This is a genomic window from Ruegeria sp. H3 (assembly GCF_056533095.1).
The window spans coordinates 115,094-172,764 of sequence record NZ_JBQFOD010000002.1 but is presented as its reverse complement, the minus strand read 5'-3'; the positions used below and the strand labels follow the sequence as shown (position 1 = coordinate 172,764).

General features: G+C 58.9%; 49 protein-coding genes and 1 tRNA gene (1 of these 50 cut by a window edge). 26 read left to right on the top strand and 24 right to left on the bottom strand.

The genetic code is table 11. The features are described 5' to 3' along the window. From ACR0JE_RS03425 to ACR0JE_RS03410, 4 genes are all read right to left on the bottom strand, one after another. Nucleotides 1–561 carry the 5' portion of an orotate phosphoribosyltransferase gene (locus ACR0JE_RS03425; RefSeq protein ID WP_480542724.1) on the bottom strand. The gene continues 117 nt to the left of window position 1, outside the view, so only the first 561 of its 678 coding nucleotides appear in the window; its start codon is at nt 559–561; the stop codon falls past the left edge of the window. Nucleotides 562–846: 285 nt separating this feature from the next. Further along, on the bottom strand, nt 847–1,323 hold the full coding sequence (locus tag ACR0JE_RS03420) for a CinA family protein (RefSeq protein WP_480862999.1): 477 nt from the start codon (nt 1,321–1,323) through the stop codon (nt 847–849). Next, nucleotides 1,320–1,817, bottom strand: coding sequence for a phosphatidylglycerophosphatase A family protein (locus ACR0JE_RS03415; RefSeq protein WP_480862997.1), 498 nt, complete (start codon nt 1,815–1,817; stop codon nt 1,320–1,322). Before ACR0JE_RS03415 ends, ACR0JE_RS03420 begins: the two co-directional genes overlap by 4 nt. Then, nucleotides 1,814–2,944: a bifunctional 2-C-methyl-D-erythritol 4-phosphate cytidylyltransferase/2-C-methyl-D-erythritol 2,4-cyclodiphosphate synthase gene (locus ACR0JE_RS03410; RefSeq protein WP_480862995.1), complete on the bottom strand. Its 1,131-nt coding sequence runs from the start codon at nt 2,942–2,944 to the stop codon at nt 1,814–1,816. The genes ACR0JE_RS03415 and ACR0JE_RS03410 overlap by 4 nt, the downstream gene beginning before the upstream one ends. A gap of 184 nt (nt 2,945–3,128) precedes the next feature. Between ACR0JE_RS03410 and dusB the strand changes: the two genes are divergently transcribed. From dusB to ACR0JE_RS03375, 7 genes are all read left to right on the top strand, one after another. Then, entirely contained in the window at nt 3,129–4,112 is a 984-nt protein-coding gene (gene dusB / locus ACR0JE_RS03405; protein ID WP_480862993.1) for a tRNA dihydrouridine synthase DusB, read from the top strand. Then, nucleotides 4,109–5,191, top strand: a complete 1,083-nt coding sequence (locus tag ACR0JE_RS03400; RefSeq protein ID WP_353006921.1) for a two-component system sensor histidine kinase NtrB — start codon at nt 4,109–4,111, stop codon at nt 5,189–5,191. Before dusB ends, ACR0JE_RS03400 begins: the two co-directional genes overlap by 4 nt. Continuing rightward, nucleotides 5,191–6,558, top strand: a complete 1,368-nt coding sequence (locus ACR0JE_RS03395; RefSeq protein WP_480862990.1) for a response regulator — start codon at nt 5,191–5,193, stop codon at nt 6,556–6,558. Before ACR0JE_RS03400 ends, ACR0JE_RS03395 begins: the two co-directional genes overlap by 1 nt. A gap of 99 nt (nt 6,559–6,657) precedes the next feature. Next, nucleotides 6,658–8,946 carry a sensor histidine kinase NtrY-like gene (locus tag ACR0JE_RS03390; protein WP_480862988.1) on the top strand — a complete coding sequence of 763 codons (2,289 nt, stop codon included), beginning with the start codon at nt 6,658–6,660 and terminating at the stop codon, nt 8,944–8,946. Then, nucleotides 8,943–10,352: a nitrogen assimilation response regulator NtrX gene (ntrX, locus tag ACR0JE_RS03385; RefSeq protein WP_480862986.1), complete on the top strand. Its 1,410-nt coding sequence runs from the start codon at nt 8,943–8,945 to the stop codon at nt 10,350–10,352. The genes ACR0JE_RS03390 and ntrX overlap by 4 nt, the downstream gene beginning before the upstream one ends. A gap of 27 nt (nt 10,353–10,379) precedes the next feature. Next, nucleotides 10,380–10,976, top strand: a complete 597-nt coding sequence (locus tag ACR0JE_RS03380; RefSeq protein ID WP_480862984.1) for a helix-turn-helix transcriptional regulator — start codon at nt 10,380–10,382, stop codon at nt 10,974–10,976. A 43-nt stretch (nt 10,977–11,019) separates the two neighbouring features. Further along, nucleotides 11,020–12,183 carry an MFS transporter gene (locus ACR0JE_RS03375; RefSeq protein ID WP_480862982.1) on the top strand — a complete coding sequence of 388 codons (1,164 nt, stop codon included), beginning with the start codon at nt 11,020–11,022 and terminating at the stop codon, nt 12,181–12,183. On the opposite strand, the gene ACR0JE_RS03370 is transcribed toward ACR0JE_RS03375, so the two are convergent. Then, entirely contained in the window at nt 12,175–12,654 is a 480-nt protein-coding gene (locus ACR0JE_RS03370; protein WP_480862981.1) for a hypothetical protein, read from the bottom strand. The two genes, ACR0JE_RS03375 and ACR0JE_RS03370, sit on opposite strands and share 9 nt — an antisense overlap. A 96-nt stretch (nt 12,655–12,750) precedes the next feature. Here ACR0JE_RS03370 and trkA point away from each other — a divergent pair, with 96 nt between their 5' ends. The 4 genes from trkA to hflX all read left to right on the top strand — a co-directional run bounded on the left by trkA (nt 12,751) and on the right by hflX (nt 17,306). Continuing rightward, nucleotides 12,751–14,127, top strand: a complete 1,377-nt coding sequence (trkA, locus tag ACR0JE_RS03365; RefSeq protein ID WP_480547072.1) for a Trk system potassium transporter TrkA — start codon at nt 12,751–12,753, stop codon at nt 14,125–14,127. Next, complete coding sequence (locus tag ACR0JE_RS03360) at nt 14,127–15,665, top strand: TrkH family potassium uptake protein (protein WP_480862979.1); 1,539 nt, start codon at nt 14,127–14,129, stop codon at nt 15,663–15,665. The genes trkA and ACR0JE_RS03360 overlap by 1 nt, the downstream gene beginning before the upstream one ends. Before the next feature lie 130 nt (nt 15,666–15,795). Continuing rightward, nucleotides 15,796–16,035: an RNA chaperone Hfq gene (gene hfq, locus ACR0JE_RS03355; RefSeq protein ID WP_010440340.1), complete on the top strand. Its 240-nt coding sequence runs from the start codon at nt 15,796–15,798 to the stop codon at nt 16,033–16,035. Further along, nucleotides 16,035–17,306, top strand: a complete 1,272-nt coding sequence (gene hflX / locus ACR0JE_RS03350; protein WP_480862977.1) for a GTPase HflX — start codon at nt 16,035–16,037, stop codon at nt 17,304–17,306. The genes hfq and hflX overlap by 1 nt, the downstream gene beginning before the upstream one ends. Here hflX and ACR0JE_RS03345 read toward each other — a convergent pair. The 4 genes from ACR0JE_RS03345 to hemB all read right to left on the bottom strand — a co-directional run bounded on the left by ACR0JE_RS03345 (nt 17,303) and on the right by hemB (nt 22,153). Further along, nucleotides 17,303–17,704 carry an SgcJ/EcaC family oxidoreductase gene (locus ACR0JE_RS03345; protein ID WP_480542750.1) on the bottom strand — a complete coding sequence of 134 codons (402 nt, stop codon included), beginning with the start codon at nt 17,702–17,704 and terminating at the stop codon, nt 17,303–17,305. The two genes, hflX and ACR0JE_RS03345, sit on opposite strands and share 4 nt — an antisense overlap. 107 nt (nt 17,705–17,811) lie before the next feature. Next, nucleotides 17,812–20,274, bottom strand: a complete 2,463-nt coding sequence (locus ACR0JE_RS03340; protein ID WP_480862974.1) for a penicillin acylase family protein — start codon at nt 20,272–20,274, stop codon at nt 17,812–17,814. 163 nt (nt 20,275–20,437) lie between these two features. Further along, nucleotides 20,438–21,010, bottom strand: coding sequence for a lipid-binding SYLF domain-containing protein (locus ACR0JE_RS03335; RefSeq protein WP_480542754.1), 573 nt, complete (start codon nt 21,008–21,010; stop codon nt 20,438–20,440). 144 nt (nt 21,011–21,154) lie between these two features. Continuing rightward, nucleotides 21,155–22,153 (bottom strand): porphobilinogen synthase, encoded by a 999-nt coding sequence (gene hemB / locus ACR0JE_RS03330; protein ID WP_480862972.1) that lies wholly within the window; start codon nt 22,151–22,153, stop codon nt 21,155–21,157. Nucleotides 22,154–22,271: 118 nt separating this feature from the next. On the opposite strand from hemB, the gene ACR0JE_RS03325 reads away from it, so the two are divergent. Next, nucleotides 22,272–22,796: a component of SufBCD complex gene (locus ACR0JE_RS03325; protein ID WP_170530313.1), complete on the top strand. Its 525-nt coding sequence runs from the start codon at nt 22,272–22,274 to the stop codon at nt 22,794–22,796. 21 nt (nt 22,797–22,817) lie between these two features. After that, nucleotides 22,818–26,273 carry a transcription-repair coupling factor gene (gene mfd, locus ACR0JE_RS03320; RefSeq protein WP_480862970.1) on the top strand — a complete coding sequence of 1,152 codons (3,456 nt, stop codon included), beginning with the start codon at nt 22,818–22,820 and terminating at the stop codon, nt 26,271–26,273. Here mfd and ACR0JE_RS03315 read toward each other — a convergent pair. The 5 genes from ACR0JE_RS03315 to ACR0JE_RS03295 form a co-directional block, all read right to left on the bottom strand. Then, the gene (locus ACR0JE_RS03315) at nt 26,270–26,947 is read right to left on the bottom strand and encodes an SH3 domain-containing protein (protein WP_480862968.1); all 678 of its coding nucleotides are present in this window, start codon (nt 26,945–26,947) and stop codon (nt 26,270–26,272) included. The two genes, mfd and ACR0JE_RS03315, sit on opposite strands and share 4 nt — an antisense overlap. Further along, on the bottom strand, nt 26,944–28,608 hold the full coding sequence (locus ACR0JE_RS03310) for a tetratricopeptide repeat protein (protein WP_480542764.1): 1,665 nt from the start codon (nt 28,606–28,608) through the stop codon (nt 26,944–26,946). Before ACR0JE_RS03310 ends, ACR0JE_RS03315 begins: the two co-directional genes overlap by 4 nt. A gap of 40 nt (nt 28,609–28,648) precedes the next feature. Further along, nucleotides 28,649–29,875 (bottom strand): multidrug effflux MFS transporter, encoded by a 1,227-nt coding sequence (locus ACR0JE_RS03305; RefSeq protein WP_480542766.1) that lies wholly within the window; start codon nt 29,873–29,875, stop codon nt 28,649–28,651. Nucleotides 29,876–29,953: 78 nt separating this feature from the next. Then, nucleotides 29,954–30,610: a DsbA family oxidoreductase gene (locus ACR0JE_RS03300; RefSeq protein WP_480547090.1), complete on the bottom strand. Its 657-nt coding sequence runs from the start codon at nt 30,608–30,610 to the stop codon at nt 29,954–29,956. Continuing rightward, entirely contained in the window at nt 30,607–32,124 is a 1,518-nt protein-coding gene (locus tag ACR0JE_RS03295) for a class I adenylate-forming enzyme family protein (RefSeq protein ID WP_480862966.1), read from the bottom strand. The genes ACR0JE_RS03300 and ACR0JE_RS03295 overlap by 4 nt, the downstream gene beginning before the upstream one ends. A gap of 64 nt (nt 32,125–32,188) precedes the next feature. Here ACR0JE_RS03295 and ACR0JE_RS03290 point away from each other — a divergent pair, with 64 nt between their 5' ends. Beyond that, on the top strand, nt 32,189–32,812 hold the full coding sequence (locus ACR0JE_RS03290) for a helix-turn-helix domain-containing protein (RefSeq protein WP_353006982.1): 624 nt from the start codon (nt 32,189–32,191) through the stop codon (nt 32,810–32,812). Here the strand turns inward: ACR0JE_RS03290 and ACR0JE_RS03285 are convergent. Beyond that, entirely contained in the window at nt 32,801–33,040 is a 240-nt protein-coding gene (locus ACR0JE_RS03285) for an SPASM domain-containing protein (protein ID WP_353006984.1), read from the bottom strand. The genes ACR0JE_RS03290 and ACR0JE_RS03285 overlap by 12 nt on opposite strands. Nucleotides 33,041–33,573: 533 nt before the next feature. After that, the gene (locus ACR0JE_RS03280; RefSeq protein ID WP_480862964.1) at nt 33,574–35,388 is read right to left on the bottom strand and encodes an extracellular solute-binding protein; all 1,815 of its coding nucleotides are present in this window, start codon (nt 35,386–35,388) and stop codon (nt 33,574–33,576) included. Nucleotides 35,389–35,687: 299 nt separating this feature from the next. Here ACR0JE_RS03280 and ACR0JE_RS03275 point away from each other — a divergent pair, with 299 nt between their 5' ends. Beyond that, complete coding sequence (locus tag ACR0JE_RS03275; protein ID WP_480862962.1) at nt 35,688–36,461, top strand: 3-hydroxybutyrate dehydrogenase; 774 nt, start codon at nt 35,688–35,690, stop codon at nt 36,459–36,461. Between the two features lie 59 nt (nt 36,462–36,520). Further along, on the top strand, nt 36,521–37,549 hold the full coding sequence (locus ACR0JE_RS03270; RefSeq protein WP_480862961.1) for a patatin-like phospholipase family protein: 1,029 nt from the start codon (nt 36,521–36,523) through the stop codon (nt 37,547–37,549). On the opposite strand, the gene ACR0JE_RS03265 is transcribed toward ACR0JE_RS03270, so the two are convergent. The 3 genes from ACR0JE_RS03265 to ACR0JE_RS03255 all read right to left on the bottom strand — a co-directional run bounded on the left by ACR0JE_RS03265 (nt 37,550) and on the right by ACR0JE_RS03255 (nt 40,093). After that, nucleotides 37,550–38,227 (bottom strand): DUF502 domain-containing protein, encoded by a 678-nt coding sequence (locus ACR0JE_RS03265; protein WP_480862959.1) that lies wholly within the window; start codon nt 38,225–38,227, stop codon nt 37,550–37,552. It lies immediately after the preceding gene. 64 nt (nt 38,228–38,291) lie between these two features. Beyond that, nucleotides 38,292–39,203: a pseudouridine-5'-phosphate glycosidase gene (locus ACR0JE_RS03260; protein WP_480547102.1), complete on the bottom strand. Its 912-nt coding sequence runs from the start codon at nt 39,201–39,203 to the stop codon at nt 38,292–38,294. Further along, the gene (locus tag ACR0JE_RS03255) at nt 39,200–40,093 is read right to left on the bottom strand and encodes a PfkB family carbohydrate kinase (RefSeq protein ID WP_480547104.1); all 894 of its coding nucleotides are present in this window, start codon (nt 40,091–40,093) and stop codon (nt 39,200–39,202) included. Before ACR0JE_RS03255 ends, ACR0JE_RS03260 begins: the two co-directional genes overlap by 4 nt. A gap of 152 nt (nt 40,094–40,245) precedes the next feature. Between ACR0JE_RS03255 and ACR0JE_RS03250 the strand changes: the two genes are divergently transcribed. Further along, entirely contained in the window at nt 40,246–41,361 is a 1,116-nt protein-coding gene (locus tag ACR0JE_RS03250) for a hypothetical protein (protein WP_480862957.1), read from the top strand. On the opposite strand, the gene ACR0JE_RS03245 is transcribed toward ACR0JE_RS03250, so the two are convergent. Next, nucleotides 41,354–41,977, bottom strand: coding sequence for a thiamine phosphate synthase (locus ACR0JE_RS03245; protein ID WP_480862955.1), 624 nt, complete (start codon nt 41,975–41,977; stop codon nt 41,354–41,356). The two genes, ACR0JE_RS03250 and ACR0JE_RS03245, sit on opposite strands and share 8 nt — an antisense overlap. A 165-nt stretch (nt 41,978–42,142) precedes the next feature. On the opposite strand from ACR0JE_RS03245, the gene ACR0JE_RS03240 reads away from it, so the two are divergent. The 4 genes from ACR0JE_RS03240 to ACR0JE_RS03225 all read left to right on the top strand — a co-directional run bounded on the left by ACR0JE_RS03240 (nt 42,143) and on the right by ACR0JE_RS03225 (nt 46,913). Next, complete coding sequence (locus tag ACR0JE_RS03240) at nt 42,143–42,886, top strand: RNA methyltransferase (RefSeq protein ID WP_480862953.1); 744 nt, start codon at nt 42,143–42,145, stop codon at nt 42,884–42,886. A 62-nt stretch (nt 42,887–42,948) separates the two neighbouring features. Further along, nucleotides 42,949–44,094: a heme A synthase gene (ctaA, locus tag ACR0JE_RS03235; RefSeq protein ID WP_480862951.1), complete on the top strand. Its 1,146-nt coding sequence runs from the start codon at nt 42,949–42,951 to the stop codon at nt 44,092–44,094. Nucleotides 44,095–44,098: 4 nt separating this feature from the next. Continuing rightward, nucleotides 44,099–45,568: a carboxypeptidase M32 gene (locus tag ACR0JE_RS03230; RefSeq protein ID WP_480547114.1), complete on the top strand. Its 1,470-nt coding sequence runs from the start codon at nt 44,099–44,101 to the stop codon at nt 45,566–45,568. A gap of 88 nt (nt 45,569–45,656) precedes the next feature. Then, a complete protein-coding gene (locus ACR0JE_RS03225) occupies nt 45,657–46,913 on the top strand; it encodes a DsbA family protein (RefSeq protein ID WP_480862949.1) in 1,257 nt (418 codons plus the stop codon). Here ACR0JE_RS03225 and trhA read toward each other — a convergent pair. Next, nucleotides 46,910–47,572, bottom strand: coding sequence for a PAQR family membrane homeostasis protein TrhA (gene trhA / locus ACR0JE_RS03220; RefSeq protein ID WP_480862947.1), 663 nt, complete (start codon nt 47,570–47,572; stop codon nt 46,910–46,912). The genes ACR0JE_RS03225 and trhA overlap by 4 nt on opposite strands. A 131-nt stretch (nt 47,573–47,703) precedes the next feature. Next, nucleotides 47,704–50,430 (bottom strand): DNA gyrase subunit A, encoded by a 2,727-nt coding sequence (gene gyrA / locus ACR0JE_RS03215; RefSeq protein ID WP_480862945.1) that lies wholly within the window; start codon nt 50,428–50,430, stop codon nt 47,704–47,706. Nucleotides 50,431–50,622: 192 nt separating this feature from the next. On the opposite strand from gyrA, the gene ACR0JE_RS03210 reads away from it, so the two are divergent. Then, the gene (locus ACR0JE_RS03210) at nt 50,623–50,892 is read left to right on the top strand and encodes an usg protein (RefSeq protein WP_480542799.1); all 270 of its coding nucleotides are present in this window, start codon (nt 50,623–50,625) and stop codon (nt 50,890–50,892) included. Here ACR0JE_RS03210 and ACR0JE_RS03205 read toward each other — a convergent pair. After that, nucleotides 50,889–51,842 carry a radical SAM protein gene (locus ACR0JE_RS03205; protein WP_480862943.1) on the bottom strand — a complete coding sequence of 318 codons (954 nt, stop codon included), beginning with the start codon at nt 51,840–51,842 and terminating at the stop codon, nt 50,889–50,891. The genes ACR0JE_RS03210 and ACR0JE_RS03205 overlap by 4 nt on opposite strands. Nucleotides 51,843–52,017: 175 nt before the next feature. On the opposite strand from ACR0JE_RS03205, the gene zwf reads away from it, so the two are divergent. From zwf to ACR0JE_RS03185, 4 genes are all read left to right on the top strand, one after another. Beyond that, on the top strand, nt 52,018–53,472 hold the full coding sequence (zwf, locus tag ACR0JE_RS03200) for a glucose-6-phosphate dehydrogenase (RefSeq protein ID WP_480862941.1): 1,455 nt from the start codon (nt 52,018–52,020) through the stop codon (nt 53,470–53,472). Next, nucleotides 53,469–54,140 (top strand): 6-phosphogluconolactonase, encoded by a 672-nt coding sequence (pgl, locus tag ACR0JE_RS03195; protein WP_480862939.1) that lies wholly within the window; start codon nt 53,469–53,471, stop codon nt 54,138–54,140. Before zwf ends, pgl begins: the two co-directional genes overlap by 4 nt. Nucleotides 54,141–54,145: 5 nt before the next feature. Continuing rightward, complete coding sequence (pgi, locus tag ACR0JE_RS03190; RefSeq protein WP_480826902.1) at nt 54,146–55,753, top strand: glucose-6-phosphate isomerase; 1,608 nt, start codon at nt 54,146–54,148, stop codon at nt 55,751–55,753. A gap of 177 nt (nt 55,754–55,930) precedes the next feature. Next, nucleotides 55,931–57,550: a long-chain-fatty-acid--CoA ligase gene (locus ACR0JE_RS03185; RefSeq protein ID WP_480862937.1), complete on the top strand. Its 1,620-nt coding sequence runs from the start codon at nt 55,931–55,933 to the stop codon at nt 57,548–57,550. Nucleotides 57,551–57,571: 21 nt separating this feature from the next. On the opposite strand, the gene ACR0JE_RS03180 is transcribed toward ACR0JE_RS03185, so the two are convergent. Next, nucleotides 57,572–57,646 (bottom strand) — tRNA-Asn (locus tag ACR0JE_RS03180). Between the last annotated feature and the right edge of the window lie 25 nt (nt 57,647–57,671).

Genomic DNA, 57,671 nt, shown 5'->3' with positions numbered 1-57,671 from the left:
GGTGCACAGCGAATGCAGCTTTACACCGTGATCGCCCAGGGTCTTTTCGGTCTCGGGGAAAATTCCGTAGTAGAAGATCACCGCGGTATGGCCACAGGTAGCGCCCGTTTCGCGGATCGCATCGACAAAGGACAGCTTTGATCCGCCATCGGTGGTCAGATCCTCGACCAGAAGCACGCGTTCCCCTTCGCTCATCGCGCCTTCGATCCGGGCGTTGCGGCCGTAGCCTTTGGGTTTCTTCCGCACATAGGTCATGGGCAGGCCCATCCGCTCGGCGACCATGGCGGCAAAGGGGATGCCGGCCGTTTCACCACCTGCGATATTGTCGAACGCCTCGAACCCGGCCTCGCGCATAACAGTAACCGTCAGGAAATCCATCAGGGTCGAGCGGATGCGCGGGTATGAGATCAGCTTGCGGCAGTCGATATAGGTGGGGCTGGGCAGGCCAGAGGCCAGCGTGAACGGCTCGCGCGCATTGAAATGCACAGCCTTGATCTCCAGCAGCATCCGCGCGGTCAGGCGGGCGATTTCGGTGCTGTCAGGAAAAGAACTGGGGATCATGGCGCAAACCTCTGGGCTGAAAGAGTGTTGCGGGCTGATAGCCTGTCCCTTGGGCTGGAGTCGAGAGGGCGGCAAAAGAAAAGCGGACCCTTGCGGGGTCCGCTTTTTGCCCTTCCGGGCAGTGCGACCAAGGTGGGCTTGGCCGCTTGGGTCTTCGGGCCGGTTACGGTCTGCTGACTGATCGAGCCCGTGTTCCGGTCACCGCGTGTATGCGACCTAGGGCGAACCGTGCAACCGGTTTGATCGGTGCAAGGGGCGCAATTGACGCCAAGGCATCCATGCCATTTAGGTGAATTTTGAAAGCGCGTTATGCAACAGGTTAAGCGCATGATTGCGCGCTGCCCGCCGCACAGCGTCGCGCCCTGGTGCGCCGAACTCCACCGTTTCGGTGTGGGTGGTCAACCCCTCACCAGCCAACCCGAAACACACACGCCCCTCGGGTTTGAATTCGGACCCCCCGGGACCCGCGATGCCGGTGATCGAGACCGCCAATTGCGCCTGAGAGTTTCGCACTGCGCCTTCGGCCATTTCGCGCGCGACCTGTTCTGAGACTGCACCATGGGCGTCCAACGTCTTGGCCCGGACACCTAGCATGTCCTGCTTGGCGCGGTTGGCGTAGGTGACAAAGCCCCGGTCAACCACGGCGGAGCTGCCGGGAATGTCGGTTAGCGCGGCGGCGACCATACCGCCCGTGCAGCTTTCGGCAGTGGCGATCATCACGCCACGCGCCTTGGCCAAATCGAGCAGAGCAGCGACGGTCATAGCCCCAACACTCCGTGTGCGATCCCGGCCAGAACCATTACACCGATGGCGGCAAAGACCCCGGCGATTACATCGTCAAGCATCACGCCCATCGCGTCTCCTTTGCGATCGGCCCAGCCGACCGGGCCGGGCTTGGTGATGTCGAACAGTCGGAACAGCAGGAAGCCCGCGACCCAACCGGGCCAGAGCGCGGTGATCTCGATCCCATGTGCCCAGCTTGGATAGGAAATGGCCCAGAGCGCGATGAACTGGCCTGCGACCTCATCGACCACGATCTCGGACGGGTCGTGATCCTCTTGCCCGGCGGTCATCACCTTTGTAGCCCAAAGCCCTGCGATGAACACGACGAGCGTCGCGAAGACGAGCAGGGGGAATCCGCCCAGAACGTGCAGGCTCCAGACCAGAGGCAGGGCCACAAACGATCCCCACGTGCCGGGGGCAGGGCGCAGATAGCCAACGCCACAGACGGTTCCGATCAGACGCGCGATGCTCATGCTTTCACCAGACATGCAGTGGCGAGCGACGCGATACCCTCGCTACGGCCGGTAAAGCCCAGACGCTCGGATGTGGTTGCCTTGACCGAGATCTGATCGGCACGCAATCCCATGATTCTAGACATTTCTTCTTTCATTTTTGCGGCATGAGGACCGATCTTTGGGTATTCACAGACCAGCGTACAATCGACGTTCGAGATGCGGTAACCCATGGTTTGTGCAAGCTCGACAGCGTGGCGCAGGAAAATCTCGCTGGCGGCCCCTTTCCACTGCGGATCTGAAGGGGGGAAGTGCTGGCCGATATCGCCCTGCGCCAAAGCGCCATAGATCGCATCCGTCACAGCGTGCATGCCGACATCAGCATCGGAATGACCTTGCAACCCCCGGTCATGCGGTACTTTCACACCGCACAGGATCACATGATCTCCGTCACCAAACCGGTGCACGTCATAGCCGTTGCCCAGTCTTACATCCATATTCAGCCCCAATATCCGTTCTGCCCGGGCAAAATCCTCGGGTCGTGTGATTTTGATATTGTCCGGATCGCCCGGCACGATGGTCACGTCCAGCCCGGCGGCACGTGCGACCTCGACGTCATCCGCCGCGCTGCTTGAATGGGCCGCATGAGCGTCCGTGATCGCATCATAGTGAAAGCCCTGCGGCGTTTGGGCCGCGAACAGGCCGGTTCGATCCTGCGTTCCGGTGACCGAGTTGTCATCCCCGGTCCAAAGCGCGTCTGTAACGGCCAATCCGGGTGCGGCAGCCTGGCTTTTGCTCAGCGCGTGCAGCACGTTCTGAATGACGTCCGCACCCACGCAGGGGCGGGCAACATCATGAATCAAAACGTAATCTACTTCCCGGTCCGCCAGCGCATCCAGCCCGTTGCGGACAGATGTCGCTCGATCCGCGCCACCCGGGGCGAGGATCAGATCACTGTCCCGATAGGCCTCCCAAGCACCCGAATCGTCGGGTGATAGCACGAGTACAATATGTTCGACTTGTGTGCGAAACCTGTCGATCGTCCAGTCGGCTACCACGCGCCCGGCCAGCATGCGCCATTGCTTGGGCGTGCCTCCGCCTGCGCGGGTTCCGCGACCGGCGGCAACGATGATGGCGGCGGTTGTCATACTGACGTTTGCTCCGTTGATTTTGACCATTGTTTAGGGGGCGGTGAATGCAGAGGCAATCACCCGCGTCAATCTGCCTAAAAATTAAGCGAGTGATGATTTTGCAGGCTTGTGGGTGGTCGTTTTGTTGTTCATATGCACTGGATTCGATATCAAAACCCCAACTGCTCAAGGATTAGGCACGTTGACCCTGCATCTTGCTGACAAAACTCTGAACCCACCTGTGCTGCTGGCGCCGATGGCTGGAATCACGGATCGCCCGTTCCGCGATCTAGTGATGCGGTTTGGGGCGGGCATGGTCGTCAGCGAAATGGTCGCGAGCCAGGAGATGGTGCAAGCCAAGCCGGGCGTGCGCGAACGGGCGGAACTGTCGGCAGATGTGGAAAACACTGCGGTTCAACTGGCCGGGCGCGAGGCGCATTGGATGGCCGAAGCTGCCCGTCAGGTCGCCGATCGCGGCGCGCGCGTAATCGACATCAATATGGGCTGCCCGGCCAAAAAGGTGACCAATGGCTATTCCGGCTCGGCCCTTCTGAAAACGCCAGATCACGCCCTGACCCTGATCGAGGCGGTGGTTGAGGCGGTCGACATACCCGTAACTCTTAAAACGCGGCTGGGCTGGGATGATGCGCTGCTGAACGCGCCTGATGTGGCGCGCCGGGCCGAATGGGCGGGGATCAAGATGGTCACGATCCATGGGCGCACACGCTGCCAGTTCTACAAAGGCCACGCCGATTGGCAGGCGATCCGAGCTGTGAAACAGGCGGTGTCGATTCCCGTCATTGCCAATGGCGATATTGTTGATACCAAAGCGGCCCACACGGCGCTGGATCAGTCTGGCGCAGATGGCGTGATGGTCGGGCGGGGCGCGCAGGGAAAACCCTGGCTTCTGGCGCAGATATGCCACGACATCTACGGCACCGAGGCACCTGAAATCCCCAAGGGCGCTGAATTGGTCGCAATGGTGCGCGCCCATTATCAAGCCATGCTCGAATTCTACGGCACCGATCTGGGCCTGCGCGTCGCCCGCAAGCATCTGGGGTGGTACATGGATGAAGCCGGAACACCCGCGCCCCTGCGTCGGGCTGTTTTGACCTCACGTGATACGCAAGAGGTACTGCGCCTGCTTGATGAGGCGCTGGATTGCGCAGCCGAGGTGGCCGCATGAATTCGGATCAGAGCATCTGGAACTCGCTACCCGTTCCGGCCTTCATCATAGACCAGGCGGATCGGATTTCCGATGTGAACTCCTCGGGCGAGGGTTTCCTGAACGCGTCGCGCAAATCGGTGATCGGTCATCCGGTCTGGGACCAGATCGCTGTGGATGCCCCACTGGAAGAGGCGTTCCTGCGCGCGCGTCATCAAGGCACGCCGCTGTTCGTCAACGATGTCGATGTCGGGTCGGGTAACCGCGCACCGCTGCAATGCGCGCTACAGATCGCGCCGCTGGTCGGGCATCCGGGATCAATGATCATGATCATCTCGCCACGCGAATTGGCGGGGCGCATGACACGCGGCAACACGGTTAAGTCAGCAGCGCAATCCGCCATCGGTATGGCAGAGATGCTGGCGCATGAAATCAAGAACCCGCTGGCTGGTATCACCGGTGCAGCGCAGCTCCTCAGCATGAATATCTCAGCGCAAGACCTTGAACTCACAGATCTTATCGTGGCCGAAAGCCGCCGCATCGTGAAGCTGTTGGAGCAGGTTGAGCAATTCGGAAACCTGCAGCAACCCGACTTCAAACCGGTCAACATCCACGACGTTCTGGACCGCGCGCGCCGTTCGGCCTTGCTGGGGTTCGGCGCGGATATGACCATTATCGAGGACTACGACCCATCGCTGCCGCTGGCCTATGGTGATCCCGATCAAATCCTGCAAGTGGTTCTGAATCTGTTGAAAAACGCGTCCGAGGCCGCTGGCCCGAATGGCGGCACGATTCGCCTGCGCACCTATTTCGAGCACTCGTTCCGCCTGCGCCGTAGTGACGGTTCGGGTCATTCGCTGCCGTTGCAGATTGAGATCATCGATGATGGCCCCGGACTGCCGGAGGATATTCGCAGCGACATTTTCGACCCGTTTGTCTCGGGCAAGGAAAATGGAACGGGTCTAGGGCTGGCGCTGGTCAGCAAGATCATCTCGGACCATCGCGGCTGGATCTCGGCCGATTCCGTTCCGGGACGCACTGTTTTCAAACTGTCGCTGCGCCGCGCGCCGGCAGAGAGCATAACGAAGGAGAGCACCTGATGGATGGCACCGTTCTGGTTGCAGATGACGATCGCACGATCCGCACAGTTCTGACTCAGGCCCTGACCCGGGCCGGATGCAAGGTGCATGCCACCTCTTCGCTGACTACGCTGATGCGATGGGTAGGTGAAGGCAAGGGGGACGTGGTGATTTCGGATGTCGTCATGCCGGATGGGAACGGGTTGGAAATGCTGCCGAAAATCGCGCTAGACCGCCCCGGTTTGCCGGTGATTGTGATTTCGGCCCAGAATACCATCATGACTGCGATCCAGGCGGCTGAGGCGGATGCCTATGACTACCTGCCCAAACCCTTCGATTTGCCCGATCTGATGAAACGCACCGCGCGCGCACTGGAACAAAAGCAGCGGCTGCAATCAGAACCCGAGGCAGACGCAAATGAACGCCCGGATGAGTTACCTCTGGTCGGGCGCACATCCGTTATGCAATCTCTGTATCGACTGGTTGCACGTGTGATGAACACCGATCTGTCGGTCATGATTTCTGGTGAAAGTGGAACCGGTAAGTCCCTGATCGCGCGGGCAATTCACGACTTCTCAGATCGTCGTACATTGCCCTTTGTAACCGCCACTGCTGCAGACCTGCGTGATTTGGAGGGGCCCGCCCGTGTCATGGCGCGCGTGCGTGGAGGTACGCTGTTGATTGATGAGATCGCCGATCTGGATGATGAGCTTCAGGCGCGCATCGTGCGCATGATGGACACCCCCGGCGATCACGTGCCGCGTTTCATGGCCACCAGCCAGTCGGATCTGGCCGAGGGCATGGAAGGTGGCCGCATCCGGCAGGATCTGTACTACCGCCTATGCGGCGCGACGATCCATGTACCGGCCCTACGCGAGCGTGTGGATGATATCACCTTGCTGGCCGAGCATTTTCTGGCCCGCGAAGAGCGTGATAGCGGCACTAAGCGCTGGCTCAGCCCGGATGCGGTTGAACTGATCCGTCGCTATTCCTGGCCCGGCAATGTACGGCAGTTAGAGAACGCAGTTCGCCGCCTTAGCCTAACCAGCCGGGCCGATGAAATCTCAAAAGCCGAGGTTGAGATGGTGCTGGGCAGCCAGCCCGAGGCCGAACCTGTGCTGGGTGGGGGCGAGCGCGAGAAGCTGTCCACCTCGGTGGAACGGCATCTGCGGCGGTATTTTGATTTGCACGGCAATATGCTGCCGCCTCCGGGCCTGTATCAGCGCATATTGCGTGAGGTTGAGGCCCCGCTGATCGAAATCGCATTGGAGGCAACCGGTGGCAATCAGGCAAAATGCGCTGATTTGCTTGGGATTAACCGAAATACGCTGCGGAAAAAGATCACAGACCTCGATATTCAGGTGACACGCCGTCGCAAACTGATGTAATATCGCCACACAAGCCGTGGCATCCGGGTATCTCCGGGGAAACGACCACGACATATGGCGGTCAGTCGCACAAGCGACACATCAGGATGAGGGCAGACGGTGGCAACCCGAGCACAGAGCGGGATTATCCCATCGATTAGTCGATGGCGAAAATCCCGAAAACTGCGCAATTTCGGCACCTTGGGGCTGGTTCTTCTAGGGCCAGTGCTGGCGCTTGCTACCTATCTGGTCATTGGTCCCTTTGACCTGGGCGCGACCGCTCCGACCCTGCGCCTGATTCTGCTTGCCGACCTTGTTTACGTCCTTGTCGTGGCGGCCCTGGTGCTCAGCCAGCTTGGTTCGCTAATCGCAGCCAGACGCGCAAAATCGGCGGGGTCTCGCCTGCATTTGCGTCTGATCGGGGCGTTTACGCTCTTGGCGCTGGTGCCGACGGTCACGGTTGCCATCTTCGCAGGTCTGACTGTGAATATCGGCCTTGAGGGCTGGTTTTCGGACCGTGTGCGTCAGGTCGTCGGGTCATCGCTGACTGCGGCTGAGGCGTATGAGCTGGAACACCGGCAGGGTCTGACCCAGGATGCCGCTGTTCTGGCGCTGTTTCTGGACAATGCGCGGGCCCGCGATTTCTATATCTCGGACGCGGAATTGCGTGAGGTTCTGGCGCAGGGGCAGGCGCAAATCCAACGGGGGCTGCGCGAGGCTTACGTGATCGATGGCAGCGGCGAAATCCGGTCGCGCGGGGATCGATCCTACCTGTTCAGTTACGAAAAGCCCACGCCCGAACAGATGGTCGAAGCGGCAGACACCGGTTTGTTGATCATCGCCGATTGGGAGAACAACGAATTCCGCGCGCTTGTGCCGCTGCAGGCCTATCTGGACCGATACCTCTATGTCAGCCGTGAGGTCGATGGTCAGCTACTGACCCTGCTGGACGATACCAAGGAAACGGCGCAGTTCTACCAGCAGCTTGAAAGCGAACGCGGCAGGGTGCTTTTCAACTTTGGCCTTCTATATTTGGGGTTTGCCCTGATCCTTATCCTTGCCGCGATGTCTTTGGGCATGTGGTTTGCCGAACGCCTGTCGCGACCTGTCGGCCGTCTGACTACAGCCGCGCAACGCGTCGGCGCCGGCGACCTGAGCGTACAGGTCATTGAAGAGGCCAGCGACGACGAAATTGCGATGCTGGGCAGGTATTTTAACCAGATGACCCGGCAGCTTAAAGGCCAGCGCGATACGCTGCTGGAAAACACACGCCAGATCGAAAGCCGCCGCCGATTGTTCGATTCCGTGCTGAGTTCGGTCACATCGGGCGTTGTGGGTGTTGACCCCGAAGGCGATGTAACCTTCGTAAACCGCTCAGCCGAGCGTCTGCTGGACTGGTCGCGTGGCGAACAGCATCTGTCGATCGGTATCGCAGTGCCCGAATTCCTGCCGCTGTTTGAAAGCCTGAAAGAGGGCGGTCAAGAGGCCGTACAGGGTGAGATCAAGGTAACCCGCAAAGGGCAGTTGGAGAACCTGCTCGTGCGCATGGCCACGCGGCGGGGTGAGGATGGCTCGCTTGAGGGCTACGTGGTGGCCTTTGACGATGTCACCGATCTGGTCAGCGCTCAGCGTATGGCCGCCTGGGGTGACGTCGCCCGGCGCATCGCGCATGAGATCAAGAACCCGCTGACACCGATTCAATTGAGCGCGGAACGGATCAAACGTAAATTCTCATCCAAACTGGATGAGGCAGATTGTGACACCCTAGAATCGATGACCGATGTGATTGTGCGACAGACCAACGACCTGCGGCGCATTGTCGACGAGTTTTCAAAATTTGCACGTATGCCGGAACCAGAGAGGCGACAGGAGGATGTGGTTGCTCTGGTGCGCGAGGCCGTTTTGTTGCAGCAGGCGGGGCAACCGGATGTGCAAATCGATGCGGACTTGCCGGAACAGCCGATCACGGCTGATCTGGATGCAACCATGCTGAACCAGGCCTTGACGAATTTGATCAAGAACGCGGGCGAAGCTATTGGAACTTTGAAAGAAAAAGGCGCACCTGAAAACCTGAAACCACAGATCAAAGTGTCCGTTTCCACGGATGATGCGGGAACGATTGTCACGATTGCCGACAATGGTATCGGCCTTCCTGAGGATCGTGCGCGGTTGTTTGAGCCTTATGTGACCACGCGCGACGAAGGAACCGGGCTGGGCCTGCCCATCGTCAAGAAGATAATCGAAGAACATGGCGGAGCGCTGACTTTGGAAGACGCGCCCGTATTCAACGGACAGGACCATTTCGGCGCAATGGCCGTGATCCGTTTGCCGGGAGCAAATCTCCCACCAAATTCAGCGCCACAAAAACAGGCGATTAAAACCAACAAACTGAAAGCAGGCCAAAGATGAGCGACATACTGATCGTAGATGACGAACGCGATATTCGCGAACTGGTGTCCGACATTCTGGAGGACGAAGGCTATTCAACGCGGCTGGCGGCGAACTCGGATGAGTGCATGTCGTCGATTAATGCTGAGCCGCCGGGGCTGTTGATCCTGGATATCTGGCTGAAAGACAGTCGGATGGACGGTATCGATATCCTGAAAGCTGTAAAGCGTGACAACCCGGATGTGCCGGTGGTGATCATTTCCGGTCACGGCAATATCGAAATCGCCGTCGCTGCGATCAAGCAAGGGGCTTATGATTTCATCGAAAAGCCCTTCAACATCGACCAGTTGATGGTGGTGATCCGCCGCGCGATGGAGACCTCGCGCCTGCGCCGCGAGAATGCCTCGCTCAAGCGCAAAGAAGTCAGCAGCTCGGACATGATCGGCAAATCCGCGTCATTCCGGGCGATGCAGGGCCAGTTGGACAAGGTTACCAAGTCCAATGGTCGTGTGATGCTGAGCGGCCCGGCCGGGTCGGGCAAGGAAATTGCGGCTCGCTATATCCACGCGCATTCAAACCGCGCCAATGCGCCTTTTGTGACGGTCAACTGTGCCGGGATTGAGCCCGAGCGGGTCGAAGAGGTGTTGTTCGGGCGCGAAAGCTCTGAACGCGGGGTGGAATCGGGCTTGCTGGAAGAGGCCCATGGTGGCGTTGTCTACTTCGATGAGGTCGCCGATATGCCCCTAGGCACGCAGTCCAAAATCCTACGTGTGCTGGTGGATCAGCAGTTCCAGCGTGTCGGCGGCAGCGACAAGGTAAGGGTGGATTTGCGCGTCATATCCTCGACCAACAAGGATCTGGACGAAGAGATCGCAGCCGAACGGTTCCGGGAAGAACTGTATCACCGTCTGAACGTTGTTCCGGTGGATGTTCCCTCGCTGGAAGACCGGCGCGAGGATATTCCGGTTCTGGCCCAGCATTTCATCGAAATGTGCAACGAAACCCAAGGCCTGCCAATGCGTGAGCTGTCGGAAGAGGCCGTGGCTCTGCTGCAAACCATGACCTGGCCCGGCAATGTGCGTCAGTTGAAGAACCTGATCGAACGTGTTCTGATCCTTGGTGATGGCACCGGTCCGATTGAGGCGCGCGAGCTGCCAAGCGACGAAGACAAAACCGAGGATTCGGGCCGTGTTGTCCTGTCGGGTGCTCTGGCGACCCTGCCGCTGCGCGAAGCGCGTGAGGCGTTCGAGCGGGAATACCTGCTGACCCAGATCAATCGCTTCGGTGGCAATATCAGCCGCACCGCCAGTTTTGTCGGGATGGAGCGCAGCGCGCTGCATCGCAAGCTGAAGTCGCTGGGTGTCGTGACCTCGAACAAGTCCGGGGCGCGTGTGGCGCAAATAGATGAGCCGGAACCGGCAGAGTAATCCGCGGCTCTCATAGGGTAGGGACCGATGCACACAGCTTCGCCAAGATCGGGCAATTTCAAGCTTAGGTCCCATGCCTATCCGGGTTTCGGCAAACGCCTGAAGCGCCTGCGCCAATCCATTGGCTATAAGCAAGCGCATCTGGCCGAGTTGTTGCAGGTCGATCAGGCGACCATTTCCCGATGGGAGCGAGGCGGACAAACCCCGCCACCGGAAACGCAGCAGGCGGTCTTTGCTTCGTTCGGACCGACGCGCGTAGATGACAGCGCCCTGCGACGACTGGTTGAGACCTCATCGGATTGCCTTCATCTGGTCGAGGAAGCCAGCCATAGATGCCTTGCCTATTCCGCCAGCCGGGCAGGGGACTGGAAAACCAGCCAGAACGCGTTGTTAGGCGTGTCACTTTGGCAGTTTGCAACCGAGGAAATCCAGCAAGCCGAGGCTGAGCTGGACCAGGAAGGGTGGTGGGAGGCCCACACACCAACCCCAAAGTCCTTTCTGACCTCCGAGGCTGTGCATGATCGCATTCGCATCAGCGCCGGAGAGATCATTTGGGAAAGGCTGTATCTGTCGGATGGAACGCCCGTGCGGCTGGTCAGCGGGTCGCGGCGCCAGGCCGCATAATTTATGCGTTCCCGGGCGTGACGAGGCGCTGTAGAAGCGCCTTATGATTCAGCTGTTTCAGGTTCTCTTACTTTGGCTGGCCGGGTTGGGTGCGGCGACGCAGTTTGCCAAGATTGCTGTGCCATTCCCAGAAGTATTGCAACTCTACCCCGATCACGCCGAAACCATGGGTTGGCTGCTGTCGATCATCAGCCTGCTTGGAGCTGTTCTTGGCGCCGTATCCGGGTCAATCGTGGGCCGTGTGGGGCCGATCAAACTGTTGATATTCGGCCTTTTGCTTGGTGGTGCACTTTCGATCTTTCAGGCGACGGGGCCGGGGTTTCAGATCATGCTCGCCAGCCGGTTTGTCGAGGGCCTATCCCATTTGGCAATTGTTGTGGCGACACCAACCTTGATTGCGCAGATCACAACCGGCAAAGCGCGCAACATGGCCATGGTTTTGTGGAGCACCTTCTTCGGCGTGGCCTTTGCGCTGAATGCCTGGCTTGGGCTGCCCTTGGTCGAAATCTATGGCCTGTCCATCTACTTTGCGTTGCATGGCATCCTGATGATCGCAATCGCGGCATTGATCCCGATCCTTCGGCTAAAAGTCATACAGACAGACGAGCCCTCACCGTGGCTTTGGCGAGAGCTTTGGGCAGTACATCTGCGCACCTATCGCTCGCCATTCGTATCGGCGCCGGCAATAGGCTGGTTTTTCTACACCCTGACGTTCGTTTCACTGCTGGCGATCCTGCCGGGGCGCTTGCCGGATGACATCAGCGCGACAGTTGCGGGTCTGATGCCGCTGGCCGGAATTGCGCTGAGTCTGGTTGCGGTGCCGGTTTTGCTAAACCTGATGTCCGGCGTTGCGGTGGTTAATCTGGGGTTTGCGCTTGCGATCCTGTCTATCTTGGGCGTTTTTGCCGGTCTGCCGTTGGAGTTGGCTTGTATCGCACTGTTTGCGGTGTTGGGCCTTGTGCAAGGCGGTAGCTTTGCGGCTGTGCCAATTCTGAACCAAACCGCTGAAACGCAGGCGCTCGGTTACGGGGCGATGGCGCAGATGGGCAATGCGGGCAATTTGCTGGGTACCCCGGTTTTGCTAGCGGTTCTGTGGCGGGTCGATGAGGCCGGTATGCTGATAAGCGTGATCGCGATTTACGCCCTTGCCATCTTGGCGCATTGGGCGCTGGCCCGCGGGCGTGCCGCTAACAGGGGGTCAGCCTGATTGACCGGGCGAAATGATCTGGAACGAGCCGTCATCGAATTTGACGAAACAGGATTGTGTTGTCAGCGGTGGCAATGTCGTCGTGCGCTGCACGGGAACTCCTGATTTCACAGCCCGTTTGCAGGGTGGTAGGCTCACAGGGCGATAGCCCTTTTGGGCCATGCATTGTGCCTCGACCTTGTTGCGCAGGTTCTTGTTCACGTCGACCGTGTAGATCTGACCGGGCTCCCACCAGCCGGGCGAGCGATAGCAGGACCCACGCCCATCGCAATATGTTCTGCCCGGCCAATAGGTTGGCGGCCCTTGCCGGACCTGATTTGCAACCGGCGCATCCTTGAGCGCCTGAACCTGACATTGCGTAGCCTCGGTCTGCATGCGCGAGACGCTTTCGCCTTCTTGATAATACAGTGATAGCGGTCCACAGGCGGTCAGCGCCATCAGTGAAATCATAAGGGGACCAAGCGTTTTCATGTGCTTATCTTGCCCGACACCGGTGGGGATGACAATTCAATTGACCGTATCGGGGGCATCTGTCATTCAAAGATTTCAGGCAGAAGGGCCAGAAACATGAAGGTCATCATTTGCGGTGCGGGTCAGGTGGGCTGGCAGATCGCACGGCATCTTTCCGGCGAATTGAACGACGTGACCGTGGTGGATAACAATCCTGATCTGGTGCGCCGCGCGACCGAGACACTGGATGTTCAGGGTATCGCAGGTTTCGCCAGCTATCCTGACGTGCTGGAGCGGGCAGGGGCCCGTGATGCCGATATGATCATCGCCGCGACCCACTCGGACGAGGTGAATATGGTCACCTGTCAGATGGCCCATTCGGTTTTCGCCATCCAGCGCAAGATCGCACGGTTGCGGTCGAAATCTTATCTTGAAGCGATCCATTCCGACCTCTACCGCCGCGATCACCTGCCCATTGATGTTGTGATCAGCCCCGAACGCGAGGTGGCCGCCGCCGCCATGCGTCGCCTGTCTGCCCCGTCGGCCTTTGATACCGAGATGTTCATGGACGGCAAGGCGCAGCTGTTGGGCATCCGCATCGAAGAGGATTGCCCAATTGTCAACACACCCCTGCGCCAGCTGACGGATTTGTTCTCGACCCTGAGTTCGATTGTTGTGGGTGTTCGGCGCGAAGGAACACTATTTGCTCCAGAATCCGAGGATCAGCTTTTTGTCGGCGACGAATGCTATGTCTTTGCCAGTGTGCAAGATGTGGATCGTACGATGGAGGTGTTCGGCAAATCGCAGAAACGCCAGGACCGGGTGGTGATCGTTGGCGGGGGTAATGTTGGTCTGGAAGTCGCACATACCTTAGAAGAGCGTGAAAGCCGTGTTCGCGCGAAGATCATCGAACGTGATCGTCACTGTGCTGAAAAGGCCGCCGAGGCGCTGGAACGGACGATTGTTCTGAATGGTGATGGGCTGGATTCGAACCTGCTGAGAGAGGCCGGGATTGACCGTGCAGATGCGATGCTGGCCGTCACGGATGACGATCGCACCAATATGCTGGCGGCTGTACGCGCCAAGGCCGAGGGCTGTGCCTTGGCGATTGCGCTGATCAACGATCCGTCGATGGTGGCTTTGATGGGGCCGCTAGGCATTGACGCCTATATTAATCCGCGCGCGACAACTGTCAGCTCGATCCTGCGCCATATTCGCCATGGCCGGGTGCGGCAGGTCTATTCCATCGGCGATGCCGAGGCCGAGGTGATCGAGGCCGAGGTTCTATCGACCTCGCCCATGGCCGGACAGAAACTGCGCGACATTGATTTCCCTGAAGGCGTTTTGGTTGGAGCAATTCGCAAAGGCGATGAGCTGTTGCGCCCCACCGGCAGTCTGCGGATCGACGAAAAGGATGTGGTCGCCATCTTTGCCATGGCCAAGGATGTGCCCGAGGTGGAACGGCTGATGCAGGTCTCGATCGATTTCTTCTGATGGCGCGCGTTAAATCACAACGGGTCGGGGTATTGCGGCGGTTGCCGCTGTTTCTGCTGATCTGGGGATGCGTTTCGGTTTCGATGTGGATACCCGCGATCTTTGCATTGGTGCTGGACGACCACGCCACGTCCCGGTCTTTTTTGTATTCCGGTCTCTTGGGCCTGTTTCTCGTGGCGACGATCGCATTGGCGGCGTCCAACCGAGTGCCTCGGCGAGGTACATTGGGCCAGTTGGCGGTGCTTTTGGGATGTTTTACGATCCTGCCGATCTTTCTGGCGATCCCGTTTCACGACGCGCTTGGCAACACAACCTTTCTGAACGCCTATTTCGATATGGTCAGCGCGCTGACGACGACCGGCGCCGATTTGTTTCCAAATCCGGATCGCCTGAGTGCTCCGCTGCATCTTTGGCGCGCACTTGTGGGGTGGATGGGCGGCTTGCTAATGTGGGTTTCGGCTGCTGCGATCCTGGCACCCTTGTCGTTGGGCGGGTTCGAAGTCACGGCGCAGGGCCAACCCGGACGCCCGGTCTCGGGCGTGGCGCAAAGTGAGAAGATTGATCCGCGCGGTCGTTTGATCCGAGTGACCATGACCCTGACGCCGATCTATGCCGGGCTGACCGCCGTAATCTGCGTGCTGTTGTTGATCGCCGGAGAGCGGGAACTGACCGCCATTTGCCACGCAATGTCGATCATGGCGACTTCTGGTATCTCTCCTGTGGGTGGGCTTGAAGGCGCACAGGCCGGTTTCACGGGTGAGGCGATCCTGTTTCTGTTCTTGTTCTTCGCCTTGTCCCGGCTGACTTTCTCGACAGACACAGCGACAAGCGGCTTTTCGCGGTTGGACAAGGACCCGGAATTCAGGATTGGCCTGATGATCGTGCTTGGGGTCGCCGTTTTGCTATTTGTTCGCGTCTGGGCTGGTGTGAGTGAAATCGGAGGCCAGATGCAGCCTCTACAAGCCCTTCACGTCATATGGGGTATGTTGTTTACTGCTTTGTCTTTTCTGACAACCGCCGGGTTTGAAAGTGCCAATTGGAATGATGCACAGCAAATTTCTGGGCTGGGGACACCAGGCTTGATCCTAATGGGTTTGGCGCTGGTTGGCGGCGGCGTGGCTACAACGGCCGGTGGGGTCAAACTGTTGCGGGTTTTTGCGCTGTACCTGAATGGCGCGCGCGAGATCGACCGCCTAATACATCCCTCATCGGTCAGCAGCGCCGATGGCGGCAATCGGCGGATCCAGAGTGACGGCGCCTTTATTGCGTGGATCTTCCTGATGCTGTTTGCCCTGACGCTGGCGGTTTTTAACCTGTTGCTTGCCGCAATGGGGGCGGGATTTGAACAGGCCATGGTTCTCAGCGTTGCCGCGCTGAGTACAACCGGGCCGTTGATCGAACTGGCGACCGACGTGCCGATCCGCCTGATCGATCTGTCGGCGGGGGCGAAACTGACCCTGTGCGCCGCAATGGTAATTGGCCGGTTGGAGGCTTTGGCCATCATCGCGTTGATCACCCCGTCGCTCTGGCGGGATTAAGCCAATGCGCGGTTGCGGCGTTACTGCCTGATTTTTAATCTGGAATATCTGAGCGCAGCACTCCATACTCCCCCGGAGGGAGCGCGTTGGTCCGCAGCGCGTAGCAAGAACAACGGCGAGTTAATAAAATATGGCTTCGGACAGACAGAATCTTCAGGACGCGTTCCTGAACAATGTACGGAAAGCAAAGGTCCCGGTCACGATTTTCCTGATCAACGGTGTAAAATTGCAGGGTGTGATCACCTGGTTCGACAATTTTTGCGTATTGTTGCGCCGCGACGGACAGTCGCAGTTGGTATACAAACACGCGATTTCGACGATCATGCCATCGCAGCCGATCAGCCTGTATGAGGGCGAAGACGCCTCTTGATGGAACATGAAAGGGCGCGCACCCGGGCCTGGGTGCTGCATCCTGAAATCAAATCAGATGAACAGCGCCGCGTTCCCGAACCAGCGCTGGAAGAGGCGGTGGCGCTGGCTGCCGCATTGCCCGATCTGGATGTGATCGGGTCTGAGGTTGTGCGTCTGCAACGTGTCCAGCCCGGATTGCTGTTTGGTAGCGGAAAGATCGAGGAGCTAGCGGAGCGTCTGCATGATTCTGAGATCGAGTTGGTTCTGATCGATGGTCCCGTGACACCTGTACAGCAACGCAATCTGGAAAAGGCGTGGAAGGTTAAAATACTCGACCGGACCGGTTTGATCTTAGAGATTTTCAGCGACCGTGCCCGCACCCGGGAAGGTGTGTTGCAGGTCGAAATGGCAGCGCTCAGCTATCAGCGGACGCGACTTGTGCGGGCCTGGACCCACCTTGAACGTCAGCGCGGCGGATTGGGTTTTGTCGGTGGTCCGGGTGAGACGCAGATCGAGGCCGACCGGCGCGCCATTGATGAACAACTGGTCCGGCTGCGCCGCCAATTGCAGAAAGTGGTTAAAACGCGGACCTTGCACCGCGCGGCGCGGGCCAAGGTGCCGTATCCGATTGTGGCGCTGGTGGGCTACACCAACGCGGGTAAATCGACGCTGTTCAACCGCCTGACCGGGGCCGAGGTGATGGCCAAGGACATGCTGTTCGCCACGCTGGACCCGACCATGCGACGGGTCGTTCTGCCTGACGGACCCGAAGTGATCCTGTCGGATACGGTGGGGTTCATCTCGAACCTGCCGACCGAACTGGTTGCGGCCTTCCGGGCCACGCTGGAAGAAGTTCTGGGTGCCGATCTGATTGTCCATGTGCGTGATATCAGCCATGAAGACTCGCAAGCGCAGGCCGAAGATGTACAAGCGATTCTAACCGCGCTGGGTGTAGATGACGAACGCCCGATGCTTGAGGTCTGGAATAAGACCGATCTGCTGGAGACTGACGAGAAAGAAGCGACGCTGGCGCGGGCCGAGCGTGATCCGGCGATCTTCGCAATCTCCGCTGTGACCGGCGAAGGGGTCGAGCCGTTGCTGGCAGAGATTGCGCGGAAACTGCAAGGCGTGCGCCATCAGGCCACGCTGTCTCTGGGCTTTTCCGAGGGCGACAAGCGCGCCTGGCTGTTCCGTCAGGATGTGGTTCGATCTGAAGAACAAACTGAAGACGGGTTTGAAATCAACGTCTTATGGACCGATAAGCAGGCCGCGCAATACGCAGGGCTCTAAGTTCCGTCGCGGCCAACTTGCCTTTGATACTCTGCCAGATCAAACCACCAGTTTGAGGACCGTATCTTGTGGCTTGGGTCCAGTTCCCATTCCTCCCACCCGCGGGTCACGACCGCATTGCCTGTTTCTGTATGTTTGCCTTCCAGCGTCCAGACGAATAGAGCCCGGGGCCCGGCCCATCGCAGCATGTCGCATCTGAGGTCAAGATCGGGGATCTCGGCAAACAGGTCTTGCGCCATAGCAGCAATCGCATCGCGGCCTTCCAAAGGTTCGCCGCCGTTGATCACCATCTGGCAATCCGCCGCGAAATAAGCTGCAACGGCAGCAGCGTCGCCAGAGCTCCAGGCGATGGCATAGTCGCGCGCAAGGTTGTTCAGGACATCCCGAATGCTGGCCATGATTGCCCCCTTGGTCCCAGAAGATCGGTGTCGGGATGGTAGGGGAAATTCGTCAATCGTTCCATGACGCCCCGCCAAACAGGGCGGGGAGTCGCCGAATGGGCGGATTATTGCGGGATCAGGTTGGTCACACCAACGGCGGCGGCGCGGGCCAGATCGATATCCAGCGACATCGGGATATATTCGCCGCGCCGCCAAAGCTGTGCCTGATCATCGTAGTAACGTGACAGGAAATGCCCGGATTGCCCGGTTGCGGTGATGAAGACCGAACTGTCAGGATCGGCGAAGTCATAGACACCGCGATAGCCTGCGCCGTGCACGTTCTGGAACGGGTCAGGCCCTTCGCCCGAGGTGCGACCGCGCAGCAGTGTATTGTCCCCTCCGCTGGTCGATTGGCGGATGTTCACAAAATAGCGCAACACCGGCACCTCTCCCAAAACGGGGTGGTCGTGGGTTGCCTGATGGGCATCGCCCCAGCGCAGCGTTTCCAGCGCGCGGCCATAGTTCTCGGCGATCCAGATCAGGGCATCATCCAGCGCCAGTCGCGCCATGTCTGTACAGGTTTCAACCGGCGCACTTTGGCGCACATCACACCAGACAGAGGCGCCGTCGATATCGCGGTAGACACGTTCAATGAACAAAGGTTCGACATGTTTGTATTCGCTGGCTAGTGGGCCAAGCTCATCGGCGATCAAACGGATCTGCAGCGCGCGCAGCCAGGCGGCGTAAATCAGCGGTTCGGGCAGATGTTCATTCATCTCACCATTCCAGTCGGCCAACAGGGACAGAGCGATTTGGCGCTGACGTTCCGGCGTCCCCTCGGGGGCGGATTCGCCGGTAAACCACAGGTCAGCCCCGATCAGGGGCAGCAGTGACCGCGCCGTAAAGCTGACCGTGTCCAGTTGCGCTTCGATAAAGCTGTCGCGGGTGTGAACCTCGCGCGATTGCATCAGGCGTTCCCAACGATGGACGCGCTGGGTGTCGCCCCATTCGTATGAGACATGGTTGGGGAAGGGCCGGTCGATGATCTTGTTGTTGGTGTTGCCCAACAGCCCGCCGACCGGAGACACAAATTCCGGGTTATTGGCGTAAGGCAGGCGGCCTTGCCATCGGTTGGCCTCGATCCAGCCAGGTGTAGGGATGCGACCCTTGCTTTGATTGCGCAGGGCGCGCTGGGGCATTGCACCGATAAGCTTCATGCCAATGGTGTCCGTGTCGACCAGTGACAGGTTTTGCGAGGGTGAGATAAACAGTTCGGCGGTTTCGATGGCCTCTGATACCGAGTTCGCGTTCATCAGACCCATCGATGCGGTCATTGAAGTGTCGTTGGGGCTTAGCGCCGTCCACGACAAGGAGACGACATGACCTGGTGGTGTCACGGTTTCAAGATCGTAATGGCTGCCGGGCAGCACAGGACCATTCTCGGTCCAGCGCAAGGTCAGGGTGATTGGCGCCTCGTCTTTGATCTCAATGATCGAGGGGCGAGTGCGGAATTCCTTGTGTCCGTCGGGTGTCAGGTATTCTTCCGGGTTGTCTGGGTTCAATTGCTCGATATGCAGGTCCTGATCGTCCAGATAGGACGAAGTAAGGCCCCAACCGAGTTGATCGCTGCGTCCGCTCATGACGGCGGGAATGCCGGGGATCGTAGCACCTATCACGCCACCGTTTTCCAGCCCCAAATGGGCCAGATACCAGATGCCGGGCGCGGTGAACCCCAGATGCGGGTCGTTTGCCAATAGGGTGCCGCCGCTGGCTGAACGTGCGAGCGCTGCGGCCCAGGCGTTTGAGGCTCCCGCTAGCCCGCGTTTCGGGAAGGGCGACAGGGGCGTATCGGGCATCTCGGTGCCGGCCGCGTACCGGGGCAGGCCGGGGAACAGCTCGGCATACTCCGGCAAGGCTGCGATGCCGGCACCCGGAACGTCCGGCAAGATGTCAGCTAGGCGTGCTGGGTCGTTCAACATCAACGACGTGCGCGCGCGTAGAACTTCGTCTTGCAAGTGGCCGGAAAGCTGTAGTCCCATCAGCTTGATCACAGCGATGCTGTCGCCCGGTTGCCAAGGCGACACCGGCGCGTTGAACAGGAACATCTCAGGTGCGCCGCGCCCCAGCGCGTCTTCGTTGATTTGGCTCAGACGGGCGTTGACGCCTGCCGCATAAGCGCGCAACGCGGCTTTGGTATAGTCATCCTGGGCATCCAACGAACGATGGGCCAAGCCATACAAATCAAGGCGGCGCAGCAGCTTGTCGATGGGCACGGTACGGGCCCCGAAGATCTCGGACAAACGGCCCTGCGCAGTGCGGCGCATGACCGTCATTTGCCACAGGCGGTCCTGAGCATGGGCAAAACCCAGGCCAAAGAACACATCCGGGTCCGTTTCCCCAAGAATATGGGGGACGTTTGCGGTATCCCGTACGATCTCAACAGGGGCGGATAACCCTTGTACTTCAAGGGTTTGATCATAATCGGGCAGGGACTGGCTAGCCAGGTAATAGATCAAACCTATCGCTGCAAGCACCAGCAGGATCAGGCCTGAGGTGATGCGCACCAGCCAGCGAAAAACAAGACCCATAGTTGCCCCACTTACCCGTTCAGTTTCTGTTTGCGCAAAGACTAAAGGATGGGACCCTCAACCGAAAGAGGAACGCGGAGGGAACTTGCGTCAAACCCGGACAAAGACAAACCCCGCCGCAAATATCACGACGGGGTTGGCCAAGGGGGGTGGTGTAACTGGTTCAGGGAATGATGCGGGTGTACTTGGTGCCTTCGACCGTGGCACCGATTTGCAGACCGGCTTGCCCGAAGACGGCGGCCAGAACCGGTGAACGCAGCGTTGTGGTGTCGGTCGACAGGGATTCACCCTGATCGCTGACCACATAACCCACATCGGCCCCGGCGGTCCAACCGCTGGAACGGCGGAAATCATTCAGCGCGTCTTCGGTCATGAAGAACAGCACATGGGCGTATTGCTGGGCCCCGATCTGCAGACCCGCAGTGCCCTTGACGGCCGAGTAGTAATCAACCGTTGCATCATTGATGCGCAGTGCGCCGCGGCCATATCCACCGCCAAAGACAAACCCGGCTTCGGTGATCAAAGGCATGACCAGCAAGCCATTGGCTTTGTTGGCAATTTCAACCGTATTGGGGTAACGGCTATACATTTCGGTCAAGGTTGCATCGACGCGCGCATCAATCGTGGCTGCGTTCGAGTTGCCTACTCCGTTGCCGCAAGCGGCGGTCACGGTCAGACCGGCCATGCCAAAGGCAAAGCCGCGACGGCTTAGTCGGGGGGATTGGGAACTGCTCATGTTTCCTGTCTCTTGTACTATGTGCCTGATATGTCGGGTGATCCCGATCTTATGTGCAAGAATACGCCGATTGCCGCGTCATGTCACGGGAAAGCTTTGGTCTGTGCAGTGGAGATCGGCGAAATGCCGCGACAAACTGGGGTTTTAGCCCTGTAGGGTGCGCGCGACTTGTGGGGCGAAATAGGTCAAGATGCCATCACATCCGGCGCGTTTGAACGCCAGCAAGCTTTCCAGCATCACCTTGTCGCCATCGATCCACCCGTTTTGCGCTGCCGCCTGGATCATCGCGTATTCACCCGAGACCTGATAGGCATAGGTCGGTGCGCCAAACGTGTCTTTCACGCGCCGACAGATATCCAGATAGGGCATGCCGGGCTTGATCATCACCATATCGGCCCCTTCGGTCAGATCGCGTTCGATCAGGCGCATCGCTTCGTTCGAATTGGCCGGGTCCATCTGGTAGGTTTTCTTGTCACCCGTCAGCGCACCAGATGCGCCCACCGCATCGCGGAAGGGCCCGTAAAAGGCGCTGGCATATTTTGCGGCGTAGCTGAGGATCATCACGTTGTGGTGGCCTGCGTCCTCCAGCGCTGTACGCATCGCTCTGATCCGGCCATCCATCATGTCTGACGGCCCGATGATATCGGCCCCAGCCTCTGCCTGAGCGAGGGTCATCTTGACCAGTGCCTCAATGGTCTGATCATTCACGATCTCGCCATCCACCACATAGCCGTCATGGCCGTTGATGTTGTACGGATCCAGCGCCACATCGGTCATGACTGCGATGTCCGGCGCCGCAGCCTTGATCGCGCGGATGGCGCGGTTCGACAGGTTGTCAGGGTTCCAGGCCTCGGCGCAGTCTTCGGTTTTCAGCGTCGCGTCAGTATAGGGAAAAATGCAAAGCGCAGGGATACCAAGCGCTTGCGCTTCAACTGCTGCCTTCGCAATCAGATCGACCGAACGGCGCATGACGCCAGGCATTGACGGGACAGGTTCTTCGATCCCTTCACCATCGCGCACGAAGACGGGCCAGATCAGATCATCTGTGGTCAGCGTGCTTTCGCGCACCAAAGCCCGGATTGCACCAGATTGCCGCGCCCGACGAAAGCGGGTCAGAGGGTAGGGGGCGATGGTTGGTTTCATGGCGCGTGCTCCTTGAACATTGCCGCATTGGGTGGCATGAATTCGCCAAGGGCTCAAGGGTACCAATGAACGCGCCGCTGCGATAGAACCCCCTGAGGATTTGAATAAAGGGCTGGGTTTGGACTGGTACACCTCGATCTTCGAACTCATCGACATGCGCAGCTTTTCGAATCTGTGGTTCTGGATCGTCCTTGCAGTGATATGGTCGACGGCCAGCCATTGGGTGATGGGGGTGCCCTATGATCTGGTCGTTCGCGCGCGTCGGGTTGGTGGCCAGGTCGAAGTTGACTTGCTGGATATCGTGCGGATCAACACCAATCGTTTACTCTATTTCCTTGAAATGTCCGGGGTTATTATGCTGGCGTTGGTTTGCTTTGTATTTACCGGCATGGCGACGATGGGCTTTTACTATGGGGTCGAGTTTGCGCAGGCCCTATTCCTTTTGATGTTTCCAATGGCCATCGTCACGCTGATTAACATCTTTCACGCCCGCCGCTTACGGCAGCATGAATTGACCATGGACAGGGTCGCAAAGACTCTGTCGCGATGTCGCTTGTACACGCAGATCATCGGCATGATCTCGATACTGGTCACTTCGCTCTGGGGCATGTATCAGAACCTCTCGATTGGCGTTCTGGGATAGCGAAATCTGAAAGGCAAGGCGATGAAGGCTCCGAACCACGTGACAGTCGGCGGCGCCCCGGAAGGGTATGACGCGCAGCTTGTGCTGAACGAGATTGCGCGTTCCGGCGGGCCGGTCTGTCACGTCGCCCGGGATGACAAGCGGATGGAGGCGATGCGCGCCGCATTGGCCTTCTTTGCGCCCGATATGCCCGTCTTTGTGTTTCCCGGATGGGATTGTCTGCCCTATGACCGCGTCTCGCCCAACGCCGATATCGCAGCGGCGCGGGTGGCGACCTTGGCCGCCTTGGTGCACCAGATGCCCGACCGGTTTGTGCTGTTGACCACCTTGAATGCCGCGACTCAGCGGGTGCCTGCGCGGGATGTGCTGCGCGAGGCTGCGTTTACGGCGCGTGTGAACCACCGGGTAGATGAAGATGCACTACGGCAGTTTCTGGTGCGCATGGGGTTCACTCAAAGCCCAACGGTCATGGAGCCCGGTGACTACGCTATACGTGGCGGTATCATCGACATCTTCCCGCCGGGTGAATCCGGCCCCGTCCGGCTGGACCTGTTCGGCGATGTACTGGACGGCGCGCGTCGGTTTGATCCGGTCTCGCAACGTACTACCGAAAAGCTTGAAGTGGTCGAGCTTGCCCCCGTATCCGAAGTCATTCTGGACGAGGCAGCCATCACACGGTTCCGTCAGAACTATCGCATCGAATTCGGCGCGGCGGGCACAGATGATCCGCTCTATGAAGCCGTCAGCGCGGGTCGCAAACATCAGGGCATCGAACATTGGCTGCCGTTCTTTCACGAGAAGCTTGAGACCTTGTTCGACTATCTGCCCGGCGCAACCATCTCGCTGGACGATCAGGTCACACCGGCGCGGTTGGCGCGTTGGGACTCGATTGAGGACCAATATGAAACCCGGCGTCTGGCGCTGGAAAATCGCTCGCGCATGGATACGGTTTACAAGCCGACGCCGCCCGGACTGCTCTATCTGGACGACGCGGAATGGGAGCAAGTCGTAGGCGACCGTCGGGTGATGCAGTTCAGCCCGCTGCCGCAGGCCAGCGGGCCGGGCGTCATAGATGCAGGCGGTCGGATTGGGCGCAACTTTGCCCCGGAACGCCAGCAGGAAAGCATTAGCCTATTTGGCGCTCTGGCTAGCCATATCACCAACAAGCTTACCAAAGGCCCGGTCCTGATCGCGTCATACTCCGAGGGTGCGCGTGAACGTCTGACAGGCCTGATCGAGGATGAAGGTTTGGCCGAGGCCATCCCGGTCACCGTCGGCACTCGCGTCGGCAAGCGTGGGCTGCATCTGGCGGTCTGGGCGCTGGAACACGGGTTCGAAACCCCTGACCTGACGGTGATCGCCGAGCAGGATGTGCTGGGCGACCGCTTGATCCGGCAACCCAAGAAACGGCGCAAGGCCGAGAACTTCCTGACCGAAACCCAATCGCTGTCCCCTGGTGATCTGGTCGTGCATGTGGACCATGGCATCGGGCGTTATATGGGGATGGAGGTCGTCACGGCGGCCGGTGCGGCCCATGAATGCCTGCTGCTGGAATATGCCGAACAGTCCAAGCTGTATCTGCCGGTTGAAAACATCGAACTGCTGTCGAAATACGGCCACGACGAAGGCCTGCTGGACCGTCTGGGCGGCGGCGCATGGCAGGCCAAGAAGGCCAAACTGAAAGAGCGCATCCGCGAAATGGCGGACAAGCTGATCCGCATTGCTGCTGAGCGTGCCTTGCGCAAAGCGCCTGTCATGGACCCACCAACCCATGCTTGGGACGAGTTCAGCGCGCGCTTCCCCTATCAGGAAACCGACGACCAGCTGCGGGCGATCTCCGAAGTCATGGAGGACATGAATTCCGGCGCGCCGATGGATCGCTTGATCTGCGGCGATGTAGGCTTTGGCAAGACCGAGGTCGCCATGCGCGCCGCCTTTGTCGCCGCCATGTCGGGCGTGCAGGTGGCGGTTGTTGCGCCAACCACATTGCTGGCGCGCCAGCACGCGGCGTCGTTCAGGGAACGGTTCCGAGGCTTCCCGCTGGAAGTGCGCCAGCTCAGCCGCTTTGTCTCGGCGAAAGAGGCGCAACAGACCCGCGACGGGTTGGCGCGCGGCACGGTGGATATCGTGATCGGCACCCATGCCTTGCTGGCCAAGGGGGTGCGGTTCCAGAATCTCGGCTTGTTGATCATCGACGAAGAACAGCATTTCGGTGTCGGCCACAAGGAACGCCTGAAACAACTGCGCTCAGACATCCACGTCCTGACCCTGACCGCCACGCCGATCCCACGAACGCTGCAATTGTCCCTGACTGGTGTGCGGGACCTTTCGATCATCGGAACACCTCCGATCGACCGGCTGGCCATCCGCACCTATGTCAGTGAGTTCGATGCAGTGACGGTCCGCGAGGCGTTGCTGCGTGAGCACTATCGCGGCGGGCAAAGCTTCTACGTGGTGCCGCGCATCTCGGACCTGCCCGAGATCGAGGAGTTCCTGAAAGAACAGCTACCAGAGCTAACCTATGTGGTTGCCCATGGTCAGATGGCTGCGGGCGAGCTCGACGATCGGATGAATGCGTTTTACGACGGCAAATATGACGTGCTTCTGGCCACCACGATTGTGGAAAGCGGGCTCGACATTCCGACGGCCAACACGATGGTCGTGCACCGAGCCGATATGTTCGGCCTTGCGCAGCTTTATCAAATTCGCGGCCGGGTGGGGCGGTCGAAAACCCGCGCCTATGCCTATCTGACCACCAAGCCGCGCCAGAAACTGACTGCTACCGCCGAAAAACGCCTGCGGGTTCTGGGCTCTCTGGATACGCTAGGGGCTGGTTTCACTCTGGCCTCTCAGGATCTCGACATTCGCGGGGCTGGCAACCTGTTGGGCGAAGAACAATCCGGCCAGATGCGCGACGTGGGCTATGAACTCTACCAGTCTATGCTGGAAGAAGCGATCGCCAAGATCAAAGCGGGTGAGATGGAGGGGCTGTCGGATGCCGACGACCAATGGGCCCCGCAGATCAATCTGGGCGTGCCGGTTCTGATCCCCGAGGATTACGTGCCCGATCTGGATGTGCGGTTGGGCCTTTATCGCCGCCTGTCCTCGCTGTCGACCAAGGTCGAGCTGGAAGGCTTTGCAGCTGAACTGATCGACCGGTTCGGTTCATTGCCGAAAGAGGTCAACACTCTGATGCTGGTGGTGCGGATCAAGGCGATGTGTAAACGGGCCGGGATTGCCAAGCTGGACGGCGGGCCAAAAGGCGCGACCATCCAGTTCCACAATGACAAATACGCTTCGCCCGAGGGGTTGGTTGAATTTATTCAGAACCAGCGCGGTCTGGCTAAGGTCAAAGACAACAAGATTGTGGTCCGGCGCGACTGGAAGAAAGACAGCGACAAAATCAAAGGAGCCTTCGCCATTGCCCGTGATTTGGCGGAAAAGCTGATGGCCCAGAAGAAAAAGGCGAAAGCCTAGTCGCCGGTTACAAAGGTGCAAAGCTGCCAGTCGCCTGCGTCGGATTTCACAAAAGCGGCGCGGTAACCGACCATGGACCACAGAAAATCGCTGTGCATATAGCCAAGTGTGCCATCGGTCAGTCGCACCAGCTGGTATTCAGCCGCTTCCTGATAGTCGGGGATCAGGACGACCTCGTGGCTGATGAAATCCACGATGGCCCCGCTCCGCGCCGGTGAGCGCCGCAGGGTGACCCGGTCTCCGGTGACAAAATAGGCTAGAAACGGGTCCAGCGTAGCGGGCAGACTGATCCGCCATTGATGCGGCATCCAGAACTCGCCCTGATCGTCGAAGTAACCGGGTTTTGACAGGGTGTTTTCTAGCGCGGACCAATATTCTGCGCGCATATCGTCGGCCTGATCCCGGTATTCCTCCTCCAGAGTTTCGGGCGGCACCGTCAGGCTTTCCCGAAAGGCTTCGGGGCCGCTTTCTGTGCCGTGGCTGATATAGATATCCGGGCAGGCGACGGCGATCACGGCCTCGGTATCGCGGGCGGCGACTTTGGTCAGAAGGTCTTCTCGGAACGCGGCGAGCGACGGGTCATTGCCAGCCTGATCCACGGGGGGGAAGCTTTGGCGGTCGGCCCAGGCTGGCCCGCAGATCAGGACGGCCAGAGCAAATATCAGTGATTTCATTCAGCAGCTCTCATCGCGGCTTGGGCGCAGAAACAAGATGCGCCGACAGCACCGTCAGCCCTTGCTAGTGCGAGGTCAAGCCGTTGTTTGATCTGTTTGATCTCAACCGTCTCGCCGCGTGCTTTCAGGCAGTCATGCAGGCCCTTCAGGCTCCAGACATTGTCGGGGTGGATCGAGGCGCGGCTGAGGTTGCCGCCCAGACCCAAATCCTCGCGATAAACCGCTTCTGCCTCGGCCACATGGCCCTGTTCGAACAGCAAGGCCCCAAGGGCATGGCGCGTGGGCTGCATCCAGCCCCACGGCTCATCATAGGGCAGGGTGTCGTCCAGCTCGACCGAACGGTGTAGATGGGCAAATGCCATCTCGAAATTGCCTTTGCGATATTCGATCTCACCGCGCAGCATTTCGGTTGCCACGTCCAGCAGGTCGATCACGCGGTTGTTGTGCAGCCGCCGCGCCTCGGGCACGCAGGCTTTGGCGCTGAGGAACAGCTGTTCCTCGGCCTCGGCCTGCGCCACATCGCCGGTTGCGGCATGGGCAATCGCGCGGGCGTAATGCGTGGTTGCCGTCAGCGTGCGGAACAGGTCGGGGTCTTCGGGCAACTCCAGCGCCTTGGCCTCTTCCCAGCGGCCAAAGCGGATCAGGATATGAGGGCCCATCGACATGTAGCTTTCGAAGAAATCCGCCATGGGCGGGCTTTCGACGCGCAGCATTTCTTCGGGCGTGGTGTCCCAAAGCCCCTGATTGGCGTGCAGTGCGGGCTCCATCTGGCCCAGAAACAGCGCGCCATAGATGGTGAAGTGATAGTTGTGCTGGCGATAGCCGGTATAGATGTTGAACGCGCCCTCGCGCTCATAATACTTAAGATCAGCGACCGAGGCTTTTTCGTTCCAGTGCACCACATTCTGATAGTGCCCGCAAAGCACATCGATATGGGTGGGCATATGCACCAGATGCCCGGCATCGGGGACCAGCGTGCGCAGCACGTCGCCTGCTTTCAGCGCTTTTTCCGGGGTTGGCGACATCTCCATCAGATGAACGTATAGATGCAGAAGGCCGGGATGAGACATCGCGGCGGGATCATTTTCCATCGCCCATTCCAGCGCCTCTTTCGCCTCTAGTGTGGCGGCCCCCTCGGCGGGTTTGCCGGTGCTCAGATCCCACATTTTCCAGGGGGTCAGGTTCAGCAGGGATTCGACGTAGATCGTGCGTAGGTCCAGATGTTCTGGCTGGGTGGCGAAGGCTGCGCGCATGGCGTCGGCGAAGTCGAAATCCCATCGATGCATATCCTCGACCGGGTCCCGTTGCGGGTAACGAGCGGGCAGAGCCTGGATCAGCGCCTTTTCAACTTCGTTGCATCCATCTATGAGCGCTAAGGCTTGCCGTGTGGCATCGTAAGCCTTAGCCAGCGCTTCTTGCCGCCCTCGGTCGTCCTGCAAATCCCAAGGCAGGTTATAGTTCGGCCCGGCAGCATAAGCGACGCCCCAATGGGCCATGGCGCAATTGGGATCATGCGTGACAGCCTTTTCGAAACATGCCACCGCTTCAGTGTGATTGTAGCCATAAGTCCAGACCAGACCATGGTCGAACCATTGTTGCGCTTCGGTTGAGGACGTGGTCACAGGACAGGTATGGCTGCCTAGATCATAATCATAGCTCATTGCAGAAGCTCCCCCGAATTTGGCAGCAGGGTACCGCGATTTAACCTGTCTGCACAGGGTCAGGCGGAAATCTGTTTTCGATCCGACCCATGTGAACCATCAGGCCAAATGCCGTGATACACATGGTCAGAATGCCAATTGTCAAAGGCGTGATCGAGCCATCGAACAGCAACCCGATCGGGGCGGCAATGGCGGCGGCCAACACGGTGGCGACCGATCCAATCACCGAAGCGGCCATGCCCGCGATATGGCCCATCGGCTCCATCGCGATGGCGTTGAGATTGCCCATGGTCACACCGGCCATGAAGAAAACAGTTGTTTGCCATGCCACAAATAACGCGAAGGACGCATTGGGTGACATGGGGATTGCGCTAAGTACGATCACAAGCGCCGTGATCAGGATTTGCCCCCCAAGTGCCCATGTCACCATGCGGCGCATTCCAATACGCACCACCAACGCGGCGTTCAGCAAACTGGCAGAACCTGAGATCAAAGCCACAAACCCAAACCAGAACGGAAAGCTGTCCGCGCGATCATGGATCACGTCATAAACAGGCTGCACCATGGTCAACATAGTGAACAAGATGCCCATGCAGAGGGTCTGCACCAGGATCGAGAGGCGCACAGTGGGGTGGGCAAACATCTCTTTCGTGGCAGTAACCATCAGCGGCAGGCGGAACGGGCGGCGGTTTTCTTTCGCCAGCGACTCGGGCAGGCGGCTGCCCATCCAGATGCACACGATCACGGCGAACAGAATGAACAGGGCAAAGATGCTGCGCCAGCCGAACAGGGCGATAACGCCTGCGCCCAGCATGGGGGCGACGGCAGGCACCAGCGTGAAGATCATCATTGCGATCGAGATGATCCGAGCCATGATCCGACCGGAATAGAGATCGCGAATGATCGCCATCGCCACTACGCGCGGACCTGCGGCGCCAAGGCCCTGCGCCACGCGGGCGGCCAGAACCAGCTCGAGCGACGAACTGGCCCAAGCCACGGCAGAAGCTGCGATATACAGCGCGACGCCGCCATAAATCACCGGCTTGCGCCCGAACGCATCTGACAGAGGGCCGGTGAAAAAGGTCCCAATCCCCATACCCAACACAAAGGATGTCAGGATCAACTGCGCGCGGTTGATATCATCCGGGCTGAGCTGCGCGCCGATCTCGGGCAGTGCGGGCAGCATCGAGTCGATGGAAAAGGCGATGGTCGAGAACATCATTGCGATCAGCGCAATGAATTCCCCTCGGGACATACGATTGGCCATGGGCGCTCCTTACCTGTTCGCGCTATCACGGCAGAACAGGTTGCGCCAGACCGGAATTTTGCACAGAGCTCTGTGCTTCTATGCAGAGGAAGCCTCAAGTTGAGACATGATCTCGCCAATCACTTTCTCCCACATTTCAGGGGGTTGAGCACCTGGAACGGCGTGTTGATTGGCAACGATGAAGGTCGGAACAGAACCAACACCCATTTCGCGTGAATGGGTATCGCGGTTGCGGATATCTTCGCGGTCGGCGTCGGATTTCAACAGTTTCAGCACCACTGCCGCATCCATACCCGCACTGTCGGCAATGTCAGACAGAACCTCCGGGTCGCCGATATCGCGGGCCTGAACGAAGTAAGCGTCGAACAGTGCATCGACGACGGCGTTCTGCTTTCCCTCGATCCCGGCCCAGTGGATCAGGCGATGTGCGTCCAGCGTGTTTGGCGTGCGCTTCATCCCCTCAAAGTCGATTTTGAGGCCCGCATTCTCGGCATGTTCAACCACGGGTGCATAGGCGCGCACCGCACTGTCCTTGCCGCCGAATTTCCGTTCCAGATATTCGCGCCGATCCATGCCTGCGTCGGGCATATCGGGGTTCAACTGGAACGGGTGCCACTCAATTACAAAGGGGTGGTCCGGCACCTTTGCCAAGGCTTTGTCCAGATGGGTTTTGCCGATATAGCACCACGGGCAGATCGGATCGGACAGGATATCAAGCTTGACGGTCTGGGTCATTCGGTGGTCGCCTTGAAATAGGCCGGCAATGCGCGGCGCAGGAGTTTGCCGTTGCCGCCGGTCGGCAACTCGGGAAGGTGAACGAAGGCACGCGGTTGTTTGTAGCGTGCCAGATTGGCTTGGACATAGGCGCGCAAAGCGTCTTCGTCCAGCCTTTGGGGCCCAGTATAGAAGGCTGCTATCACAAATGTGTCCGGTTTGACTTCAACCGCTGCGGCGCCGACCTGTGTGATGCCGGGATAGTTGGACAGGACGGATTCGACCTCTACCGGTGAGACGCGATAGCCGCCTGCATTCATCATATCATCGCCCCGCCCCAGATAGTTGATCTGCCCATCCACGGCCATGGCCCCATGATCGCCGGTCAGGAACCAATCGCCCTGCATACGCTGCGCGACCTCATCCGGTGCGTTGAGATAGGTCAGCATCAGGCCTGGGTCAGATCGATGGATGGCAATGGTGCCGTCCTGTCCTTGTGGAACGGGACCGTCCGGCCCAAGGATCGCAACGCGGCGACCGGGTTGTGGCTGTCCCAAAGCTTCTCCACGTGCGGGATGCGCAGGGCTGGAGGAGATGAAGGTCGAGCATTCCGACATTCCATAGGCCTCAAACAGGTCAGTGCCGGTGGCGGACTGCCAGCGCGTATGTAACTGCGGAGACAGCTTTTCTCCGGCGCAAAGCCCATGACGCAGATCTGGCAGATCGATCTGTTCCGGGCCTTGCAGCATCTTGCGGAACACGCCGGGTGCGGCGGCAAAAATCGTGGCGCGGCTGCGCCCTAGCAATCCGGGCAGCGCGGCGAGGTCGGTGCCGGGTTCCGGGATCAGAGCCGTTGCGCCGATGGTCCACGGGTCCATCAACCCCGTGCCCAGCGTGTAGGTCCAGTTGAACGCACCGGCGTGGCACAGCCGATCCTTCTGTGTCAGCCCATACCAGCCATCCACCATCATCTGCCGCGCCCATATGGCACGATGGGCGTGCGCTACAGCGCGCGGTTTGCCCGAGGTGCCCGACGTATAGACCACATAGGCCAGCCGCTCGGGATCACCCAATTCAAATTCGGCGGGGGGTAGGTCGCGCATCGCTTTGAGCGCCGACAGGTCGATCTGATGCGGATGCGTAGCGCAGGCCACAGATGTATCACGCAGGATGGCAGACGGGGAAAGATCGGAAACGATGCGGGCCGTTTCCGGTTCGGTCAATTGCGACGAGGTCGGTACCGGCACGATCCCCACCGCGATCGCACCAAGGTAAGCGATGGGGAAATCGACGGTGTTTCCCAACCGCATCAACGCGATGTCACCGGGTTTCAAACCCGCCCGCAACAGGCCGGCGCCCGTTCCCAGAACGGCGCGTTTCAACCGGCTGTAACTCCAATCATCCGTGTTGTTTGCGCCCAGAACGGACAGCGCCGTTTTGTCTGGCAAGCGATCCGCATGGCGCAGCACATGGGCGGCCAGATTGAACGGAGTGGGGCAGGGCACGGGTGGCCCCTGATCAAAGATCGATAACATGCAGTCTGGCTAACGCGGCGTCTGCTGCGTTGCAAGCAGGGCTGGCTGGTCCTATAGAAAGGCCATGAGCACGCAAGATCCCAAATCCCTAATCCGCATTGCCCGCGAATCCGGTGTTGAGGCAGAGGTTGAACCTCTGGACCTTGGCGTGCGTGTCCGCGAACTGCGCAAGGCACGAAACTGGACGCTGGAACAGGCCGCGACGCAGGCCGGGTTGGCGCGCTCGACCCTCAGCAAGATCGAAAACGGGCAGATGTCACCCACCTATGATGCGCTGAAAAAGCTGGCCATCGGGTTGGAGATTTCGGTGCCGCAGCTGTTCACCCCACCACAGCGCGATCAGGTGATCGGGCGCATGGCGGTGACCCGGGTGGGCGATGGGACGGCCCATGCCACCGCAACCTACGAGCATGAGTTGCTGGCCGAGACACTGACGAAAAAGCAGATGCTGCCATACCGCGCACGGGTGCGTGCCCGGTCAATGGACGAGTTTGACGGATGGGTGCGCCATGATGGTGAAGAATTCTTATATGTGCTGACGGGTGTTGTGCGCCTGTACACCGAGTTCTACGAGCCTGTTGAAATGCGCCGGGGGGACAGTGCCTATTATGATGGCAGCATGGGGCACAATGTCGTGTCGGTCAGCGACGAAGATGCCACGATCCTCTGGGTGACGTCACTTGGCTAAGGCTGCATGCGCCAGTTCGTGGTTCAGGCGTTCGGTGAACAGGAAATCCTCGACCTCTTCATGGGCTTCATTCACCGTCAGATGATGACGTTCGGCCAGATAGGCCTCGAACCGTTCACGATTGTTCCAGACGCTGTCCATGTCCTGATCTCTCAGGTTTGGAAAACGCCGTTTTGCGCGGGCATAAGTGGCGCCCAGCTCTTTTGTAAGTTCTGCCCAGTTCAACATGTGCGAGCCTCCCGTGATCCGACCTGGACTGCTCTCCCCCACCGATAGGGTACGAAGCAGTTACAGTTACCTCAGACATGACAAAATGTCGCAGGTGGTGTGCGGGTTGTTTGCCAAAGAAAAACCCGCTGCGGGTCGTCCGCAACGGGCCTTTGGACCTGAGTTTGTGAGTGAGTGGTAGCCGGTCCGATGTAACTAGGTCAGGGTCAATGTCCCGCCTGTTTAGGTGTCTGATATGAAAGAGCTAATTTTCTGCCGATCGTATGTTTCCCTGCACTCAGGCTATATCACTAGAATATGATGAGTAAAGTGAATTGATGATTATGATCGGAAACCTACCAAATTTAGATGTCCGAGACGTATGTTGCCGATCTTTCTTCGCCACCACACTAAACATGGGGCGTATTTCACCCTGTGCTGATTATTGCCGAAGTAGGAAAGCAAAAGGGTCAAGGCGCGATCTGAGCCTCGCATTCGGTGTTCGGTTCAACAGGCCATTCGCTTTGTCAGGCTTTCGCGCGGCGCAAGAGGGTTTAACCTTCGTACCACCAGATCTCCGGCATGTATTGCGGCCCGTCGCCGTAGATCGGCAGCGTTTCAGGGAATTTCAGTTCCTGGATATGCGCGATACGGCCAACATCGAAATTCCAGATCGGAATGACATACCGACCTGCTGTCAAAACCCGGTCCAGTGCGCGGGTCGCTGCGACAAAATCCTCGCGAGACTCCGAGGCCAGCATGGCATTGATCATCCCGTCCACAGCCGGTGAGACAACGCCCATCAGGTTTCGAGTTCCTGGAGTATCAGCGTTTTCGCTGCCCCAATACAGGCGCTGTTCATTACCCGGAGACAGGGACAGCGCGCGACGGAACGGGGTCATGTCAAAATCCAGCTCGGCGATGCGACCCGTATATTGCGCATTATCCACCTGTTCGGTGAGGACCTGAATGCCCAACCGCTCCAGCGCGCGGGCGTAGATCTCGACCGCTGTTTGCATCTCGGTATCGCCTTGTTGCAATAAAACGCCGATCCGGAAAGGCTCACCATTCTGGTTCTGTAAAACACCGCCCTGAATGGTCCATCCGGCCTCAGCCAGCAGCCTGGTTGCTTCGCGGATATTGCTGCGATTGCGGGCTGAGCCGTCCCCTTCGGGCAATACATAGCCCTCAAGAGTGCCAGGGGTCAGGTCCTCCTGAAACGGTTCCAACAGCGATTGTACTTTGCCGGTGGCGGGTCCGGGCTGCATCGCCAGATCGGAGCCCGAGAAATATGAGGTAATTCTGGGCTGCGCGCCGCCCGTAATCGTGTCGTTGATAAATTCGAAGTTGAAGGCCAGCGTCAGCGCCTCGCGCACGCGCCAGTCATCGAACGGGGCTTTGCGGGTGTTCATGACAAGCCCGGTCATGCCCGAGGGCTTACCGTGTGGGATTTCGGTTTTGATCACGTCGCCACGCTGGATGGCGGGGAAAGCATACTGGTTGTCCCATTTGTCGGCGTTGAATTCACGCACAGCGGATAGCTCTCCGGCCTTGAAGGCCTCAAACAAAACTGTGGCATCGCCGTAGAACTCAATCCGCATCTCATCCAGGTTCATCGTACCGCGGCGGAATGGGATGTCTGCGCCCCAATAGTCAGGGTTTCGGCGCAGATTGACGTATCGGCCAGCCTCAAAGTCATCGATCACATAGGGGCCAGTGCCGATCGGGATGTCTTGCAGCGGGGCGTCGGCAAAGCTCTTGCCCTCCCACTGAGCTTTTTTGAGGATCGGCCGCAGCCCAGCGATCAAGGCCAATTCGCGATCGGGTTCATTGAACGAAATCCGGACCGTGCGCGGGCCGGTTGCTTCGATACTGTCGATCTTGGACCACAGCCCGCGGTAGCGCAGATGACCTTCGGTGCCCAATGTCTGGAACGACCAGATCACATCCTCGACCGTTACAGGTGTTCCGTCGGAAAACGCTGCCTCTTCCCGCAGCGTGAATTCGACCCAGGACCGGTCCGGCGCCGTCTCAACCGATTCGGCTAACAGTCCGTAAAGAGTGAAAGGTTCGTCCCAGGACCGGCCCATCAGGCTTTCATGGGTCCAAAATCGCAATTGCCACGGAGAGGTGCCTTTTTGCACAAACGGGTTCAAACTGTTATAGCCGCCCGTATTCCCAAAAACGACCTTGCCACCTTTGGGCGCATCCGGATTTGCATAGGGCAGAGACACAAAATCCGGTGGTAGAGCCGGATCGCCATACATAGCTATGCCATGTGACGAATCTGCTTGCGCTAAAGGGGCTGCCAAAATGCAGGCGATTCCCGCTGCGAGTAAACGAAGAGGGCGTAGAAAATCCGGGCTCATTTTGGAAACAATCCTGCTCTGGCCTTATTTTGTTGGGTATCATCGTACCGATGATTTTTCTTATTTTCAAACTTTTAGCTTGGATGAAGGCATGGAATTGCTTATAAAGGTCTCACTGCTCGATAGGTTTCTTGCCTGTATGAAACCTGCCTCAATAACTTAACGCCCGCTTCGTGCGGGCGTTTTTTTTGGCTACGGCAAGCCGTATCAGCGCGAGACTTTAGCAGCGTCTTTCCCCGTTTTCTTTGCAAGTGCAGCATGGCATGCTGCGTTTGAACAGAGGTCAGCGGAGAATGGTTATGAGCCTGTCGGGAAAAACAGCGATCATCACAGGATCGAATTCGGGGATCGGTTTGGGCATTGCACGCGAACTGGCCAAGGCCGGCGCAGACGTGGTCTTAAATTCATTCACGGATCGGGATGAGGATCATGCACTCGCTGCCGAGATCGCAAAAGAAATGGGAACCAAGGCGCGCTACATCAAGGCCGACATGTCCAAGGGCGATGAATGTCGGGGCCTGATCGCGCAGGCCGGGGCTTGCGATATTCTGGTGAATAATGCGGGCATTCAGCACGTCTCGCCCATTGATCAGTTCCCGGTCGAGAAATGGGATGCGATAATAGCGATCAACATGAACTCGGCCTTCCACACCACAGCGGCAGCTTTGCCGTTGATGCGTGCTGCGGGCTGGGGACGGGTCGTCAATATCGCGTCGGCCCATGGTCTGACGGCTTCGCCCTACAAGACGGCCTATGTCGCGGCCAAGCACGGGGTTGTAGGGATGACCAAATCGGTTGCTCTGGAGACAGCGCAGGAGCCGATCACCTGTAATGCGGTTTGTCCGGGCTATGTGCTGACGCCGCTGGTTGAGGCGCAAATCCCCGACACGATGAAGGAATACAACATGAGCCGCGAGGACGTGATCAAGAATGTCATGTTGGAGCGGCAACCATCCAAAGAGTTTGCGACCGTCGAGCAACTGGGTGGCACAGTGCAGTTCCTGTGTTCCGACGCGGCGGCGCAGATCACAGGTACGACGATCTCGGTGGATGGCGGCTGGACGGCTTTGTAATTTTCACGGGGGCTCTGCCCCATACCCCCGAGGTACTTTTAAACAGAAGAAGGGGCGCGATGGTGAAACAGATCAATCTGGCATTGCAGGGTGGTGGGGCGCATGGGGCCTTCACCTGGGGCGTTCTTGACCGAATTCTGGATGAAGAGGATATCGAGGTTGCGGCGATCACCGGAACCTCGGCCGGGGCGTTGAACGGGGCGGCGTTCAAATCTGGGATGGTGCATGCAGGCCGCGAAGGCGCGCGGGCGCGATTGGATGAGTTGTGGAAACAGATGGGCGCGGTGGGTGACATGCGCCTGACCAACTGGTTTCGCGGGTTGGAGCCGTCCAGCATCGCGCAGGCTATGGAATATTCGCTGCCCTATTCGGTGGGCGAGGCCTGGTCGCGGATGGTGTCGCCTTATGCCTATGGGCCGTTCTATACCAACCCGCTTGAGCCCGTTGTTGACCGGTTCAACTTTGAAGAAGTCTGCGCCGATCAGGGGCCAGGCCTATTTGTCTGTGCAACCTGCGTGCGCAGCGGCAAGATCCGTGTGTTCACGGGCGGCGAGATATCAACGGATGCTATTCTGGCCTCGGCCTGTTTGCCGACCTTGTTCAAGGCGGTTGAGATTTATGACCCAGATACCGACCGGACCGAAGCCTATTGGGATGGCGGGTATACGGGTAACCCGGCCTTGTATCCTTTGTTCGGTGATGACCTGCCGGATGATGTGGTGATTGTGAACATCAACCCACTGGAAAGGGACGAATTGCCCATCACGCCGCAGCAGATTCAGAACCGGATCAACGAGATTAGTTTTAATTCTTCGCTGTTTCGCGAGTTGCGGGCGATCAGTTTTGTGCAGCGCCTGCTGAAAGAAGATAAACTGAAAGCGGGTGAGATGAGCCGTGTATTGGTGCACATGATCGCGGATAACGAGCTGATGAACAGCCTGTCTGTTGCCACCAAGACCGTGCCCAACCCGGTGATCCTGCATAAGCTGAAACAGGCGGGGAGGGATGCAGCGGATGGGTTCCTGTCGCGGCATAAGGGTGATCTTGGGCAGAACAGTACCGTCGATCTGCCTGCGATGTTCGGCTGATCACTCGGGCGACTGGGTCGGATCTTTTTCGTTCGGATAGACCAGCCCAGCCGAAATCACCAGTTTGGCCGCATCTTCGATGCTCATATCCAGCAAGATGACGTCTTCTTCTGGGAAGAACAGCAAGAAGCCTGAGGTCGGGTTGGGTGTGGTCGGGATGAAGACGCTCAGCAGGTCGCCGCCGGTTTCGGCCCTGACATTGACTTCGCCCTTAGCTGTGGTCGACACGAACCCTATCGCCCAGATGCCGCGGCGCGGGTATTGAACAAGACAGGCTTTTTCAAAGGACCGCTCGGTCTGGGCGAACACGGTTTCCGAGATTTGTTTGATCCCGGAATAGATCGACCGCACGATGGGCATCCGGTTCACTAGGCTTTCAGTGAACGAGATGAAGGATCGACCAAGTATGCCCTTGGCGATCCAACCGACTAGAATCGTGAAGATCAGGAAGATAATGACGCCGACGCCGCGCAGGTTAATACCCACATATTGCTCAGGCTGGAATTGATGTGGCACCAAAGGCAGTACCGCGCTGTCGATCCAGCCAACGACGGACCAGATCAGCCATACGGTCAGCCAGACCGGCGCAATCACAACGATTCCCGTTAGGAATGACGCACGCAGGCGCGCGAACAGGCCGGGGCGGCGATGGGGTTTTTCGTCAAACGGTGTATTCATTGCGGATCCGAGTGGCTTGCCGGACTAGTTAAGCAGTCCGGCGGGCCGGTGCAATAGGGCAGAATTACGTGCTGTTTGCCAGTGCTTTAGCGATATTCGCAGCCAGTCGCGCGTTGTTGCGGACCAATGCGATATTTGCGGTCAGCGACCGGCCTTGGGTCTTCTCAAATATCCGTTGCAGCAGATAGGGCGTGACGGCTTTTCCGGTGATGCGGTGCGCATCCGCGTCGGCCTGCGCCTCGGCGATGATCGGCGCCAGTTCCTCGGCTGGGATTTGATCGGCGGCGGGGATCGGATTGGCGACCAACTGACCGCCGGGCAGACCCAGCGCGCGGCGGGTGGCGTGGGCCTTGGCGATGGCCTCGGCGCTGTCCATCCGCAGGGGCGCAGCATAAGGGGATTTGGCCGACCAGAAAGCCGGGAACTCGTCTTGGCCATGCGCGATGACGGGCACACCCAGAGTTTCTAGCACTTCGAGTGTTTTGGCCAGATCAAGGATGGCTTTGGCTCCAGCAGCCACAACAGTGACTGGGGTTTGGCCAAGCTCGTGTAGATCAGCAGAGATATCGAACGAGGTTTCGGCCCCTTGGTGTACACCGCCAATACCGCCGGTCGCAAAAACCTCGATCCCTGCATAATGCGCTGCGATCATCGTCGCGGCGACGGTGGTGGCACCGGTACCACCGGTTGCAATGCAGGCCGCCATGTCCGCGCGTGACAGCTTGGCGACGCCCTGAGCTTGACCCAAAGACTGCAACTGATCCGGTTCAAGACCTACGTGTAGCGCGCCCTCGATCACCGCCATCGTGGCCGGAACGGCGCCCGCATCACGAATATCTTGTTCAACCTGGGCCGCGACCTCGATGTTCTGGGGGTAGGGCATACCATGGGTGATGATGGTGCTTTCCAATGCCACGATGGGCTGACCTGCGTCCTTGGCGGCGCGGACCTCGGTGGAATAGTGGATGTTGATCACAGGGGAGTTTCTCCGGAAACATAGGTTGCGGCGGCGTTCAATGCGCGGGTGAGGGCCGTTTGTTCATCGGCCCCGTTTGATTCCGAAGCGATATGCGCCGCCATGAAAGTGTCGCCCGCGCCTGTAACGCGGGTCACCAGAACGGATGGGGGTGTCTGGGTCAGAACGCCTGTTGCTGATCCCACGGTCGCGGAACTGCCGCCATCGGTGACCAGGACCCGCAGCGCACCGCGATCCAGCAGGCCTTTGGCGGCGGATTCGGAATCGGTGAACTCGCGTTGGCAGAGCAACCCAGCCTCTTCCAAATTCACATAGAGCGTCGCACGGGCGTGTTTCAGGAAGGGCAGCAGGCGTTCGGCCTTGCCGGGCGAAGCCGGCGCAACCCGCAGGTCTGCCTTGGCAAAGGCCGGGCTCTGCGCGATTTCTTCCAGCAGGTTCAGTGTCAGGTTCCCATCCAGCGCAATCGGGCCTTCAAAGGGCGCGTTTTCGTATCCCAGAGGACCCTGCATCAACGGGCGCAGGATTTTGGCCCCGGCTGCCTCAAGCGAATGCGCATCGGCGATGGCGGCAATTAAGCCATTCGCCCCTTCGACCGCCATATAGCGATCAGTGGGCAGGTCTTGCGAGCGGTAGATATGCTCGGTCACCATACCGAGCCGTGCGCAGGCGTTTGCCAGTTCGTCACCTTCGGGGTCGCGTCCAATCGCGGTCAGCAGGGTCGGCGTCATGCCAAAGCGCACCAACGTCATGGCGATGTTCATCGCAACGCCACCGGGCAAACGGGTGATCCGGCCTGGCACGTCCGATCCTTGTCGCATGGCACTGGCGGATCGTCCGATCACGTCCCACAAGACGGAACCGATACACAGGATTTCGCTGTTCTGAGTCATGCTGCTGTCATGCCGCAGCACCGGGGGGCGTGCAAGAGGGTGCTCGCAGATAAAGCCGCGCGCTCAACTGTTCGGGCTTGCGATCCGAAGCATTCGGCGGGAAACTTGCCGCATATGGTTTCTGATTTGATTTTATTCGCAGAGTGTCACGCATGAGCGGGTTGGTCCGCCTTATCCTGATATTGCCGGTCGTTTTGACCTTGTTAGCTGCGCCAACTAGGGCGCAAACGCATCCGCCGAGCATTGTCGAGTTCTGGACCAAAGCAGAGAGCCTTCTGATTGAGATCAGCCTGAATGCCGAAATGTTTCTGGCCGGGCTCGACCCCGACACGCAACCGGATGTTGCGGGCAATGCGCGCTATCGAGAACTCCGCCGGCTGGTCTCATCCGAGTTGGAGGTCGAGGTGCGGGGCTTTGTCGATGACTGGGCGGCCTCTTTGCAGGTTGAGATCGAAGGACCGGTTCGCCTTTCCTATGAAGGCGTGCGCATCCCCGTGGTTGGGGATCCGGACGAGCCCCGTCTCTCAAAGCTTTTGCTGACGGCACCCCTGCCCGAGGGGGCATCGGCGCTGCGGCTGACCTGGCCATCCGGTCACGGCCCCGTTGTGATCAAACAGCAGCGTGTCGAGGCACCCTATACCGGCTACCTGATGGCCGGAGAGACCAGCCCGCTGATCCCGCTGCAAGGCGGCGCGGCGCTGAGCGGACAACAAACGATACAGGTGTTTCTGGTCAAAGGTGCAGAGCAGATCGTAACGGACGGTATGCGTGTATTTGCGTTGGCCCTGGCTTTGGTCTTTCTGTCGCTGTCCCCAAGATCACTGGTCCTGCAATTGGTCTTTTTGTCCCTCGGCGCGGTTTTTGGGCTGGCGTTGTCAGCATACGGAGCATTGGTGCTGTCGTCCGTTGTTACGACGATGTCGTCGACGGCAGCGGTTGTGGTGCTGGCGCTTTGGAATCTGATCCTGCGCGGTATTCATGTGTTTCGCCTGTTGGCGGTGTTTGCCATTGGCTTGTTGTTGGGCAACGCTCTAAGCCAGTCGTTGAGTGCGATCGGTGCGCCGCCGGATCACCTGCCGCCGGCGCTTTTGGGATATGCGATTGGCTATCTGGCGGTCCTGTCAGCGGCTGCTGCGACCGCGTTGGTTGTTGTCACCGTGATTGCGGGCGGATCCCATCGCCTGCGCAGTCGCATCTCGGTTTTGGGCTCGATCCTGATTGCTGGTCTGGGCGTCTATTGGATGATCGAGCCTTGGTTGTTTAGCTAGCTATGCTCTCAAGTAGAGTGTTCAGCGCCGCCAACGGATCCTCGGCAGACCAGATTTCGTTGCCGATGCCAAAGAAATCTGTGCAGGGAGACAGGATGCGGATAAGGTCGGGGGTCAGGCCACCCTCGGCCACCACCGGAACTTCGATCATTTCGGACCACCATTGGAACAAGTCTTTTTCCGCCAAGGTACCGTCACCCAGAGACGACGCACCCACTGGGCCGAAGGCGACATAGTCGACGCCTGCCTCACCTGCGGTCATGCCGTCATGGCTCGAGGCCCCGCAGAAACTGCCAACAATGGTATCTGCGCCCAGTTCCTTACGCGCGGCGCGCACGGATCGCGCCGCGTCATCCAGATGCACGCCATCCAGCCCCAGCCGCTGCACCATCAGAACATGGTTGGAAATCACAATCGCCACATCGCGCGCATGGGCCACCTCGCGGCAGGCATCAGCGGCACGGGCAATGGTATCTTCATCATTCCCGGCCAGAGCGAGGCGAATGCACGCGATCTCGAACCCGTCGAGCACCCGCGCCAGTTGGTCCGGAAAGGTACTGAGCGTGATGGTCGGGGGCGTGATCAGGTAAATCTGCGGCTGCTCTGGAGTGTCCATGTGCGCGTCCTTCGGTATTCAGTTCCTCGCGCGGTTTAGCGGATTGCCGTTGGGAAGCAAACTTTTTTGCCTGCCGAGCGGGTATTTGGAAACAGAAGAAGCATGGGGCGGCTTGCCCTTCGTCTATGCGGCGACTAGAGCAAGCGGAGTTTTTCGGAGACAGTCATGCCAAGCGATACATACCAGCCCTCTTTCGTGCTTGTGCGCCCGCAGATGGGGGAAAACATCGGTGCCGCCGCGCGGGCGATGTGGAATTTCGGGCTGGATCGGATGCGGATCGTGGCGCCGCGAGACGGGTGGCCGAACCCGAAGGCGGTGGCAATGTCCAGTGGGGCGGGGCGCCTGCTGGATGAGGCGCAATTGTTTGACGATCTGGCGGGGTCGCTGTCCGACACCACATTTGTCTTTGCGACGACGGCGCGGCAACGCGGGCTAACCAAGCCGGTCTACAGCCCGGAACGCGCCATGCAGATCGCGGCGGAGAAGGTGGCGGCAGGCGAAAAGGTCGCCGTTTTGTTTGGGCCCGAGCGCGCAGGGCTGGAAAATGAAGACATCGCCAAAGCCAACGCGATCATCTCGGTTCCCGTGAATCCGGAATATGCCTCGCTGAACCTGGGCCAATGCGTCTTGCTAACTGCTTATGAATGGATGCGCCAGACCGGTGATGTGGTGCATGAGGCCACCGATCTGGGCAAGGGCGACTGGGCGACCGGGATCGAGGTCGAGAAGCTGGTCGAACATTATGAAGACCGGCTGGAAGAGGCTGGTTTCTTCTACCCGCCGGAAAAGGCCGAAGGCATGAAGACCAATCTGCGCAACCTGTGGTCGCGGATGCGAATGACGCGGGCGGATGTGCAGATGTTGCACGGTGTCATGCGTCAGATGGTCCGTTGGAAAGACAAAGGGTAAGGCTGGACCTTGCCCCTCACTGGCCCTAGCTTGCGACGAAATCCAGGACATATGAGGACAGCATGAGCGCCAAGCGCAGCATCTTCGAAGACGTCTCAGACACCGAAAAACAACAAGCCGTTCAACCCGGTATGATCGACAAGGGCCGTGGCGGGGCACGCAAGGCGATCCGGGCGTGGCTGATGATCCTGTTCGCTCTGGTCGTTGTGATGATCGCCGTAGGTGGCCTGACCCGGCTGACCGATAGCGGGCTTTCGATCACCGAATGGCGTCCGATCACCGGGGCCATTCCGCCGATGACCGAGGCGGACTGGCAATCCGAATTCGACAAGTACAAGGAAATCGACCAGTGGCGCATTCAGAACCAGTGGATGGAGCTGGATGATTTCAAATTCATCTACTGGTGGGAATGGGGCCACCGCCAATTGGGCCGCGTGATCGGCTTGGTTTGGGCGCTTGGTTTCTTTGGCTTCCTGATCGCGCGCAAAATCCCCACGGGTTGGACCGGCAAACTGCTGATCCCCGGTGCCTTGGGTGGCGTTCAGGGTGCGGTCGGCTGGTGGATGGTCGCCTCGGGCGTGACACAGGGCGAGGGGATGACAGCCGTTGCCAGCTATCGTCTGGCGACACATCTCGGCTTGGCCTTCGTGATCCTTGGGTTCCTCGCGTGGTATATCTTTGAGTTGGGCCGGGACGAGCGCGACCTGATGCAGGCGCGCCGCGCGAAAGAGGCGAAACTGTTCTCGCTCTCGACCGGCCTCCTGCATTTCACCTTTTTACAAATACTCATTGGTGCGCTGGTCGCCGGGATTGACGCTGGGCGGTCCTACACCGACTGGCCTCTGATCGGTGGGCAGCTCTTGCCGCCAGATGCGACCATGCTGGAACCGATGTGGCGCAACTTCTTCGAAAGCCCCGGTCTAGTGCAGTTCATCCACCGTTGCGCGGGATATCTGCTGTTCATCTTCGCCATCATCATCTGGCGTCGGGGGCAGGCCAGCGCCCACCCGCAGACCCGTTTTGCTTTCAATGCAGCCTTTGCGGCCCTGTCGCTGCAGGTGGTGGTCGGGATCGTCACGGTCGTTTATGCAGCCCCGTGGCAGATCGCCATTTTCCACCAGTTTATGGCCGTTGTCGTCTGGACCCTGATCCTGCGTGCGCGCTTCCTGGCGGCCTACCCAATTGCAACTTCAGTGCGCGGAGTTTGATACCATGACCGCATTCAATGACCTGATGGCCTTTCAGCGTGAAACTTCGGCCTTAGCTCAGATCGCAGGGCGATTGGGCTGGGATCAGGAAACGATGATGCCGCGTGGGGCTGCCGCGCAACGGGCCGAGGAGATGGCCGCGATCGAGGCTGTTCTGCATGCGCGCCGGTCTGATCCACGCGTGGCGGATTGGCTGGATCAGGCCGCCCCTCAGGATGAGGCAGGCAAGGCCCAGCTGCGCGAGATCCGTCGGGCTTATGAGCGTGCAGTCAAAGTACCGGCCGATCTGGCCACCGCAATTGCCCGCGTGACGTCAGGGGCACAGGGGAAATGGGCGCAGGCACGGGCAGACGAAGATGTCTCGGCCTTTCTTCCGGTGCTGGAAGAGGTCGTCGCGCTGAAGCGACAAGAAGGCGAGGCGCTGGCGCAGGGCGGTGATGTATATGACGCCATGGTCGAGGATTATGAGCCCTACACAACCGGCGCTCAGATCGCTGCGATCTTTGATGAAATGCGCCCACGCCTGGTGGCGCTGCGAGCGGCTGTTCTCGAGCGCCGACAGCCCGCCGAGCTGACCGGCCACTTCGACGCGCGCGCCCAGATGCAACTGTCTGAAAAGCTGGCCGTCGCCTTCGGGTATGACCTGAACAATGGCCGCGTGGACAAGGCCGTGCATCCGTTCAGCTCGGGCAGCGGGCTGGATGTGCGGATCACCACCCGCACCAGCGAAACCGACCCGTTCAACTGCTTCTATTCGACCATTCATGAGGTCGGCCATGCCGCCTATGAACAAGGGATTGATCGCGACTATCTGCTGACACCGTTGGGTCAGGGCGTGTCGATGGGCGTGCACGAAAGTCAAAGCCGAATCTACGAAAACCAGCTGGGCCGGTCGAGGGCCTTCACCGGTTGGCTATTCGAGCAGATGAAAGATGCGTTTGGTGATTTTGGCATTGCCGATGCAGACGCGTTCTATGCCACCGTCAACCGCGTCCATAACGGCTATATCCGCACCGAGGCGGATGAGGTGCAGTACAACCTGCACATCATGCTGCGCTTTGACCTGGAACGCGCGCTGATGGCGGGTGATCTGCAGGTCAGCGATCTTGAGGCTGCATGGAATGACCGGTTCAAGGCTGATTTCGGCTATGCGGTCGACAAGCCTTCGAACGGGTGTTTGCAGGATGTGCATTGGTCAGTGGGTTTGTTTGGTTATTTCCCGACCTATTCGTTGGGCAATGTCTATGCTGGGTGCCTCTATCAAGCCCTGCAGATGGCGGTGCCGGAACTGGAGGCCCAGCTGGCCGAAGGTGACACATCGCAGGCAACCGGATGGCTGCGCGAAACGGTTCAGCGCCACGGCGGTCTCTATGCGCCGCGCGAGATCATTCGGCAGGCCAGCGGGATTGAACCGGGTCCGGGTCCGTTGTTGGACTATCTGGAGCAGAAATTCGGGGCGCTCTACGGTCTTTGACAGGTTGTCGTCACGTTGTCGTGCGGCAACGTGGCGTTTGAAGTCTGGATCGGTAGAGTAGGCGGCACCATACCCGACGGAGAGCCGCTTGCCCCTGAAAACAAATCTGAAATCCTATCTGGCAGCGGCCATCACAAGTGATCAATTGCTGAATGCCCACAGGCGGGTGCATGATCTACGCCGCCGCCTGCGTGGCGCGGGTCATGTGGTGCACTACTTCCATGATACCGCTGATCCTTATGGTGCGCTGACCGCGCAAATCTTGCCCGCATTTCAGGCAAAGTATGGGGTTATGTTGTGTCCGCACCTCATCTCGGGCCCACCATCCGAGGCTGTGCCCGAACCCGATGCCTATCAGAAAAACGCTATGGTTGACGCGACCCGATTGGCGTTGAAACATGGGTTGAACGCGCCTGTGAAGCCCTCCATCGAAAGAATACAGAAGGCCAATCGTCTGTTCGCAGCCGTGATTGACACCCAGGATTGGGCTGATCGATTGAGCGATGTTTCAGCTGCCCTCTGGACCGGTCACGCGCTTCCGGACGAACCGGGCGTGGACCCGACCCACGCGATGGCTGCGGGGGATCGAGCCTTGGCGTCAAAGGGGCATTATCTGGGCGGCACATTCTTCTATTGCGGCGAATGGTATTGGGGGATCGACCGTCTGCATTATCTGGAACAACGGCTACAGCAGGCAGGTTTGGGCGGGGACCCCCTGATCGTTCCGATTTCTGATCCAACGGATCAGCCCCTTACAGGAGAAGCACAAGAGCTGGAGTTCTTTTTCTCGATCCGCAGTCCCTATTCCTATCTGGCCTTCGATCGAGTCGTTAATCTTGGCAAGCGGCACAACGCCCGGCTGATACTTAAGCCGGTGCTGCCTATGCTTATGCGTGGATTGCCGGTTCCCAAGGCCAAATCGCGTTACATTCTAAGGGATTGCACGCGCGAGGCGCGGCGCTTGGGCATCCCGTTTGGCCGGATTTGCGATCCGTTGGGGGCTGGGGTCGAACGCGGCTATGCGCTGTTCGACTATGCCGAGGGTCAGGGTCGACTCGCGCTATATTGCTCGGCCTTCATGCGGTCCGTCTGGTCGCAGGGCGTGGATGCCGCGACCGACAAAGGATTGGAGCGGATCGTGACCAGCGCAGGTCTGGAATGGAACGTCGCCCGCCCATTGCTAAACGCTCAGGATTGGCGTGGTCGGGTGGAGGCAAATCAACACCGCCTGCAAGAGGTTGGCCTGTGGGGCGTTCCCAGCTTTTGCGTCGATGGGCAAAGCCTTTGGGGGCAGGATCGGCTTTGGGCGGTCGAGGATCTGTTGATGGCACACTGCACGCGCTAGACGGCAGGCATCAACTGGATCCGCGCGGCAACGGCGGCAAAGAACAAAACGCTGCCCACCAGAACAAACACATGCCAGATCGTGTTGTGATAGGCCATCCAGTCGGACAGGTAGAACACCACGCCTGCGGTATACACTAGCCCTCCGGCGATCATTAGTATCAAAACGATGGGCGCAAGCTCTGCCAACATGGATTGTCCGGCCCAAACAGCGGCCCATCCCATCATCAGATACAGCGCCAGGCCGAACCAGCGAAATCGGTTTGGGTCGAGCATCTTGAGAGCCGACCCCAATGTGGCAGAAGACCACAAGCCCAGCAAAAGCCCGGTTGCCTGTGTGCCAGATAGCAATAGGAACGGCGTATAGGTGCCTGCAATTTTTACATAAATCCCCGAATGATCAAGGCGGCGCAGAAGCTCTGTCCAATCATCGCTTTCAATCATGTTGTACAAGGCGGACAAGCTGAGCATCAGGACAAGCGTTACGCCATAGATCGAAACGCCAACAACCGCCGCCGGATCATACCGATAAAGCACGGTCATGGTGATCAACAGCGGCACGCCGATGGCTGCGGCGCATATGCCCAGAACATGAACCACCCCGTCACTCAAGCGCTCGGCTCGGCTATAGGCGGGGCGGATATGTGCGAAGGACCACATGTTAAAAAGTTAAGCAGCAGCAGGGTTTCGGGCAAGTTAACGGGCCGTTTCGATACCAATAACGTGATCCGAAACGACAAAACGCCCGCATTGCGGACGTTTTGTTTCAGTTTTGTTGTGGAATGTGAGGGCTATTCCTCGGCCTCTTCATCCCCCTGATCGGCGATCCAGGCCACGGAAACGACCTCTTCACCCTTGCCAGTGTTGAACACACGCACACCACCTGCGCTGCGGGAGCGGAAGGAAATACCATCAACCGGCACCCGGATTGATTGGCCCTTGGAGGTGGCCAGCATGATCTGATCGTCGATCTCAACAGGGAAGGAGGCGACAAGTTCACCACCTCGCATCGCCTTATCCATCGCGGCGACACCCATGCCGCCACGTCCACGCACCGGGTAGTCGTGGCTGGAGCTCAGCTTACCCGCGCCGCCAGTAGTAATGGTCAGGATCAGGTTTTCAGCGGCCGACATCTCGGCATAACGTTCCTGGGGCAGAACGCTGTCGGCGTTGCCTTCGTCTTCATCGCTTTCGGTCTCATCGGTCACACCGGCCATCAGGCGTCGCATCTTGAGATACGCGGCGCGTTCGTCCGACGTGGCCTCGAAGTGACGGATCACCGACATCGAAACAACCCGGTCGCCATTGGATAGCTTAATGCCGCGCACACCGGTCGATTTACGGCCCTTGAAGACGCGCACATCGGTGGTCTGGAACCGGATCGCACGGCCCGAATTGGTGACCAGCATGACGTCGTCATCTTCGGAACAGATGCGTGCGTTCACCAGTTCGACACCTTCGGGCAGATCCATGGCGATCTTGCCGTTGCGTTTGACATTGGTGAAATCGCTCAGCGCATTGCGGCGCACGTCACCGGCGCTGGTGGCAAAGACGATCTGCAGGTTTTCCCATTCTTCATCGGGTACATCCACTGGCATGATCGCCGCGATGGACACCCCGGTTGGGATTGGCAGGATGTTGACGATCGCCTTGCCCTTGCCGGTCCGGCTGGATTGCGGCAAGCGCCAGGTCTTGAGCTTGTAGACCATGCCATCGGTGGTGAAGAACAGCAGTTGGGTATGGGTGTTTGCCACGAAGAGGTTGGTGACCACATCCTCTTCCTTGGTCTGCATCCCCGACAGGCCCTTGCCGCCGCGTTTCTGCGCGCGGAAATCGGCCAGCGGCGTGCGTTTGATGTAGCCGCCCGAGGTGACGGTCACCACCATGTCTTCGCGCTCGATCAAGTCCTCGTCTTCCATGTCGCCGGACCAGTCGACAATCTCGGTGCGGCGCGGCACGGCGAACTGTTCGCGAACGCTGCGCAGCTCGTCGCCGATGATCGACATGATCCGTTCGCGCGAGGACAGAATATCCAGGTATTCCTTGATCTTGGCAGCTAGTTCTTCCAGCTCGTCCGTGACTTCTTTGACGCCAAGCTGGGTCAGGCGCTGCAGGCGCAACTCGAGGATCGCGCGGGCCTGAACTTCGGTTAGGTTATAGGTGCCATCGTCGTTCATCTTGGACAGCGGATCGTCGATCAGGCGCAGATAGCCTTCGATCTCGGATGCGGGCCAACGGCGGGTCATCAGTTTCTCGCGCGCCTCGGCGGCGTCTGCCGAGGACCGGATGGTGGCGACAACCTCGTCCACATTCGAGACCGCAACGGCCAGACCACACAGGATATGACTGCGTTCGCGCGCCTTGCGCAGATCGTAAGCCGTGCGGCGCGCTACAACATCCTCTCGGAAGTCGATGAACGAGGTCAGGAAGCGTCTCAGGGTCAACTGCTCGGGCCGACCACCATTTAGGGCCAGCATGTTGCAACCGAAAGAGGTTTGCATCGGCGAGAAGCGATAGAGCTGGTTCAGCACCACCTCGGGCGTCGCATCGCGTTTCAGTTCCACCACAACCCGCACACCATTGCGATCGGATTCGTCCTGTACGTGGGCCACACCTTCGATCCGCTTTTCGCGCACGGCCTCGGCGATCTTTTCGATCATCGAGGCTTTGTTCACCTGATAGGGGATCTCATCCACGATAATGGCGTAACGATCCTTACGGATTTCTTCCGTGCGCGTCTTGGCGCGGATGATGACGCTGCCGCGCCCCTCAAGATAGGCTTTGCGCGCACCAGAGCGGCCCAGCATGACGCCACCGGTCGGGAAATCGGGGCCCGGCACGTATTCGATCAGTTGTTCGGATGTCAGATCGGGATCGTCGATCAGCGCCAGTGTGGCGTCGACCACTTCGCCCAGATTGTGCGGTGGAATATTGGTCGCCATACCGACGGCGATACCACCGGCGCCATTGACCAGCATATTGGGGAAACGCGCGGGCAGGACGGTCGGTTCCCGGTCTTTGCCGTCGTAGTTGTCCTGAAAGTCGACCGTCTCTTTTTCGATATCGGCCAGTAGGGATGCGGCGGGCTTGTCCATCCGCACTTCGGTGTAACGCATCGCCGCCGGGTTATCGCCGTCCATCGAGCCAAAGTTACCCTGACCATCCAGCAGCGGAAGCGACATCGAGAAATCCTGCGCCATCCGCACCAGAGCGTCATAGATCGCGCTATCGCCGTGCGGGTGGTATTTACCCATCACGTCGCCCACAGGACGGGCCGACTTGCGGTACGCCTTTTCATGCGTGTTGCCGGTCTCGTGCATCGCATACAGGATGCGCCGATGCACCGGTTTCAACCCGTCGCGCAGATCGGGGATCGCGCGGGAAACGATGACCGACATGGCATAGTCCAGATAGGATGTGCGCATCTCGGATTCGATGGAGACCGTCGGACCGTCATAGACAGGGCGCTCAGGCGGGGTTTCATCCATGTTTTCAGGAGTTTCTGGCGTATCGCTCACGTAGGCTGCCCGTGTCTTGTTCTTGATCTATATCTTGTGGATGTACCTTATCAGACCTAGCATATAAGGTGCAAGCAGCCCGCAATGCCGCAGTAGAAATAGGCCGGTAACATCCGAGTAACATATTGTTATCTAATAATTAGGCAGTTTCGGGGTAGCCTCAAGAGACCTTGCACGAAACCGGAGGTCTGAATGGAGCAAAGCGAAACCGAGCTAATGCTGAAAGGATATGGGCTGACGACGGCAGAGTTTTTCTACCATATGCCTGACTATGTCCATGTGCTGAACACCTTTATCTGGCAGGAATACGACCTGGCCCCCGATCACCCCAAACTGTTTGAATTCATCGACTTCTGGCAGCGCGAGATTGAGGGGCCGCTACACTCGGTCAAGTTTACCCACCGAAAGATGATCGCGCCCGGTGAATGGCGCAACATGGTCGGCGAATTTCGAGTGAACTAGCCTGAACAGCTGGCCCCGCCCAAAACGCAGAACTTTGCGCAGTGAGGGTGGTTCAAATGCACATCCGCCTCGGCCTCGGCCAATGTTTCGCCTAGCTCGAACTCAGGCGAATAGGGCAGCAGGGTGCAGGCCAGAACGGCCGGACGCGCGGCGCCTTTGCGTTTCACCACCATGCGCGCGCTGGCACACATGACCGCGTCGGGGGATTTGTTCAAAATGCCCCAGCAGGCGGTGGTGATTTCAGGAACCTCAACCGTTTCATCCATTTCCGGGAAGAGAACGGTCCGCGTGGGGTCGTTGGCGTCGATATCAAATCCGTGCGCCTCAAAAAATGCAGCATAGCCCGCGCGGCTGTCCGCATCGCTGTCACCCCAGACGGTGCGCCCTGCTACGGCCATGTTAAAGCCGTGATCGCGCAGCCATTCCATCCCCGTCAGGGTCTTGGCAAAGCTGCCTTTGCCGCGTTCTTCATCGTGCAATTCGGGCCGATAATGATCGACCGAAATGCGCAGGGTCAGCTTGTCAGCATAGTCGCGCCGCAGCTCCAGCAGGCCCTCGCGCATCTTACGGCGCATCATCGGCAGCATCGCATTGGTCAGGATCAGCACTTCATAGCCGCGGTCCAGCGCAGCGCGGGTGATCTCGATCATCTCAGGGTTCATAAAGGGCTCACCGCCGGTGAACGCGATCTCTTTGATGGGCCAGTTGCACCGTTCGATCTGATCCAGATAGTCGCGGACCTCGGCTGTGGTGATATAGACCAGAGCGTCATTGGTGGGGCTGCTTTCGATATAGCAGTTCACGCATTCGATATTGCACAGGGTACCGGTATTGAACCACAGGGTCTGCGGGTTTGTCAGAGCAACCGAGGCACGGGTCTGTCCGTCTGCCGTCACCAATTTGTCTTGAAACTTGCCGATATTGGCAAGCTGAGGGGCGTTGTCTTTCATTCCCACATCCGGTTCTTTGAAGTCGTTTGACTGATTTATCTGTTTGTTGTCGCTATGGTAAGGGTCTGTTGGCGTTCTGACAGAGTTTTGATGAATGAGAGTTTTCCTACCAAAAGGTTCGAAAATGATTGCGCTAACATTGGACATGTCGATGGGGGCAGGATAAGGACAAGCCATGGTTTCTCGTGTCATACCTGTTGACCCATTTGATCTGGTCATTTTTGGCGGCACTGGTGATTTGGCGCAGCGCAAGATTTTGCCCGCCTTGTTTCGCCGGTTTTGTGCAGGCCAATGGCCGGAAGATACACAGATCATTGGTGCGGCGCGATCCGACCTGACAGCAGATGCGTTCCGACAGATTGTGGCGGACTCGCTAAGGCGTGGGGCGCCTGGGTGCGCCGAGAATACAGAATCGCTAGATCGCTTCCTTCACCGGATTGATTATGTCGTGCTGGACGCAATGTCGGGGGATGGGTGGTCAGACTTGGCTGCACGGCTGACCAAGGATCGTATTCGGGCGTTCTATTTCTCGGTTGGTCCGCGCCTGTTTGGTCCTTTGGCCGAGCAGATCAGATCGCACGGGATGGTTTCAGACCAGACGCGGATCGTCGTTGAAAAACCTTTTGGTCATGACCTTCATAGCGCACAGGGCCTGAACGCCACACTGGCAGCGCATTTTGACGAAGGGCAGATTTATCGGATCGACCATTATCTGGGCAAAGAAACCGTCCAGAACCTGATGGCCGTGCGCTTTGGCAATATGCTGTTCGAACCGCTGTGGAACAGCCAATATGTCGATCACATCCAGATCACCGTTGCCGAAACGGTCGGCGTGGATGGGCGCGAGGAGTATTACGAACGCGCAGGCGCGATGCGGGATATGGTGCAGAATCACCTGATGCAGTTGCTCTGCCTGATCGCCATGGAACCGCCTGCCAAGTTCGACCCCGATGCGGTGCGCGATGAAAAGCTGAAGGTCATTCGCGCGCTTGATCCGGTCGAACCGCATCACATCGTGCGGGGCCAATTTGCAACGGGCGAGGGAGAGCCGGGCTATCGTAAGGTGGTGAACAATCCCCGTTCGACCACTGAAAGCTATGTGGCTTTGAAAGCGCATGTCAGCAATTGGCGGTGGGCTGGCACCCCGTTTTATCTGCGCACGGGCAAACGGCTGGTCGCGCGATCCTCGGTCATCAATGTGCAGTTCAAGGATGCGCCACATTCGATCTTTGGTGAGGCTGCGGGACGGCACGCAAATGCCTTGTCTATCCGGTTGCAGCCGAACGAAGGCATCACGCTGAAGGTAACGATCAAGGAACCGGGGCCGGGCGGTATGCGCCTGATCGACGTGCCGCTGGATATGAGCTTTGCCGATGCGCTGGGACCTGAAAACCAGGACCCACCCGACGCCTATGAACGCCTGGTGATGGACGTGATCCGGGGCAACCAAACCCTGTTCATGCGCGGAGATGAGGTCGAGGCTGCCTGGGCCTGGACCGATCCGATCATCGCCGGCTGGCAGGCGCGCGGTGACGTGCCCAAACCCTATGACAGCGGCAGCACAGGCCCCGGCGACGCCGAGCTGCTGATGAAACGTGACGGTCGCCGCTGGCAAGGAATAAAGCCATGAACATTCAGGATTATGCCGATCGGGACATGCTGGCCATCGATGTTGCCAATATGCTGGCCGGAGAGCTTGAGGCAGCGTTGTTGCACAATGAAACCATCGCGCTGGCGGTTCCGGGTGGGACGACTCCGGGCCCGGTGTTCGACGTTCTTTGCGCGGCTGATCTGGAATGGGAACGTGTGCGTGTCATGCCCACCGATGAACGCTGCGTTCCTGCCGACAGCGAGCGTTCAAATGAACGCCTGATCCGACAGCGGTTGCTAACCAATCGTGCATCAGGAGCAACATACGTGCCGCTCTATGTCCCGGGAGCTGATCCCGAGGATGCGTTGCCAGAAATTGAATCTCTGATCGCACCGGTTCTGCCACTGTCGGTTCTGGTTTTGGGCATGGGAGAAGACATGCACACGGCATCGCTGTTTCCGGGGATGGAGGGGTTGCAGGCGGCCCTCGACAGTCATGCTCCTACGCTCGCCGTGGCCCGCACACAGGTTCAACCCGAGCCGCGCATTACACTGACGGGGCCGGTTCTGGACGGGGCCTTGTCCAAACACCTGATCATTTTTGGGGCAGCCAAGCGTGACGCATTGGAGCGTGCTATGGCGCTTCCACCGGAAGAGGCGCCAATCGCTGCCGTGCTGAGTGGTATGACGGTACATTGGGCGGAGTGAGTGTGATGGACCTGAACAATCTCAAAGCGCTGGCCGCTGCGCAGACCGACCGCATCGTGGATTTGTTTGCGGCTGACGTGGACAGGGCACAAAACTTCTCGGCCTCTACGGGCGATATGGTCTTTGATTATTCGAAGACCCGGATCGACGCTGATATGCGCGACGGCCTGATCCGTCTGTGCGACGAGGCCAACTTGGCTGATCGGCGTGCTGCCATGTTTGCGGGTGAGAAGATCAACGAAACCGAGGGGCGCGCTGTTCTTCACACGGCGTTGCGCAATCTGGATGGCGATGCTGTGCAGGTCGATGGGCAGGACGTCATGCCTGATGTGCTGGCAACCTTGCAGCGCATGCGTGTCTTTGCCGAAGAAATTCGCGGAGGGGCTATAGCGGGGGTAGGTGGCAGCTTCACGGATGTGGTGAATATCGGTATCGGTGGGTCCGATCTGGGGCCTGTGATGGCGACCTATGCGCTGTCACCCTATCATGACGGGCCGCGGGTCCACTATGTCTCGAATGTCGATGGGGCACATATCGCGGACACGCTGAAGCAGCTTGATCCGACGCGGACCTTGATCATCGTAGCGTCCAAAACCTTTACGACCATCGAGACCATGACCAACGCTCGCACCGCGCGGGCATGGATGAGTGATGGCGGCGGCGACCCTGCAAAACAATTCGCAGCCGTGTCCAGTGCTTTGGACAAGACCCAAGAATTTGGCATCCCGGCGGACCGTGTCTTTGGTTTCGCCGATTGGGTCGGTGGGCGCTATTCGGTCTGGGGGCCGGTGGGTCTGCCGGTGATGATCGCGGTGGGCTCGAACGCGTTTGACGCGTTCTTGCGCGGTGGGCAGGCGATGGACTTGCATTTCCAATCGGCTGATTGGGCCGAGAACATGCCTGTCATGCTGGCCCTTGTCGGCATTTGGCATCGTCAGGTACTGGACTATGCCAGCCGCGCCGTTCTGCCCTATGATCAGCGCCTGCTGCGCCTTCCAGCCTATTTCCAACAACTTGAGATGGAGTCGAACGGGAAATCCGTGGCGATGGATGGCGCGTCTCTGACCTTACCATCGGGCCCGGTTGTCTGGGGCGAACCCGGCACCAATGGTCAGCACGCGTTCTACCAGCTGATCCATCAGGGCACGGATGTCATCCCCTGTGAGTTCATGGTGGGGGCCGAGGGGCACGAACCAGAACTGGCCCATCATCACCGGCTGTTGCTGGCCAATTGCCTGGCCCAGTCCGAGGCGCTAATGCGTGGCCGGTCGCTGGAGGAAGCCCGCGCACGAATGGCCGAAAAGGGTTTTGAGGGGGATGAGCTGGATCGCCAGGCCCGCCATCGCGTGTTTGCGGGCAATCGGCCGTCGACCACCTTGATCTACCCGAAACTGACCCCGTTTGTGCTGGGCCAGATCATCGCGCTCTATGAACATCGTGTCTTTGTCGAAGGCGTCCTTCTGGGTATTAACTCTTTCGATCAATGGGGCGTTGAGCTGGGCAAAGAACTGGCAACCTCACTGGGTCCCATCGTGGGTGGTGAGGTAAGCGCAGAAGGCAAGGATGGCTCGACTGCGGCGCTGGTTGCTTACGCGTTAAAACACCGAGATTAACGCAAAAACCAGTGGCTTGCCCTTAGGGCAGGCTGCATTCTGATATTGTCAGACAATTAAATGCTTGGCAGGGTTCCGTCTGAGGAGAATGGAATTGACCCGTGGGGCATTGCCCCTAGGTGTCGATGACACGGCATTGGCCGCACGGGGCCAAGCCGAGAAATGGGGAGGATGTCCATGCTGGGACAGATGATGACGCAGCCTTTGCTGATCTCGTCGCTTATCGAACACGCCGAACGCTATCACGGCCAGACCGAGATACACTCGGTCGAAACGGATGGAACCGTAACGCAGACCAGTTGGTCTGAGGTGGCCACCAATGCGCGTAAACTGGCCTCGGCGCTGGGCAAGCTGGGGCTAGAGCCGCAGGACCGCATCGGAACGCTGGCTTGGAACAACCGCCGCCATCTTGAAATTTACTATGGAACTTCGGGCGCTGGATATGTGTGTCACACGGTCAATCCGCGCCTGTTTCCCGAACAGCTGACCTATATCATCAACCACGCGCAAGACCGGGTTCTGTTCTTTGATGCCACCTTCATTCCATTGGTTGCTGCGCTAAAGCCATCGTTGACCGAGGTTCGTCATTTTGTCCTGATGGGGCCGCGCAACGACGACGCGCTGGCCAAGATCGAGGGGGTCGCGTTCTATGACGAACTGATCGAAACCGGCGATGCAGGCTATGTTTGGCCCAGCTTTGACGAAAACACTGCGTCCAGTCTTTGCTATACCTCGGGCACCACAGGCAACCCAAAGGGGGTTTTGTATTCGCACAGGTCAACCGTGCTGCATAGCTTTGGGTCGAACACGCGGGACGTGATCGGCTATTCCGCCATGGATGTGGTGATGCCGGTTGTGCCGATGTTCCATGTCAATGCTTGGGGTTCGCCTTATGCCTGCGCGATGTCGGGATCCAGAATGGTCCTGCCTGGGCCGGGCTTGGATGGCGCGTCTCTGGTCAAGCTGATCGACACCTATGGCGTGACATTGGCCATGGGAGTCCCCACGATCTGGCAGGGATTGCTGGCGCAGGCGGCTCAATCCGGTAGCGAATTGACCAGTCTGGAACGCACCGTGATTGGCGGCGCGGCCTGTCCGCCGTCGATGATCGAAACCTTCCGCGACACTTACGGTGTCGATACGGTTCACGCCTGGGGCATGAGCGAGATGAGCCCGCTGGGCACAGCCAATACTCCGATGGCCAAGCACCGCGATCTGCCGATCGACCAACAACATAAGCTGCGCGAAAACCAGGGGCGACCGCCTTACGGGGTCGAGCTGAAAATCGTCGACGATGATGGCAAGGAATTGCCGCATGATGGTGTCACCCAGGGCGATCTTCTGGTTCGTGGCCCTTGGGTGTTGGACAGCTACTTCCTAATGCAGGATCAGACGCTGTTACAGGATGGCTGGTTTGCCACCGGAGATGTGGCGACACTGGACCCAGATGGTTACATGACGATCAGGGACAGGTCCAAGGACATCATAAAATCTGGCGGCGAATGGATCAGCTCGGTCGAGCTGGAAAACATCGCCGTGGCTCATCCCAAGCTCGCCACAGCTGCTGTTGTGGGTGTCCCGCATCCCAAATGGGATGAACGGCCTTTGCTGGTGGCGGTCAAGGCCGACGGGCAGGAGCCCAGTGAAGACGAGCTTTTAGCTTTCTTCGACGGCAAGATCGCCAAGTGGCAAATCCCGGACAAGGTTGTTTTTGTTGAGGCTTTGCCCCTGAATGCCACGGGTAAAGTGCTCAAACGGAACCTGCGTGCCGATTTCGAAACAGCCCTGACCGACTGATCCTGCGGATTTGAGGAAGAATGGCTCCGGCGGTAGGGATCGAACCTACGACCAATTGATTAACAGTCAACTGCTCTACCGCTGAGCTACGCCGGAACGGTTCGCGCCGTATAGCAACCTG

Bases quoted from the DNA above. Each gene is read 5' to 3' on its own strand.
- ACR0JE_RS03265 (WP_480862959.1), bottom strand. From the start codon at position 38,227: ATGAATACACCGTTTGACGAAAAACCCCATCGCCGCCCCGGCCTGTTC.
- ACR0JE_RS03300 (WP_480547090.1), bottom strand. From the start codon at position 30,610: ATGACCCAGACCGTCAAGCTTGATATCCTGTCCGATCCGATCTGCCCG.
- trkA (WP_480547072.1), top strand. From the start codon at position 12,751: ATGAAGGTCATCATTTGCGGTGCGGGTCAGGTGGGCTGGCAGATCGCA.
- ACR0JE_RS03185 (WP_480862937.1), top strand. From the start codon at position 55,931: ATGCTGGGACAGATGATGACGCAGCCTTTGCTGATCTCGTCGCTTATC.
- pgl (WP_480862939.1), top strand. From the start codon at position 53,469: ATGAACATTCAGGATTATGCCGATCGGGACATGCTGGCCATCGATGTT.
- ACR0JE_RS03280 (WP_480862964.1), bottom strand. From the start codon at position 35,388: ATGAGCCCGGATTTTCTACGCCCTCTTCGTTTACTCGCAGCGGGAATC.
- ctaA (WP_480862951.1), top strand. From the start codon at position 42,949: ATGAGCGCCAAGCGCAGCATCTTCGAAGACGTCTCAGACACCGAAAAA.
- pgi (WP_480826902.1), top strand. From the start codon at position 54,146: ATGGACCTGAACAATCTCAAAGCGCTGGCCGCTGCGCAGACCGACCGC.
- hflX (WP_480862977.1), top strand. From the start codon at position 16,035: ATGGAACATGAAAGGGCGCGCACCCGGGCCTGGGTGCTGCATCCTGAA.
- ACR0JE_RS03270 (WP_480862961.1), top strand. From the start codon at position 36,521: ATGGTGAAACAGATCAATCTGGCATTGCAGGGTGGTGGGGCGCATGGG.
- ACR0JE_RS03250 (WP_480862957.1), top strand. From the start codon at position 40,246: ATGAGCGGGTTGGTCCGCCTTATCCTGATATTGCCGGTCGTTTTGACC.
- ACR0JE_RS03345 (WP_480542750.1), bottom strand. From the start codon at position 17,704: ATGGCCAGCATTCGGGATGTCCTGAACAACCTTGCGCGCGACTATGCC.
- ACR0JE_RS03315 (WP_480862968.1), bottom strand. From the start codon at position 26,947: ATGAAATCACTGATATTTGCTCTGGCCGTCCTGATCTGCGGGCCAGCC.
- ntrX (WP_480862986.1), top strand. From the start codon at position 8,943: ATGAGCGACATACTGATCGTAGATGACGAACGCGATATTCGCGAACTG.
- ACR0JE_RS03245 (WP_480862955.1), bottom strand. From the start codon at position 41,977: ATGGACACTCCAGAGCAGCCGCAGATTTACCTGATCACGCCCCCGACC.
- ACR0JE_RS03205 (WP_480862943.1), bottom strand. From the start codon at position 51,842: ATGAAAGACAACGCCCCTCAGCTTGCCAATATCGGCAAGTTTCAAGAC.
- ACR0JE_RS03310 (WP_480542764.1), bottom strand. From the start codon at position 28,608: ATGAGCTATGATTATGATCTAGGCAGCCATACCTGTCCTGTGACCACG.
- ACR0JE_RS03275 (WP_480862962.1), top strand. From the start codon at position 35,688: ATGAGCCTGTCGGGAAAAACAGCGATCATCACAGGATCGAATTCGGGG.
- hemB (WP_480862972.1), bottom strand. From the start codon at position 22,153: ATGAAACCAACCATCGCCCCCTACCCTCTGACCCGCTTTCGTCGGGCG.
- trhA (WP_480862947.1), bottom strand. From the start codon at position 47,572: ATGTGGTCCTTCGCACATATCCGCCCCGCCTATAGCCGAGCCGAGCGC.
- ACR0JE_RS03305 (WP_480542766.1), bottom strand. From the start codon at position 29,875: ATGGCCAATCGTATGTCCCGAGGGGAATTCATTGCGCTGATCGCAATG.
- zwf (WP_480862941.1), top strand. From the start codon at position 52,018: ATGGTTTCTCGTGTCATACCTGTTGACCCATTTGATCTGGTCATTTTT.
- ACR0JE_RS03230 (WP_480547114.1), top strand. From the start codon at position 44,099: ATGACCGCATTCAATGACCTGATGGCCTTTCAGCGTGAAACTTCGGCC.
- ACR0JE_RS03395 (WP_480862990.1), top strand. From the start codon at position 5,191: ATGGATGGCACCGTTCTGGTTGCAGATGACGATCGCACGATCCGCACA.
- ACR0JE_RS03285 (WP_353006984.1), bottom strand. From the start codon at position 33,040: ATGTTGAACTGGGCAGAACTTACAAAAGAGCTGGGCGCCACTTATGCC.
- hfq (WP_010440340.1), top strand. From the start codon at position 15,796: ATGGCTTCGGACAGACAGAATCTTCAGGACGCGTTCCTGAACAATGTA.
- ACR0JE_RS03255 (WP_480547104.1), bottom strand. From the start codon at position 40,093: ATGACTCAGAACAGCGAAATCCTGTGTATCGGTTCCGTCTTGTGGGAC.
- ACR0JE_RS03340 (WP_480862974.1), bottom strand. From the start codon at position 20,274: ATGGGTCTTGTTTTTCGCTGGCTGGTGCGCATCACCTCAGGCCTGATC.
- ACR0JE_RS03335 (WP_480542754.1), bottom strand. From the start codon at position 21,010: ATGAGCAGTTCCCAATCCCCCCGACTAAGCCGTCGCGGCTTTGCCTTT.
- ACR0JE_RS03380 (WP_480862984.1), top strand. From the start codon at position 10,380: ATGCACACAGCTTCGCCAAGATCGGGCAATTTCAAGCTTAGGTCCCAT.
- mfd (WP_480862970.1), top strand. From the start codon at position 22,818: ATGAAGGCTCCGAACCACGTGACAGTCGGCGGCGCCCCGGAAGGGTAT.
- ACR0JE_RS03290 (WP_353006982.1), top strand. From the start codon at position 32,189: ATGAGCACGCAAGATCCCAAATCCCTAATCCGCATTGCCCGCGAATCC.
- ACR0JE_RS03400 (WP_353006921.1), top strand. From the start codon at position 4,109: ATGAATTCGGATCAGAGCATCTGGAACTCGCTACCCGTTCCGGCCTTC.
- ACR0JE_RS03210 (WP_480542799.1), top strand. From the start codon at position 50,623: ATGGAGCAAAGCGAAACCGAGCTAATGCTGAAAGGATATGGGCTGACG.
- ACR0JE_RS03295 (WP_480862966.1), bottom strand. From the start codon at position 32,124: ATGTTATCGATCTTTGATCAGGGGCCACCCGTGCCCTGCCCCACTCCG.
- ACR0JE_RS03420 (WP_480862999.1), bottom strand. From the start codon at position 1,323: ATGACCGTCGCTGCTCTGCTCGATTTGGCCAAGGCGCGTGGCGTGATG.
- ACR0JE_RS03370 (WP_480862981.1), bottom strand. From the start codon at position 12,654: ATGAAAACGCTTGGTCCCCTTATGATTTCACTGATGGCGCTGACCGCC.
- ACR0JE_RS03240 (WP_480862953.1), top strand. From the start codon at position 42,143: ATGCCAAGCGATACATACCAGCCCTCTTTCGTGCTTGTGCGCCCGCAG.
- ACR0JE_RS03360 (WP_480862979.1), top strand. From the start codon at position 14,127: ATGGCGCGCGTTAAATCACAACGGGTCGGGGTATTGCGGCGGTTGCCG.
- ACR0JE_RS03415 (WP_480862997.1), bottom strand. From the start codon at position 1,817: ATGAGCATCGCGCGTCTGATCGGAACCGTCTGTGGCGTTGGCTATCTG.
- ACR0JE_RS03375 (WP_480862982.1), top strand. From the start codon at position 11,020: ATGATTCAGCTGTTTCAGGTTCTCTTACTTTGGCTGGCCGGGTTGGGT.
- ACR0JE_RS03410 (WP_480862995.1), bottom strand. From the start codon at position 2,944: ATGACAACCGCCGCCATCATCGTTGCCGCCGGTCGCGGAACCCGCGCA.